50 protein-coding genes, 1 rRNA gene and 1 pseudogene (1 of these 52 running past the window's edge) are annotated in these 57671 nt (G+C 74.7%); 38 read left to right on the top strand and 14 right to left on the bottom strand.

What is annotated here, in order from left to right; genetic code table 11:
* From BLS21_RS26115 to BLS21_RS26110, 5 genes are all read right to left on the bottom strand, one after another.
* Positions 1-1188 carry the beginning of a CHAT domain-containing protein gene (locus BLS21_RS26115; protein WP_091212371.1) on the bottom strand. Its footprint begins 3303 nt before the window's first position, so the window shows 1188 of its 4491 coding nt (coding positions 1-1188); the start codon lies at positions 1186-1188; its stop codon lies beyond the left edge, outside the window.
* 343 nt (positions 1189-1531) lie between these two features.
* Positions 1532-1714, bottom strand: coding sequence for a hypothetical protein (locus BLS21_RS00255; RefSeq protein WP_091212368.1), 183 nt, complete (start codon positions 1712-1714; stop codon positions 1532-1534).
* Between the two features lie 772 nt (positions 1715-2486).
* Entirely contained in the window at positions 2487-2732 is a 246-nt protein-coding gene (locus BLS21_RS00250; protein ID WP_139176981.1) for a hypothetical protein, read from the bottom strand.
* A 52-nt stretch (positions 2733-2784) separates the two neighbouring features.
* Positions 2785-7467 carry a CHAT domain-containing protein gene (locus BLS21_RS00245; protein WP_139176980.1) on the bottom strand — a complete coding sequence of 1561 codons (4683 nt, stop codon included), beginning with the start codon at positions 7465-7467 and terminating at the stop codon, positions 2785-2787.
* 220 nt (positions 7468-7687) lie between these two features.
* A complete protein-coding gene (locus BLS21_RS26110; protein ID WP_091212361.1) occupies positions 7688-12187 on the bottom strand; it encodes an AAA family ATPase in 4500 nt (1499 codons plus the stop codon).
* 131 nt (positions 12188-12318) lie between these two features.
* Here BLS21_RS26110 and BLS21_RS00235 point away from each other — a divergent pair, with 131 nt between their 5' ends.
* From BLS21_RS00235 to whiG, 4 genes are all read left to right on the top strand, one after another.
* Positions 12319-13020 (top strand): ATP-binding protein, encoded by a 702-nt coding sequence (locus BLS21_RS00235; protein WP_342705399.1) that lies wholly within the window; start codon positions 12319-12321, stop codon positions 13018-13020.
* Positions 13017-14300 (top strand): DNA-processing protein DprA, encoded by a 1284-nt coding sequence (gene dprA, locus BLS21_RS00230; protein ID WP_217635927.1) that lies wholly within the window; start codon positions 13017-13019, stop codon positions 14298-14300. Before BLS21_RS00235 ends, dprA begins: the two co-directional genes overlap by 4 nt.
* A 60-nt stretch (positions 14301-14360) precedes the next feature.
* Positions 14361-15296 (top strand): tyrosine-type recombinase/integrase, encoded by a 936-nt coding sequence (locus BLS21_RS00225; RefSeq protein WP_091212357.1) that lies wholly within the window; start codon positions 14361-14363, stop codon positions 15294-15296.
* Between the two features lie 116 nt (positions 15297-15412).
* Complete coding sequence (gene whiG / locus BLS21_RS00220) at positions 15413-16213, top strand: RNA polymerase sigma factor WhiG (protein WP_091212354.1); 801 nt, start codon at positions 15413-15415, stop codon at positions 16211-16213.
* 56 nt (positions 16214-16269) lie between these two features.
* Here whiG and BLS21_RS00215 read toward each other — a convergent pair whose 3' ends face one another.
* A complete protein-coding gene (locus tag BLS21_RS00215; protein WP_245699828.1) occupies positions 16270-16773 on the bottom strand; it encodes a murein hydrolase activator EnvC family protein in 504 nt (167 codons plus the stop codon).
* A gap of 300 nt (positions 16774-17073) precedes the next feature.
* Here BLS21_RS00215 and rpsB point away from each other — a divergent pair, with 300 nt between their 5' ends.
* The 5 genes from rpsB (at position 17074) to BLS21_RS00190 (ending at position 21600) form a co-directional block, all read left to right on the top strand.
* Positions 17074-18012 (top strand): 30S ribosomal protein S2, encoded by a 939-nt coding sequence (rpsB, locus tag BLS21_RS00210; protein WP_091212351.1) that lies wholly within the window; start codon positions 17074-17076, stop codon positions 18010-18012.
* 97 nt (positions 18013-18109) lie between these two features.
* Complete coding sequence (tsf, locus tag BLS21_RS00205; RefSeq protein WP_091212348.1) at positions 18110-18925, top strand: translation elongation factor Ts; 816 nt, start codon at positions 18110-18112, stop codon at positions 18923-18925.
* A gap of 240 nt (positions 18926-19165) precedes the next feature.
* Positions 19166-19915 carry a UMP kinase gene (pyrH, locus tag BLS21_RS00200; RefSeq protein ID WP_091213638.1) on the top strand — a complete coding sequence of 250 codons (750 nt, stop codon included), beginning with the start codon at positions 19166-19168 and terminating at the stop codon, positions 19913-19915.
* Positions 19916-19985: 70 nt separating this feature from the next.
* Positions 19986-20543 carry a ribosome recycling factor gene (frr, locus tag BLS21_RS00195; protein ID WP_091212346.1) on the top strand — a complete coding sequence of 186 codons (558 nt, stop codon included), beginning with the start codon at positions 19986-19988 and terminating at the stop codon, positions 20541-20543.
* Positions 20544-20562: 19 nt separating this feature from the next.
* Positions 20563-21600 carry a phosphatidate cytidylyltransferase gene (locus BLS21_RS00190; protein ID WP_175479342.1) on the top strand — a complete coding sequence of 346 codons (1038 nt, stop codon included), beginning with the start codon at positions 20563-20565 and terminating at the stop codon, positions 21598-21600.
* Here the strand turns inward: BLS21_RS00190 and BLS21_RS00185 are convergent.
* Positions 21567-22697 (bottom strand): GNAT family N-acetyltransferase, encoded by a 1131-nt coding sequence (locus tag BLS21_RS00185; protein ID WP_091212343.1) that lies wholly within the window; start codon positions 22695-22697, stop codon positions 21567-21569. The genes BLS21_RS00190 and BLS21_RS00185 overlap by 34 nt on opposite strands.
* A gap of 59 nt (positions 22698-22756) precedes the next feature.
* Between BLS21_RS00185 and BLS21_RS00180 the strand changes: the two genes are divergently transcribed.
* Positions 22757-23398, top strand: a complete 642-nt coding sequence (locus BLS21_RS00180) for a TrmH family RNA methyltransferase (protein WP_091212340.1) — start codon at positions 22757-22759, stop codon at positions 23396-23398.
* On the opposite strand, the gene BLS21_RS00175 is transcribed toward BLS21_RS00180, so the two are convergent.
* On the bottom strand, positions 23391-24155 hold the full coding sequence (locus BLS21_RS00175; protein ID WP_091212337.1) for a polyphosphate kinase 2 family protein: 765 nt from the start codon (positions 24153-24155) through the stop codon (positions 23391-23393). The two genes, BLS21_RS00180 and BLS21_RS00175, sit on opposite strands and share 8 nt — an antisense overlap.
* Before the next feature lie 125 nt (positions 24156-24280).
* On the opposite strand from BLS21_RS00175, the gene BLS21_RS00170 reads away from it, so the two are divergent.
* Genes BLS21_RS00170 through BLS21_RS00160 form a run of 3 tightly spaced genes read left to right on the top strand, consistent with a single transcriptional unit; the run spans position 24281 to position 27549 of the window.
* Positions 24281-25606 carry a hypothetical protein gene (locus tag BLS21_RS00170; protein WP_091212334.1) on the top strand — a complete coding sequence of 442 codons (1326 nt, stop codon included), beginning with the start codon at positions 24281-24283 and terminating at the stop codon, positions 25604-25606.
* Positions 25607-25660: 54 nt separating this feature from the next.
* Positions 25661-26836, top strand: coding sequence for a dual-specificity RNA methyltransferase RlmN (gene rlmN, locus BLS21_RS00165; protein WP_091212331.1), 1176 nt, complete (start codon positions 25661-25663; stop codon positions 26834-26836).
* On the top strand, positions 26833-27549 hold the full coding sequence (locus tag BLS21_RS00160) for a VIT1/CCC1 transporter family protein (RefSeq protein ID WP_091212328.1): 717 nt from the start codon (positions 26833-26835) through the stop codon (positions 27547-27549). The genes rlmN and BLS21_RS00160 overlap by 4 nt, the downstream gene beginning before the upstream one ends.
* 6 nt (positions 27550-27555) lie before the next feature.
* On the opposite strand, the gene BLS21_RS00155 is transcribed toward BLS21_RS00160, so the two are convergent.
* From BLS21_RS00155 to BLS21_RS00145, 3 genes are all read right to left on the bottom strand, one after another.
* Positions 27556-28533, bottom strand: a complete 978-nt coding sequence (locus BLS21_RS00155; protein ID WP_091212325.1) for an LCP family protein — start codon at positions 28531-28533, stop codon at positions 27556-27558.
* A gap of 2 nt (positions 28534-28535) precedes the next feature.
* On the bottom strand, positions 28536-29477 hold the full coding sequence (locus tag BLS21_RS00150) for a hypothetical protein (protein WP_091212323.1): 942 nt from the start codon (positions 29475-29477) through the stop codon (positions 28536-28538).
* A 334-nt stretch (positions 29478-29811) separates the two neighbouring features.
* On the bottom strand, positions 29812-30138 hold the full coding sequence (locus BLS21_RS00145; RefSeq protein ID WP_091212320.1) for a DUF2631 domain-containing protein: 327 nt from the start codon (positions 30136-30138) through the stop codon (positions 29812-29814).
* A 71-nt stretch (positions 30139-30209) separates the two neighbouring features.
* Between BLS21_RS00145 and dxr the strand changes: the two genes are divergently transcribed.
* From dxr to BLS21_RS00120, 5 genes are all read left to right on the top strand, one after another.
* Complete coding sequence (gene dxr, locus BLS21_RS00140) at positions 30210-31406, top strand: 1-deoxy-D-xylulose-5-phosphate reductoisomerase (RefSeq protein ID WP_091212318.1); 1197 nt, start codon at positions 30210-30212, stop codon at positions 31404-31406.
* 1 nt (position 31407) lies between these two features.
* Positions 31408-32757 carry a M50 family metallopeptidase gene (locus BLS21_RS00135; protein ID WP_245700001.1) on the top strand — a complete coding sequence of 450 codons (1350 nt, stop codon included), beginning with the start codon at positions 31408-31410 and terminating at the stop codon, positions 32755-32757.
* 76 nt (positions 32758-32833) lie between these two features.
* Positions 32834-33994: a flavodoxin-dependent (E)-4-hydroxy-3-methylbut-2-enyl-diphosphate synthase gene (ispG, locus tag BLS21_RS00130; protein WP_091213630.1), complete on the top strand. Its 1161-nt coding sequence runs from the start codon at positions 32834-32836 to the stop codon at positions 33992-33994.
* Positions 33995-34007: 13 nt separating this feature from the next.
* Positions 34008-34859: a GNAT family N-acetyltransferase gene (locus BLS21_RS00125; protein WP_091212315.1), complete on the top strand. Its 852-nt coding sequence runs from the start codon at positions 34008-34010 to the stop codon at positions 34857-34859.
* Between the two features lie 92 nt (positions 34860-34951).
* On the top strand, positions 34952-36850 hold the full coding sequence (locus tag BLS21_RS00120) for a penicillin-binding transpeptidase domain-containing protein (protein WP_091212312.1): 1899 nt from the start codon (positions 34952-34954) through the stop codon (positions 36848-36850).
* Between the two features lie 60 nt (positions 36851-36910).
* On the opposite strand, the gene BLS21_RS00115 is transcribed toward BLS21_RS00120, so the two are convergent.
* Positions 36911-37369 (bottom strand): ferritin-like domain-containing protein, encoded by a 459-nt coding sequence (locus BLS21_RS00115; RefSeq protein ID WP_091212309.1) that lies wholly within the window; start codon positions 37367-37369, stop codon positions 36911-36913.
* Positions 37370-37384: 15 nt separating this feature from the next.
* Positions 37385-37885 carry a hypothetical protein gene (locus tag BLS21_RS00110; protein WP_091212306.1) on the bottom strand — a complete coding sequence of 167 codons (501 nt, stop codon included), beginning with the start codon at positions 37883-37885 and terminating at the stop codon, positions 37385-37387.
* 220 nt (positions 37886-38105) lie between these two features.
* On the opposite strand from BLS21_RS00110, the gene rimP reads away from it, so the two are divergent.
* The 11 genes and pseudogenes from rimP to truB all read left to right on the top strand — a co-directional run bounded on the left by rimP (position 38106) and on the right by truB (position 47963).
* Positions 38106-38702: a ribosome maturation factor RimP gene (gene rimP, locus BLS21_RS00105; RefSeq protein ID WP_091212303.1), complete on the top strand. Its 597-nt coding sequence runs from the start codon at positions 38106-38108 to the stop codon at positions 38700-38702.
* Positions 38699-39832: a transcription termination factor NusA gene (nusA, locus tag BLS21_RS00100; RefSeq protein ID WP_091212300.1), complete on the top strand. Its 1134-nt coding sequence runs from the start codon at positions 38699-38701 to the stop codon at positions 39830-39832. The genes rimP and nusA overlap by 4 nt, the downstream gene beginning before the upstream one ends.
* Positions 39833-39840: 8 nt before the next feature.
* Entirely contained in the window at positions 39841-40257 is a 417-nt protein-coding gene (locus BLS21_RS00095; RefSeq protein ID WP_091212297.1) for a DUF448 domain-containing protein, read from the top strand.
* A gap of 70 nt (positions 40258-40327) precedes the next feature.
* Positions 40328-40468: pseudogene (locus tag BLS21_RS26105) on the top strand (translation initiation factor IF-2 N-terminal domain-containing protein); the annotation flags it as partial.
* Positions 40469-41518: 1050 nt separating this feature from the next.
* The gene (gene infB / locus BLS21_RS25670) at positions 41519-43351 is read left to right on the top strand and encodes a translation initiation factor IF-2 (RefSeq protein WP_245699999.1); all 1833 of its coding nucleotides are present in this window, start codon (positions 41519-41521) and stop codon (positions 43349-43351) included.
* 118 nt (positions 43352-43469) lie between these two features.
* Positions 43470-43763 carry a DUF503 domain-containing protein gene (locus BLS21_RS00085; protein ID WP_091212292.1) on the top strand — a complete coding sequence of 98 codons (294 nt, stop codon included), beginning with the start codon at positions 43470-43472 and terminating at the stop codon, positions 43761-43763.
* Between the two features lie 167 nt (positions 43764-43930).
* The gene (rbfA, locus tag BLS21_RS00080; RefSeq protein WP_091212289.1) at positions 43931-44446 is read left to right on the top strand and encodes a 30S ribosome-binding factor RbfA; all 516 of its coding nucleotides are present in this window, start codon (positions 43931-43933) and stop codon (positions 44444-44446) included.
* Positions 44443-44685, top strand: coding sequence for a hypothetical protein (locus tag BLS21_RS00075; protein ID WP_091212286.1), 243 nt, complete (start codon positions 44443-44445; stop codon positions 44683-44685). Before rbfA ends, BLS21_RS00075 begins: the two co-directional genes overlap by 4 nt.
* Positions 44682-45701, top strand: a complete 1020-nt coding sequence (locus BLS21_RS00070) for a DHH family phosphoesterase (RefSeq protein ID WP_091212284.1) — start codon at positions 44682-44684, stop codon at positions 45699-45701. Before BLS21_RS00075 ends, BLS21_RS00070 begins: the two co-directional genes overlap by 4 nt.
* 34 nt (positions 45702-45735) lie before the next feature.
* Complete coding sequence (locus BLS21_RS00065) at positions 45736-47052, top strand: MATE family efflux transporter (RefSeq protein ID WP_175479341.1); 1317 nt, start codon at positions 45736-45738, stop codon at positions 47050-47052.
* A complete protein-coding gene (gene truB / locus BLS21_RS00060) occupies positions 47049-47963 on the top strand; it encodes a tRNA pseudouridine(55) synthase TruB (protein WP_091212281.1) in 915 nt (304 codons plus the stop codon). Before BLS21_RS00065 ends, truB begins: the two co-directional genes overlap by 4 nt.
* Positions 47964-48033: 70 nt before the next feature.
* Here truB and BLS21_RS00055 read toward each other — a convergent pair whose 3' ends face one another.
* Complete coding sequence (locus BLS21_RS00055; RefSeq protein WP_091212279.1) at positions 48034-48726, bottom strand: HAD family hydrolase; 693 nt, start codon at positions 48724-48726, stop codon at positions 48034-48036.
* 107 nt (positions 48727-48833) lie between these two features.
* On the opposite strand from BLS21_RS00055, the gene BLS21_RS00050 reads away from it, so the two are divergent.
* From BLS21_RS00050 to BLS21_RS00005, 9 genes are all read left to right on the top strand, one after another.
* Entirely contained in the window at positions 48834-49157 is a 324-nt protein-coding gene (locus BLS21_RS00050; RefSeq protein WP_091212277.1) for an antibiotic biosynthesis monooxygenase family protein, read from the top strand.
* A gap of 110 nt (positions 49158-49267) precedes the next feature.
* Positions 49268-50407, top strand: a complete 1140-nt coding sequence (locus BLS21_RS00045; protein ID WP_091212274.1) for a branched-chain amino acid aminotransferase — start codon at positions 49268-49270, stop codon at positions 50405-50407.
* A 19-nt stretch (positions 50408-50426) separates the two neighbouring features.
* The gene (locus BLS21_RS00040; RefSeq protein ID WP_091212271.1) at positions 50427-51401 is read left to right on the top strand and encodes a bifunctional riboflavin kinase/FAD synthetase; all 975 of its coding nucleotides are present in this window, start codon (positions 50427-50429) and stop codon (positions 51399-51401) included.
* Positions 51402-51638: 237 nt separating this feature from the next.
* Complete coding sequence (gene rpsO / locus BLS21_RS00035; protein WP_091212269.1) at positions 51639-51908, top strand: 30S ribosomal protein S15; 270 nt, start codon at positions 51639-51641, stop codon at positions 51906-51908.
* Positions 51909-52149: 241 nt separating this feature from the next.
* On the top strand, positions 52150-54429 hold the full coding sequence (locus tag BLS21_RS00030) for a polyribonucleotide nucleotidyltransferase (RefSeq protein WP_091212266.1): 2280 nt from the start codon (positions 52150-52152) through the stop codon (positions 54427-54429).
* Positions 54426-55805, top strand: a complete 1380-nt coding sequence (locus BLS21_RS00025; RefSeq protein ID WP_091212264.1) for a M16 family metallopeptidase — start codon at positions 54426-54428, stop codon at positions 55803-55805. The genes BLS21_RS00030 and BLS21_RS00025 overlap by 4 nt, the downstream gene beginning before the upstream one ends.
* On the top strand, positions 55805-56191 hold the full coding sequence (locus tag BLS21_RS00020; protein ID WP_091212259.1) for a VanZ family protein: 387 nt from the start codon (positions 55805-55807) through the stop codon (positions 56189-56191). Before BLS21_RS00025 ends, BLS21_RS00020 begins: the two co-directional genes overlap by 1 nt.
* A 48-nt stretch (positions 56192-56239) precedes the next feature.
* A complete protein-coding gene (gene dapB, locus BLS21_RS00015; protein ID WP_091212257.1) occupies positions 56240-57046 on the top strand; it encodes a 4-hydroxy-tetrahydrodipicolinate reductase in 807 nt (268 codons plus the stop codon).
* Positions 57047-57475: 429 nt separating this feature from the next.
* Positions 57476-57671, top strand: a 16S ribosomal RNA gene (locus BLS21_RS00005); the annotation flags it as partial.

Below are 57671 nucleotides of genomic sequence, written 5' to 3'. Positions count from 1 at the left end.
GGTGGCCAGTGAGACTGCGGGCGCGCCCAGCGACGGCGGGTTGGGCGCGGCGCGGGGCAGCGCCCGGGCCAGCGCCACGTCCAGGGGCTGACCGTGCTGGAACAGGCCGCGGTATAGCTGCCCAGTCAGGTCAATGGCGAAGTCGTCGATGACGGGGTAACGCATGGCCAGCACCGCGCAGCCCAGCCGGGCCACCAACGCCCGGCCCAGCCCCGGCCACCCGTCCGACGCCGCAGCTCCGCTGGGCTGCCCCGCCCCGGCCGTAGTCCCGTCGGCCGAGGAGACGTCGGTTTCTTCGTTGGCCTGGGCCTCCAGCGCCTCAGCCTGCTCGGCCAACTGCAGCATGCGCAGGATCTCGGCGGCGGTAGCCGCGCCGGACTCACACGCCGACAGCACCGCCAGCCGCAGCCGGCGGCGCATCGGATGGAGCAGGTCCACCAACTCGCCCGCGGAGAGCGGATCCGGCGAGCCGTCCGGATGTTCCAGGACCAGCACGCCTGCACCTCCGTGACCGGACACGTGCAGCACGTCCCAGCCGTCTTGATCGTCAACGGCGGCGGTTAGTGCGTCGCGGGTGACCCCGTACTGCAGCACCCGCAGCTGCACCGCCCGCGGAGACTGCCCCTGGCCGAGCTGACTGACCAGCTGCTGGAGGGCATGCCGTTCCCGCCGTAGCCCGAGCACCGCCCCACCGGTGGGCAGGCTGAACAGCGCCAGCACCCGCACCGGATGCCCTGCCGCCTCGGCGTTCTGCGCGGTGCGCGGGCGGCGGCGGGTGTCAGACAGGTCGAAGACGAACCCCACCCTCTTGCGGGCCAGCACCTGACCCTGGAAGGAGGCGATCTCCCACGGCCGGTACGGCAGAATCCCCATCTCCGCCGGCACGGGCATCCGCACGGTGATCGGCGCCTCCTCCAGCAGCGCGGCCATCACCTCCGGCCCCAACGCATGCCGTCCGATCCAGTCGCCGACCCGGGCGGTCAGCTTCGCCTCCGAGGTGACCCGCCGGTCCGGGTCGGCCTGCCAGCGCAGCCACCGGTACAGATCGGTGAACCCGCCGTACTCAAAATCGTTCTCCGGTACCGCCACCTGGTGGGTGGCCAGCGCCTCGCCGTCCTCGGTGCGCAGCAGCCACCGCCACCGCCCTGGGCCCTCGATGTTGACCGGCTCGAGCACCAACCCCGCCATCACGACCTCCCCCGGCCGGGGCGAACCCCGACCGCGCCGCAGCGATCAGCGCCACCACAACGTAGAAGAGGCATCCTCCGAGCGGACAAGTACGGATGGCGCAACTTCACTGCGGCGGCCCGCATCTCGACCACTGCGCATGCCGAGCTGGCCGGCCGGGGGACCTACCGTTCTCACGACGAGGCACACGAGTTCCCCGGGTCCCGCTTCTCGGCGGTTCCGCTTGAGGAGCGCGGCTCGTCCGGGCGTTCTCGGTGAGGCCGAGCTGCGCGTTGCCGGAGGTCTGACGCCGCGACGCCCCGGGCCGTGCTTGTGCACGACCCGGGGCGGGGGAGGGGCGGCGTCAGCGTTCGATGACGGCGGTGGCGACAACCCAGTCGCCGGCGCACTGGCGGCACGTGGTGATCGAGCCGCGGTGCTTGCCCCAGCTGTGGTAGTCGAACAGTGCGCGGCGCGCGATTGCCGCCAGGTGCGCCGCGCGCGCGTCGGATGCTTCGAGGTCCAGGACGGTCGAGTTGTGGACCATGCCAGCTCGTCGTAGGCCTCGCCGACTCGCTGCAGCTCGCGGTGCCCGGCCTCCAGCTCCGCGACGGTGAGCTCCTGGTCGGTCACCAGCTGACGCAGCCGGGCGGATATCGTGCCGCCAGGCGCCTGGCCGTCCACGCCGAGCGTGGTCGCCGCCTCGGCGAGCTGGCTGCGGAGGTGGTCGACCTCGGCGGCGAGGACCCACAGCAGCTGCACCCGGTGGAAAGTCCTCTCCCCAGGGGGAGTCGAAGGTCAAGCCCAGACCGTCCACCGGGTCGATGGCGGGGTTGAGGACGAGGGCCTGGCAGAGCATCGCCCGGTCGAGACGGAAGCTGCTGTCGCAGATGGCGTCGTCGGTCCGGCTCAGCTCGTCGATGGACGCGACGGCGAACTGCGCGACGCACTTGCGGCACAGGCTGTGCACGATGGACGGCCCGGTGAGGAACTCCTCGCAGGCCTGGCATCGCGGGGTGTGGGAGAGGCTGGACAACGGGTCCTCCTTGAGAGGATCGGTGGGCTGCCGTGCGGCGGCCCGGGTGCAGGCGACGGTCACCGGCTGCCGGTCATCGGCAATCACCTGCCACGGCGGTCAGAGGGCGTGCGGCGCGGGCGGACGTGCTCATCCGGCGCCGTTGTGGCGTATGGGGTGGGCGCCGAGGCATGGTCCTGTCGTGCCGCGGCCGTCGCCCCCGTGGACGCTGACCGGAGGTAGGGCCTCGACTTTCAGGAGGAGGCTGGGGAAACCGGTCTCGGCGGAGAGGGTCACCGCCACGTCAGAACGGCCGTCGGGAGTCGGCCGTCAGGAGGTGCTGCCGCACATCCTGGGCATGACAGGCCTGGAGAAGCTCCTTCACGCGATTGGTGATGCCCTCCGCGCACGACGGCGGCAGGAGGTCGATGTTGATGGCCAGCCTGGAGATCGGGGCTGCTTCGACGGAGCCGTCCATTCCCTGCCGCCACACCCAGCGCCGCGTCAGGACGGTCCGGCCGCTGGTGTAGGTCAGCTCGCCCGAGTTCACCAAGACCCCTGCGTGCAGCCGAAGCACCGTGTGCGAGGGGCGAGGCTGACGGCTATGGACGTGGCCCGTCCTCGGCCTCGGGCACATCGCTGCCGGTGTTGAGCTGGATGCGGCCGGCGAGGGCGTCGAGCAGCCGGGCGGCGATCGCGGTGTCCACCGCGTCCAGGCCGTCCAGCAGGACCTCGGGGTCGCGCTCCCCGGCCAGCACCCGGCGCAGCACCCCGGCCAGTGCCGCCCAGTCGGAGCCCTCGTCGAAGTCGTCCAGGAACTCGGTCACCTCCTGCCGGGCGGTCTGGTCGCCGCCGCTGGCAGCGACGATCGCGGCCAGTGCCGGCTCCCACTGACCGACAAGTTCGTCCGTGCTCGCCACAAAGTCGCTGCCGGTGTTGAGCTGGATGCGGCCGGCCAGGGCATCGAGCAGCCGGGTGACGATGGTTGTGTCGACCGTGTCCAGGCCGGCCAGCAGGGCCTGGGGATCGCGCTCGCCGTCCAGCACCCGGCGCAGCACCCCGGCCAGCGCCGCCCAGGCGGAGTCGTCGGCCAGCCCGTCGAGGTACCCGGTCACCTCCTGCCGGGCGGTCTGGTCGCCGCCGCTGGCGGCGGCGATGGCGGCCAGTACCGGCTCCCACTGGTCGATCGGGTCCTCGGTGCTGAGTGCGGGCTGGGTGCTAGGTGGCTGAAGGTGGACGCGGCCAGCGAGAGCGTCAAGCAGCCTGGTGACGATCGCGGTGTCCGCCGGGTCCAGGTCGGGTAGCAGGATGTCGGGGTCGCGTTCGCCGGCCAGGATGCGGCGCAGCACCTGGACCAGCGCCGCCCAGTCGGAGTCGTCGGGGAAGTCGTCGAGGAACTTGGTCACCTCTTCCTGCGCGGCCTGGTTGCCGCCGGTGGCGGCGGCGACCGCGGCCAGCACCGGCTCCCACCAGCCGAGGTGCCGCTGGACGTCAAAGGCCTGGTCAGGCGCCAGGGTGCGGGCGGAGTAGATGATCTCGTCTAGGGCGGCCTGGTGCTGGTCCCGATTGGGCTGCAGCGTGTTGAGCAGATCGCCGAGGTGCACGCCCTCGACCTTTTCCACGGCGGTCCGGATCTGGCCGACGGTGGCGGGAAGGTCCGCCGCGGTGGCCGAGTCGGTGAGGTCCCGGGCCAGGGAACGGAGGTCGTCCTGCAGGCGGCGGTCACCGTTGAGTCGATCCAGCAGGGTGGAAGTGAGCCGGTGGGCCAGCCAAACCCCGGCGGCCCGGCCGGCGCGTTGCTGGAAGTAGGCGAGGTTGAAGTGGCGGACCGCGATGCCGTCGGTGTCGCGGGCGGCGTAGCTGTAGCGCAGGGCGATCTCTGCGAGGCGGATGGCAGCCTCGGGGTGTCCCTGCTCGTCGGCGAGGTCGGCGCGAGCGGACAGGACCTTGCCGAGCATCCTGGTGTCGTCGGCCTCTTCGAACGGGTCCTGGCACTCTTGCAGCAGCCGGTCGACCGCCGGCAGCCGCCCGAGGCGGATCAGCGGCCCGTAGTCGTTGAACGCGGTGTAGGCGAGCTCGTAGGGGCCGGCACCGCGCTGCCGCTTGCTGTCGAGTTGCTCGGCGTTGAGGTCGAGGGCCTCCTGCCAGCGGGCGAGGTTCTGGGCGGCCGTACGGCCGGTGTCGAGGATGGTCTCGCGGACGTTGAATGGGTTGACGTTCTCGTTGTTGCCGGGTTGGTCGGGCAGTTGGTGCATGCGGTTGCGTAGTTGCTGGACCTCGTCGAAGACGGCCTGCGGGTCGCCGGTGAGGGAAAGCAGCTGCAGCCGCTGGCCATCGACCGCCAGCTGGGTCCACGGGCCGAGGCCCGCTCGGCGGGTCAGCTCCGCCATCCGGTCGACGATCGCGAGGGCCTCCCGGTAGCGGCCGCGGTCGCGCAGCAGGTTGGCCAGGGCGCCGACGGTTGCTATAGCCACCAGGTGCTGGCCGCGGTCGTCGGCCGCCTCGAGGACGGTACGCAGCCAGCGTTCGCCCTCGGCTGGGTCGATCTGGGCGACGGCACCGACCAGGACGCTGCGGTCGATGAGTTCGCGGTCGGTGCCGGTGGTGGCCTCGGCGATGGCCTGCAGGTGGGGCAGGGCGGCGGCGACCGTGCCCGGGGACCCGTCGCGCCGCAGGGCGTGCTCGAGCTGACTGCTGGCGACTTGCCAGTTGTGGAGACGGAGCAGGTAGGGGGCGGCGGCGAGTGCGGCGTGCACCACCAGCCAGCCGGTCGCCTGCTGATGCTCCTGCTCTCGGGCGATCTGGAACGTCGTGTTCCAGTAGGCGGCGAGTTCGGTGTCGGCGGCGGTGCGCACCTCGGCCGGGGTGTCGGTGCGGATGGTGTCGGCGACGCCGGGGTGCAGCCGGTAGCGCACCGGCCGGTCCGGGTCGCCAGGATCACCGACCGGTTCGGGCTCCACCAGCGCGGCGCCGACGAGAGGGGCGAGGGTGTCGGGCCAGGGGGGCGGGTCGCCGGGGCGGGCCAGCCGGTGCCACAGGTCGGCCCAGTTGGCGGCGAGGATGGTGCTGGTGCGGTCGTCGGGTTCGGCGGCGGCGAGCAGCTGCAGCAGCAGCCGGGACGGCTCGGGCAGCGCGCCGGCCGCGGCGCGGGTCCAGCCGGTCAGCGCGGCGAGCAGCTGGCCGGGATCGGCCTCGCTGTGTCCCGTTTCGAGGAAGGCGGCCAGGGGGGTGCCGCGGTTAGCGGCGGCGGTCTCGGCGGCGGCGACCCGCTGCTCCAGAACTTGGGGGTCGGCGGCGGTGGCGTCGGCCAGCTCCAGCAGCTTCGGGTGGCCCTGCACCACGGTCAGCGTGCGGGCCAGCAGCGCCCGGTCGGCCGTCACCTGCGGGCTGGTGGTGCGGGTGGCCGGTTCGGTGTCGTGGGTCAGCGCGCGCAGATGGGGTAGTTCGCGGGCCAGCAGCAGCGCCTCGTCCCTCGACAGGGCGTGCACCGGCAGCACATCGACCCGCTCGGGGTCGAGCCCGGTCGGGGTGGTGCGGCTGGTCAGCACCACCCGGGAGGCACCGGCATGCCCGGTCAGCGCGGCCACCACACGGCCGAAGCGCGGGTCCTTCCAGTCGCCGCCGTCGGTGAGCAGGGTCTCCAGGTTGTCCAGCACCAGCAGCAGCCGAACCTGCTTCATCAGTTCGGTGAAGACCGGCAGGTAGTTGTCGAGCAGCGTGTCGGTGGCGGTGTTGCCGACCAGCTGCACGCTGAGGCCGTAGCCGGCCAGGTTCGGGTTGAGCCGGGCCTCCAGCGTGTTCGCCAGGCTGTTGAGGGCGGTCGGCCATAGGTCGGCCGGCGGGGCGGTCCACCAGGCGGCGGCGGTGAAGCCGGCCGCGGTCTGGTAGGTCAGCTCGACCGCGGCGGTGGTTTTGCCCGCTCCGGCCATGCCGTGCAGCAGCACACCCGATCGGCCGGAGTCGGGCAGCAGCGCGCGGCGGGCTGCGGTGAGCGTTCTGGTGCGGCCGACGAAGCGGGGCGGTTCGTTGGGGAAGCCGGCCAGCGCCACGCTGATCGGCGCCGCCCGCCCGGACGGCGGCTGCAGCGTGAGGCCGGTGGCGGGGCCGAGCAGCGCCGGGGTGGCCAGCGACACCGCCGGCGCCCCGAGCGACGGCGGCGTTGATGCCACGCGCGGCAGCGCCCGGGCCAGGGCCACATCGAGGGGCTGACCGTCCTGGAAGATGCCGCGGTAGAGCCGCTCGGACAGGTCGATGGCGAAGTCGTCGATGACCGGATAGCGCATGGCCAGCACCGCGCAGCCGAGCCGGGCCACCAGCGCCCGCCCCAGCCCCGACCAGCCCGCCGCCGGGGCAGCGCCGCCCCCGCTGCCGGACGTGGCCGCCGCGGCGCTGTCGGCTTCCTGCCGGGCCTGCTCCTCCAGCGGTTCGGCCTGCGCGGTCAAGTCCAGCAGGCGCAGCGTGTCGGCGGCGGTGGCCGCGCCGGTCTCGCAGCCGGCGAGCACCGCCAGCCGCAGCCGACGGCGCATCGGCGACAGCAGCTCGGCCAACTCCGGGGCGTCGATCGGGTCGGGGGTGCCGTCCTCGCACTCGAGCACCAGGGTTCCGGCGGCCGCGTGCCCGGACACGTGCAGCACATCCCAGCCGTCTTGATCGTCGACCGCCTTCTCGAGAGCGTCGCGGGTGACGCCGTACTGCAGTACCCGCAGCTGCACCGCCCGCGGGGACTGCCCCTGCCCAATGCCCCGAATCAGCCGCTGCAGGGCGTGCCGCTCGCGGCGCAGCCCCAGCGGCGTTTCACCTGTAGGCAGGCTGAACAACGCGAGCACCCGCAGCGCCTCCGTGGCCTGCCGCCCGGTGCGGGGCCGCCGGCGGGTGTCGGGCAGGTCGAAGACGAACCCCACCTCCTCGCGGCCGAGTACCTGGCCCTGCCAGGTGGCGAGCTCCCAGGGCCGGTAGGGCAGGAAGCCCAGCTGCGCCGGCACCGGCATCCGGACGGCGACTGGCGCCTCGTCCAGCAGGACCTCCATCACCTCCGCGCCGAGCAGGTGCTGGCCGATCCAGCCGCCGACCCGGGCGGTCAGCTCCGCCTCCGAGGTCACCCGCCGCTGCGGGTCGGCCTGCCAGCGCAGCCACCGGTACAGGTCGGTGAACCCGCCGTACTCGAAGTCGCCCTCGGGCACCGCCACCTGATGAGTGGCCAGCGGCTCGCCGTCCTCGGTGCGCAGCAGCCACCGCCACCGGGTGGGCCCGGCGACCTCGACCGGCTCGAGTACCAACCCCGCCATCACGACCTCCCCCCGGCCGGGTCGAGACCCGGCCGCGCCGCGGCGACCAGCGCCACCACAACGTAGAGGCAGACTGCGGCACAGAAGTACGCATCGCGCCTCGGTGCTGTCCGGGCGCTGGCGCCGTAGACCTGCGGCAGAAGAACTCCGCATTGCGGCACCGGGTTCAGCCGGGGGACCTACCGTTCCCACGACGAGGCGCGCGAGTTCACCAACACCCCTATGGCAACCGGGGACCGGGATGGCCCCGCACGGGACCCTGCACGTCCGGCGAGGCGTCGTCCCCCTCGTTGACGGGCTGCGGCCGCGGTTGGTCTTCGGTATCTGCGACATCCGTGTCGGAACTGACCTCGCTGGGGCGGGCCAGGGAATCCAGCAACCGGGTGACGATGGTTGTGTCCACCGCGTCCAGGCCGGGCAGCAGAGTCTGGGGGTCGCGCTCGCCGGCCAGGATGCGGCGCAGCACCCCGGCCAGCGCCGCCCAGTCGGAGTCGTCGGGAAGGTTGTCGAGGAACTCGGTCACCTCCTGCTGCGCGGGCTGGTCGCCGGCGGTGGCGGCGACGATCGCGGCCAGCACGGGCTCCCACTGGTCGACCGGGTCCTCGGAGCTGGGCGCGGGCTCCGCGTCGGGTGGCTGAAGTTGGACGCGGCCGGCGAGGGCGTCGAGCAGCCGGATGACGATCGCGGTGTCCACCGCGTCCAGGCCAGGCAGCAGAGCCGCGGGGTCGCGCTCGCCGGCCAGGATGCGGCGCAGCACCCCGGCCAGCGCCGCCCAGTCGGAATCGTCGGGGAGGCCGTCGAGGAACCCGGTCACCTCCTGCCGGGCGGTCTGATCGCCGCCGGTGGCGGCGAGGATGGCGGCCAGCACCGGCTCCCACCGGTCCAGGTGCGGCTGGATGTCGACGGCCTGGTCGGCGGGGAGGGTGCGGGCAGTGTGGATGATCTCCTCCAGCGCGGCCTGCTGCCGGCCGGGGTCCGGCTGCAGTGCGTCGAGGAGGGCGCCGAGGCGGACCCCCTCGACCCGCTCCACGGCGGCCCTGACGTGGCCGACGGTGCGCGGGAGGGTCGCTGCGGTGGCGGGGTCGGCGAGCTCCCGGGCGAGGGTGCGCAGGGTGTTCTGCAGGCGGCTGTGGCCGGTGAGGTGGCGCAGGAGGGTGGCGGCGAGCCGGTGGGCCAGCCACACGGCGGGGGCGGTGCCGGCGCGCTGCCGGTAGTTGGCGAGGTTGTGGTGGCTGACCGCGATGCCGTTGGTGTCGCCGGCGGCGTAGCCGTAGCGCAGGGCGATCTCTTCGAGACGGATGGCTTCCTGGCCGTGTCCCTGCCGGTCGGCGAGGTCGGCGCGCGCTGACAGGACGTTGCCGAGCGTCCGGGTGTCGTCGGCCTGTTCGAACTGGTCCTGGCAGGCGCGCAGCAGCCGGTCGGCCTCCTCCAGCCGGCCGAGCTGCAGCAGCGGCCAGTAGTCGTTGAACCCGCTGTGGGCCAGCTCGTATTGGCCGGCGCCGCGGCGCCGCTTGCTGTCGAGCTGCTCGGCGTTGAGGTCGAGGGCCTCCTGCCAGCGGCTCAGGTCCCGGGCGGCATGGCGGCCGGTGTCGAGGATGAGCTCCCGGACGTTCCACGGGTTGACGGCCTCGTTGTCGCCGGGTTGGTCGGGCAGCTGGTGCATGCGCTCGCGCAGCTGCTGGACCTCGTCGAGGACCGGCTGCGGGTCGCCGATGATCCCGAGGAGCTGCAGCCGCCGGCCGGCGTTTTGGAGCTGGGTCCACGGGCCGAGCCCCGCGAGCCGGTCCAGCTCCGCCATCCGGTCGACGACCGCGAGGGCCTCGGCGTAGCGGCCGCGGCCCTGAAGCAGGTTGGCCAGATCGCCGGCGGCCGCGGACGCGTTTTGGTGTTCTCCGCGGGCGGTGGCCTGGTCGAGGACGGCGCGCATCCGGCGTTCGCCCTCGGCGGGGTCAATGCCGGCGACGGCCTGGGCAAGAATGCCGCGGTCGATGAGTTCGCGGTCGGTTCCGGTGGTGGCCTCGGCGATCGCCTGCAGGTGGGGCAGGGCGGCGGCGGTCGTGCCCGGGGAGTGGTCACGCCGCAAGGCGTGCTCGAGCAGGATGCTGGCGGTGTCCCATGCGTGGAGGCGGCGCAGGTAGGGGGCGGCGGCGAACGCGGCGCGCACCACCAGCCAGCCGGTCGCCTCGTGTCCCTCCCGCTCCCGGGCGGCATCGAACACCGCCTCCCAGTAGGCGGCAAGCTCGGTGTCGGCGGCGGTGCGCACCTCGGCCGGGGTGTCGGCGCGGATGGTGTCGGCGACGCCCGGGTGCAGCCGGTAGCGCACCCGCCGGTCCGGGCCCTCGGGGTCCCCGGCCGGTTCGGGCTCGACCAGCGCGGCGGCGACCAGCGGGGGAAGGGTGTCGGGCCAGGGGGGCGGGTCGCCGGGGCGGGCCAGGCGCCGCCACAGGTCGGCCCAGTTGCCCTCGAGCACCAGGCTGCTGCGGTCGTCGGGTTCGGCTGCGGCCAGCAGCTGCAGCAGCAGCCGGGACGGCTCGGGCAGCGCGCCGGCGGCTGCGCGGGTCCAGCCCTGCAGGGCGGCGAGCAGCTGGTCGGGGTCGGCCTGGGTGTGCCCGGTGGCGAGGAAGGCGGCCAGCGGGGTGCCGCGGGAAGCGGCGGCGGCCTCGGCGGCGGCGACCCGCTCCTCGAGGGCGGTGGGGTCGGCGGCGGTGGCGTCGGCCAGCTCCAGCAGCTTCGGATGGCCCTGCACGACGGTGAGGGTGCGGGCCAGCAGCGCCCGGTCCCGGCCGATCCAGGGGTCGCTGGTGCGGGTGGCCGGTTCGCTGTCGTGCGCCAGCGCCCGCAGGTGCGGTAGTTCGCGGGCCAGCAGCAGCGCCTCGTCCCTCGACAGGGCGTGCACCGGCAGCACCACCACCCGCCCCGGGTCGAGCCCGGCGGGGATGGTGCGGCTGGTCAGCACCACCCGGGAGGCGCCGGCATGCCCGGTGAGCGCGGCCAGCACCCGGCCGAAGCGCGGGTCAAGCCAGTCACCACGGTCGGTGAGCAGGGTCTCCAGGTTGTCCAGCACCAGCAGCAGCCGGGCCTGCTCGACCAGCTCGGTCAGCACGGGCAGGTAGTTGTCGAGGAGGGCGTCGGTTTCGGTGTTACCGACCAGCTGCACGCTGAGGCCGTAGCCGGCGAGGTTCGGGTTGAGCCGGGCTTCCAGTGCGGTGGCGAGGCCGGGCAATGCGGTGGTCCACTGGTCGGCCGCCGGGGCGGTCCACCAGGCGGCGGCCGTGAAGCCGGCGGCGCTCTGGTAGGCCAGCTCGACCGCGGCGGTGGTCTTGCCCGCCCCGGCCATGCCGTGCAGCAGCACCCCCGATTGGCCGGACCCCGCCAGCAGAGCGCGGCGGGCCCGGGTGAGCGTTTCGGTGCGGCCGACGAACCGCTCGGGTTCGTCGGGGAAGCCGGCCAGCGCCAGGCTGATCGGCGCCGCCGTCCCGGGCGGGGGCTGCAGCATCAGGCCGGTGGCGGGACCGAGCAGGGCCGGGGTGGCCAGCGACACCGCCGGCGCGCCCAGCGACGGCGGTGTGGTCGCGGCCTGTGGCAGCGCCCGGGCCAGCGCGACGTCCACGGGCTGGTCGCGTTCGAGCAACTCGCAGTAGAAGTGACGGGTCAGGTCGATGGTGAAGTCGTCGATGACCGGGTAGCGCATGGCCAGTACCGCGCACCCCAGCTCCGCCACCAGCGCCCGCCCCAGCCCCGGCCAGCCCTCCGCCGGTGCGGCGCCGTTTCCGCTGGCGGGAGGAGCCGGGGGGGTGTCGACCGGCGTGCCGTCGGCGGGGGATAGGCCGGCCTCCTGATTGGCCTGCTGCTGCAGTTGCTCGACCTGCTGGGCCAGGTCGAGCAGGCGCAGCGTCTCGGCGGCGGTGGCCGCGCCGGATTCGCACGCCGAGAGCACCGCCAGCCGCAGCCGGTGGCGCATCGGCTCCAGCAGGTCGACGAGCTCCCCGGGGCCGAGCTCGTCCGGGGTGCCGTCCTCGTGCTCGAGCACCAGCTTTCCGGCACCGCCGTGCCCGGAGACGTGCAGCACGTCCCAGCCGCCGGCGTCGCCGACCGCCTTCTCGAGAGCGTCGCGGGTGACGCCGTACTGCAGGACCCGCAGCTGCACCGCCCGCGGGGACTGCCCCTGCCCGAGCCCCCGGACCAGCTGCTGTAAGGCGTGCCGCTCGCGGCGCAGCCCCAGCGGTGCCTCCCCGCTGGGCAGGCTGAACAACGCCAGCACCCGCAGCGCCTCCCGCGCCGACAGGGCGGGGCCCGGCCGCCGACGGGTCTCGGGCAGGTCGAAGACGAACCCCACCCTCCTGCGGGCCAGCACCTGACCCTGCCGAGCGGCAAGTTCCCACGGCCGGTACGGCAGGAACCCCAACTCCGCCGGGACCGGCACCCGCACGGTGACCGGCGCCCAGTCCAGCAGCGCGGCCATCACCTCCGCCCCGAGCAGATGCTGGCCGATCCAGCCGCCCACCCGCGCGGTCAGCTCCGCCTCCGAGACCACCCGCCGGTCCGGATCGGCCTGCCAGCGCAGCCACCGGTACAGGTCGGTGAACCCGCCGTATTCGAAGTCGCCCTCCGGCACGGTCACCACGTGGGAGGCCAGCGGCTCACCGTCCTCGGTGCGCAGCAGCCACCGCCACCGCGCAGGACCGGCGACCTCGACAGGCTCCAGCACCAATCCCGCCATCACGACCTCCCCCCGGCCAGGTCGAGACCCAGCCGCGCCGCAGCGACCAGCGCCCCGCAACGGGGACCAGCGCCACCACAACGTAGAAGAGGCAGACCGCGGCGGAGAAGTACACACCGCGCCGCCCGGCGCTGTGTGAGCGCCGGTGCCGTCCACCCCGCAAGACGCTCCTCATCCCGGCCCACGTTCGGGGCAAGCGGCGGGGGACCTATCGTTCCCACGACGAGGCGCCGGAGTTCCCGCGGGCGGTCCTCGACACGCTGCGCCAGCCGCTCGAGCGCGGCTCGGTGACCATCTCCCGCGCCAGCGGCGCGGCCACCTTCCCGTGCCGCGCGCAGCTGGTGCTCGCGGCCAACCCGTGCCCGTGCGCCAGTGCCGCCGGCGACGCCGCCTGCACCTGCAGCCCGCTGGAGCGGCGGCGCTACCAGGCCCGCCTCTCGGGGCCGCTGCTCGACCGGATCGACCTGCGGGTCGACCTCCCGGCGGTCACCCGGGCCGCCTGGCTGGAGGCCGGGACGGCGCCCGAGCCGACCGCCGCCGTCGCCGGCCGCGTCGCCCGGGCCCGGGCGGCCGCGGCGGCGCGGCTGTCCGGCACGGGCCTGCACGTCAACAGCCAGGTGCCGGGCCGGCTGCTGCGCGAGCGGTGGTCCCCGCCGCGGCCGGCGCTGCGCCTGGTCGAGCGGGCGCTGGAGCGCGGGGCGCTGTCGGTGCGCGGCTACGACCGGGTGCTGCGGGTGGCCTGGACGTTGAGCGACCTGGCCGGTCGCACCGTCCCGGGTGCCGACGAGGTGGCCGAGGCCCTCGGTCTGCGGCTGCAGCGGGCGGCGACATGAGCGCCCTGCCGACCCTCGACGAGGACATGGAGCAGGGGCTGTCCGAGGCGGCGTCCGACGGGCTCGCCGGGCCCGCGGTGCGGCGGGCGCGGGCCTGGCTGAGCCGCGCGGCCGAACCCGGCAGCGTCGCGTTCTGGCGTTTCGTCGACGACGTCGGCCCGGTGGAGGCGGTCCGCCGGCTGCGGTCCGGCCGGGCGCCGGACGTCGTCCGGGCGCTGGTCGGTGCCCGCGCCGGCCAGGACGCCTCGCTGGCGGACCTGCTGCGGGCCGAGCGCTGCGACGCGCGGCTGGTCGTCCCCGAGGACGACGAGTGGCCCGCGCACCTGCTGCACTGCCTCACGCTGGCCACCGGCGAGGAGCCCGACGACCCGCGGCACCAGTCCTCGCGGGCCACCGCCCCGGTGCCGCCGCTCGCGCTGTGGGTCCGCGGCCCGGCCCGGCTCGACGAGCTCGCCGACCGGTCGGTGGCGATCGTCGGTGCCCGGGCGTCGACCGCGTACGGCGAGCACGTCGCCGGCGAGCTGGGCCACCAGCTGGGTGAGCGGGGCTGGACGGTGGTGTCCGGCGGGGCCTTCGGCATCGACGCGGCCGCCCACCGGGGTGCCCTGGCCGCGGACGTCCCGACGGTCGCGGTCCTGGCCTGCGGCGTCGACCGCGCCTACCCGGCCGCGCACGGGGCGCTGTTCCACCGCATCACCGAGTCCGGGCTCCTGGTCAGCGAGTGGCCACCCGGGGCCGCTCCTCTCAAGCACCGCTTCCTCGTCCGCAACCGGCTCATCGCGGCGCTGACCCAGGGCACCGTGGTCGTGGAGGCGGCGGCCCGGTCCGGTGCGCAGGCGACCGCGCGGCGGGCGCAGAAGCTGGGTCGGCAGGTGATGGTCGTGCCCGGCCCGGTCACCTCGGCCATGAGCGTGGGCTGCCACGAGCTGCTGCGCGATCCCGAGCTGGGTGCGGTCCTGGTCGCCGACGCCGCGCACGTGGTGGAGACCGTCGGCCGGCTGGGGGAGGACCTCGCCGCCCCGCCAGAGCGCGCCACCGGTCCCCGGGACGGGTTGTCCGACCTCGCCGTCCGCGTGCTCGACGCCTGTCCGGTCCGCAACGGCGTCAGCCCGGAGCGGCTGGCCCGGGTGGCCGGCTGCGACGTCCTCGACGTGCTGCGGGTGCTGCCCGTGCTCGAGCTCGCCGACCTCGTCGAGGCGACCGACGCCGGGTGGCGGCTGGCCCGGGGAGCGCGCGCCGGGGAGGGACGGGGGGTGACGGCAGGGGAGCAGACCGCATGAGCTCGCGCGGCGTCGGCGCTTCGGCTTGACCCCCGGCCGCGCCCGGCCGACCGTTTCGGGGTGACTGCCCGCACCGCCGACGCGCGGGCCGCGCTGCCGCCGGCGCTGGCGGAGGTGCTGGCCGACTACGAGGAGCACCTGCGCTGGCAGCGCGACCTGTCCGCGCACACGCTCCGCGGCTACGTCGGCGACGCGGTCTGGTTGCTCGACCACCTGGTGCGGCGCGGTGGCACGCGCATCGAGGACCTGGACCTGCCCACGCTGCGCAGCTGGCTGGCGCACAACCGCGCCCGTGGTGCCGGGCGCGCCACCATCGCCCGGCGGGCGGCGGCCGCTCGTTCCTTCACCCGCTGGCTGCGACGCAGCGGCCTCACCTCCGAGGACGTGGGCCTGCGGCTGGTCAGCCCCAAGGCCCACCGCACCCTGCCCGAGGTGCTCGCCCCCGACCAGGCGCGGGCCGTGGTGGACTCGGCCGCCGGGGCGGAGGACCCGGTCGGCCTGCGCGACGCCGTCGTCCTCGAGCTGCTCTACGCCAGCGGCATCCGGGTGAGCGAGCTGGTCGGTCTGGACGTCGACGACGTCGACCGCGATCGCCGCCTGCTGCGGGTGCTGGGCAAGGGGCGCAAGGAGCGCACCGTTCCCTACGGTGCCCCCGCCGAGCGGGCGCTGGACGCCTGGCTCACCCGCGGCCGCCCTGCTCTGGCGACCGAGCGCTCCGGACCGGCGCTGCTGCTCGGCCTACGCGGCGGCCGGCTCGACCAGCGCGAGGCGCGTCGCACCGTGCACGCGGCGGTGACCGCCGCTCCCGGCGCTCCCGACATCGGCCCGCACGGGTTGCGGCACTCGGTGGCCACGCACGTGCTCGAGGGCGGCGCGGACCTGCGGCTCGTGCAGGAGCTGCTCGGCCACGCCAGCCTCGCGACCACCCAGCTCTACACGCACGTGACCGTCGACCGGCTCCGTGCCGTCCACGCCCGAGCGCACCCGCGCGCCTGAGAGGACTGCCGCCTGTGTCTGACACAGTTGCCCTGCGCGCCATCGGATCGCGCACCACCACCGAGCCCACCCCGAGGTCCTCCGCCAGAGGCCTCCGACAGCCGGGAGCGCAGACCGTGACCGAGGCCGCCATCGACCGGCTCCACGACACCCCGGACGACGCCGACGCCGTGCTGGCCGACCTGTGGGCCGCCTACGTCGCCGACCGGGCGCCCGAGCTGCGCGACCGGCTGATCCTGCACTACGCGCCGCTGGTGAAGTACGTCGCCGGCCGCGTCGGCAGCGGCCTGCCGGCGCACGTGGAGCAGGCCGACCTGGTGTCCTACGGCACCTTCGGCCTCATCGACGCCATCACCCGCTACCAGCCCTCGCGTGAGGTCAAGTTCGAGAGCTACGCGATGGCCCGCATCCGCGGCGCGATCATCGACGAGCTGCGCAGCACCGACTGGATCCCGCGGTCGGTGCGGATGAAGGCCCGGCAGTTCGAGCGCACCGTGGCAGCGCTGGAGAGCCGGCTGCAGCGCAGCCCCAGCGAGGAGGAGGTGGCCGCCGAGATGGGGATGGACGTCGAGGATGTCCGCAAGTTCCTCGGCCAGCTCTCCCTGGTCAACGTCGTCGCGCTCGACGAGCTGCTCTCCGACGACGAGGGCGGCGCGCCCCGCCTGGTCGACACGCTGCAGGACACCAGCGCCCTCGATCCGCAGGCGATGGCCGAGCACAGCGAGGCCCGGCAGCTGCTGGCCCGCGCGGTCGAGCAGCTGCCCGAGCGGGAGAAGGTCGTCGTCAGCCTCTACTACTTCGAGGGCCTGACCCTGGCCGACATCGGCCGCGTCCTCGGCGTCACCGAGAGCCGCATCTGCCAGCTGCACACCAAGGCGGTGCTGCAGCTGCGCACCAAGCTCGCCGACATCGCCTGACCCACCGCCCCGAGCCGCGACCACCCCGCCGGACGGCGCGGCGACGGGGTCGGAGGTCACCCCATCGGCAGCAGCCGCACCTCCGGCGGCTCCAGCAGCGACAGCGGGTCGAGGTAGACCTCCCCGCGCCGCAGCCCCCAGTGCAGACAGGCCGCGACCGGGCAGCCGGCGTGGCCGCCGGTCAGCGTCCCGAGCACCGTGCCGCGGGCGACCGGCCGCCCGGCGCCCACCACGGCGTCGACCGGCTCGTACGTCGTCCGCAGGCCATCGGCGTGGTCGACGCTGACCACCGGTCGCCCGGCCACCATCCCGGCGAAGACGACGACGCCGTCCCCGGCGGCCAGGACGGGTGACCCCGGCGCCCCGGCCAGGTCCGCACCGCGGTGCCCGGCCCCGTACCGGTCCGGCGGCGGGTCGAACGGGCGGGTCACCGCCCCCTCCACGGGCCGCGCCCAGGGGCCGGCCGGGACGTCGCCCGGCACCCCGGGTGCGGCGACGGCCCCTCCGGCGGGCAGCAGCAGCGGGACCAGGAGCAGGACGGCGAGGACCGGTCGGCGCACCCGGGGAGCGTGTGCCCGCAGGACGCCGGACGGGCCGCACCGCCGCGGTCTGTGGACGGCCCCGGCCGCTGGGGAGGGCTGCCGGCCACGGGGCGTATGCTGAGTGTCGCGACCCGTCTCTGGCGGGTCGACTTCGCGCGTCCTTCGCCCCGCTGGCAGCAGCGGGACGGTCGCCACCCCGGTCCCCGTTCGCGGGGTCGTGGCGGCCCGGACGCCAGGGCGGAGCGCCACCCGGCGCCCGCGACAACCGAGGAGCGCGGCCCCGCGTGGTCGCGCGCAGAGCACAGAGAGGCTGCGGCCATGGCAGTCGTCAGCATGAAGCAGCTGCTCGACAGCGGCGTCCACTTCGGGCACCAGACCCGTCGCTGGAACCCGAAGATGAAGCGCTTCATCTTCACCGAGCGCAACGGCATCTACATCATCGACCTGCAGCAGACGCTCGGGTACATCGACAACGCCTACGAGTTCGTCAAGCAGACGGTCGCGCACGGCGGCACGATCCTGTTCGTCGGTACCAAGCGCCAGGCGCAGGAGGTCATCGCCGAGCAGGCGCAGCGCGTCGGCATGCCCTACGTCAACCAGCGCTGGCTGGGCGGCATGCTCACCAACTTCTCGACGGTCCACAAGCGGCTGCAGCGGCTCAAGGAGCTCGAGGACATGGAGCAGACCGGCATGATGGCCGGCCTGTCCAAGAAGGAGCAGCTGGGCCTCACCCGCGAGAAGGCCAAGCTGGAGCGCAGCCTCGGCGGTATCCGCGACATGCAGAAGGTGCCCAGCGCCGTCTGGATCGTGGACACCAAGAAGGAGCACATCGCCGTCGGCGAGGCCCGCAAGCTCAACATCCCGGTCGTCGCGATCCTCGACACCAACTGCGACCCGGACGAGGTCGACTACAAGATCCCGGGCAACGACGACGCCATCCGCAGCGCCGCGCTGCTGACCCGCGTGATCGCCGACGCCGTGGCCGAGGGCCTCATGGCCCGCTCGGCCTCGCAGGCCAACGCCGGCCGCGAGGACGGCGGCCAGCAGGCCATCGGCGGCGACGAGCCGCTGGCCGACTGGGAGCGCGAGCTGCTCACCGGCCAGCAGGGCGACGCCGCCGCCGACGCGACGGCCTCCCCGCTGCCGGAGACCCCCGCCGAGCCCCCGGCCGTGACCGCGAACGAGATCGCCCCGGTCGAGGGCGTGCCCGCCACCGGCGGCACGGACACCGGCACCCAGGGCGCCCAGAACGGCTGAACGAGGTCGAAGGACCCCGTCCTCCTCACCCCTCGCACGCTCGGGGTGAGCCTCGGGACGGGGCCGGAGGCCACACCTGACATCCAGAGGAAGAGGCATGGCTGACTTCACCGCGGCCGACGTCAAGCGTCTCCGCGACGCCACCGGCGCCGGCATGATGGACTGCAAGAAGGCGCTCACCGAGGCCGAGGGCGACTACGACAAGGCCGTCGAGCTGCTGCGCATCAAGGGCGCCAAGGACGTCGGCAAGCGCCTGGAGCGCTCGACGACCAACGGCGTCGTCGTCAGCAAGGACGGCGCGCTGCTCGAGCTCGACTGCGAGACCGACTTCGTCGCCAAGAACGCGGACTTCGTCACGCTGGCCGAGCGCCTGCTCGACGTCGTCCTGGCGCAGAAGCCGGCCGACGTCGACGCGCTGCTGGCCACCGAGGTCGACGGCCAGACCGTCGCCGCCCTGGTCGAGGGCGAGTCGGCCCGCATCGGCGAGAAGCTGGTGCTCAGCCGGTTCGTGGTCTTCGACGGCCAGACGGCCACCTACCTGCACAAGCGGGCCACCGACCTGCCCCCGGCGATCGGTGTCGCGGTGCAGTACAGCGGCGGCAGCGAGGAGGCCGCGCGCAGCCTGGCGATGCACATCGCCGCGGCCCGCCCGCGCTACCTCTCCCGCGACGAGGTCCCAGCCGAGGCGGTCGAGACCGAGCGCCGGGTCGCCGAGCAGACGGCCAAGGAGGAGGGCAAGCCCGAGCAGGCGATCACCAAGATCGTCGAGGGTCGGGTCAACGCCTACTACAAGGACTTCGTCCTCCTCGAGCAGCCGTCGATCACCGAGCCCAAGCGCACGGTCAAGCAGATCGTCGACGAGGCCGGCCTGACCGTGGAGCGGTTCGCCCGCTTCGAGGTCGGCCAGGCCTGAGAGGACCACCCTTCCTCCCGCGCCCCGCACGCTCGGCGCGGGTCCGTGAAGGATGGCCGTTCCACCACGTCGCCGGCCCCGTCCCACCAGGGACGGGGCCGGTGGCGTGTCCGGGCACCGGTGCGGGAGACCCCCCGCCCGCGAGCTGCCGCACGCCCCGTGCGGCAGGATCAGGGGAACGACGCCGAGCGAGGGAAGAACCCGTTGACCGACACCGCCGCGCCGAGCACCACCGCGCCCATGTCCGCCCCCACCGCGTTCCAGCCCGCTGACGGCGCGGGTTACAAGCGGGTCCTGCTCAAGCTGTCCGGAGAGGCCTTCGGCGGCGGCAAGGTGGGCGTCGACTCCGACATCGTGCAGAGCATCGCGACCCAGCTGGCCGATGTCGTCCACGGCGGCACGCAGGTCGCCGTGGTGGTCGGCGGCGGCAACTTCTTCCGCGGGGCCGAGCTGTCCCAGGCCGGCATGGACCGCCGGCACGCCGACTACATGGGCATGCTCGGCACGGTCATGAACTGCCTGGCCCTGCAGGCCTTCTGCGAGCAGGTCGGCCTGCAGACCCGGGTGCAGACGGCGATCGAGATGGGGCAGGTGGCCGAGCCCTACATCCCGCGCAAGGCGGTGCGGCACCTGGAGAAGGGCCGGCTGGTCATCTTCGGCGCCGGCGCCGGCATGCCGTACTTCTCGACCGACACGGTGGCCGCGCAGCGCGCCCTCGAGATCGGCTGCCAGGTGCTGCTCATGGCCAAGAACGGGGTGGACGGCGTCTACGACGACGACCCCCGCACCAACCCGGACGCCGTCATGTACGAGGACCTCGACTACGGCACCGTGCTCGCCAAGCAACTCAAGGTCGCCGACGCGACGGCCATCAGCCTGTGCATGGACAACAGCATGCCGATCGTCGTGTTCAACCTGCTGCGCGACGGCAACATCGCCCGTGCCGTGGCAGGTGAGAGGATCGGGACGCTGATCAGCGACCCGGCCTGAGCGCCGCTGCCGCCAGCCCGCAGACCCGCACCCGCGGCGGAGTGCTCCGCCGCACCAGGAGGAGAGACCCGTGATCGACGACACCCTGCTCGACGCCGAGGAGCGGATGGACAAGGCCCTGTCGGTCGCGCGCGAGGACCTCGGCTCGGTGCGCACCGGGCGCGCCGCCCCGTCGATGTTCAACAAGGTCCTGGTCGACTACTACGGTGCGCCGACGCCGGTGCCGCAGATGTCGTCGATCACCGTGCCCGAGGCCCGGATGGCGGTGATCAAGCCCTACGACACCAGCCAGCTGTCGGCCATCGAGAAGGCCATCCGCGACAGCGACCTCGGCGTCAACCCGACCAACGACGGCCAGATCATCCGCGTGGTGTTCCCCCAGCTGACCGAGGAGCGCCGCCGCGACCTGGTCAAGCAGGCGCGCGCCAAGGGCGAGGACGCCAAGGTCGCCATCCGCAACGTGCGCCGCCGGGCCAAGGAGGAGCTCGACCGCATCGCCAAGGACGGCGAGGCCGGCGAGGACGACGTGCGCCGCGCCGAGAAGGAGCTCGACGACCTGACCGCCAAGCACGTGCACGGCATCGACGAGGCGGTCAAGCACAAGGAGTCCGAGCTCCTCGAGGTCTGAACCCTCCGGCCCTCCTGCCATGACCCCCGACCCCGACACCGGGCCGATCCCGATCGTCGGCCGGCGCCCGGCCCCGCCCCCGCCGCCGCCGCGGGCGGTCACCGAGCTGCGGACGGCCCCGCTGGCCGTGCCGGAGCCGGCGACCGCCGGGCCGTCCGGGCGTGAGCCGGGGACGACGCAGACCGAGCCGCCCACGTCGACGACCGAGTCCGTCGGCCCCGACCTGGTCCCGACACCGGCGAAGAAGCCCGGCCGCGCCGGTCGGGACATGGTCGCGGCCATCGGCGTCGGCCTCGGGCTGGGCGCGGTCATCCTGGTCTCGCTGCTGGTCTACCGGCCGGCGTTCCTGCTCGTGCTGGGTGCGGCGATCCTCACCGGCGTCGTCGAGCTGACCCGGGCGCTGCAGGCCGGGAACGTGCGCGCCCCGCTCGTGCCCCTGCTCGTCGGCGCGGTCGCGATGATCGTGCTGGCCTGGACCCGCGGGGCCTCCGGGCTCGTGGTGGCGTTCCTGCTCACCGTCCTCGCCGTCCTGCTGTGGCGGCTGGGTGACGGGCCCGACGGCTACCTGCGCGACGCCTCGGCCGGCGTCCTGGTGGCGCTGTACGTCCCGCTGCTCGCCGGGTTCGCCGTCCTGCTGCTGGTCCCGGACGACGGCGCGGCCCGCGTGCTGGCCTTCATCGCCACCGTCGTCGGCAACGACGTCGGTGGCTTCGCCGCGGGCGTGCTCTTCGGCAAGCACCCGATGGCGCCGTCGGTCAGCCCCAAGAAGTCGTGGGAGGGGATGGCCGGCTCGATCGTCGCCTGCGTGCTGATCGCCACCCCGATCGTCACCCTCGCCCTCGGTGGGCCGTGGTGGGGCGGGGTGCTGTTCGGCGTCGCCCTGGCCGTCAGCGCGACCGCCGGCGACCTGGGGGAGTCGTTGATCAAGCGCGACCTCGGGATCAAGGACATGGGCCACCTGCTGCCCGGCCACGGCGGCATCATGGACCGGCTGGACTCGCTGCTGCCCTCGGCCGCCGTCGCCTACCTGCTGCTCTCGGTGGTCGCCCCGGCCTGAGCCGAGACCTCCCACGTCGTCCCCACGACGGCGAAGCCGCGGCGGGCGTACCAGTGCCGGGGCCAGTCAGTGGCGTCGGCCTCCAGCACCACGAGGTCGCAGCCGCGCTCGAGGGCGAGGTCCAGCGCGGCCCCCAGGACGGCGTCGCCGTGCCCGCGGCCGCGGGCCGCGGGGTCGGTGTTCATCGACTCGAAGGCGGCGGTGGCCCCGTCGACGCGCAGCTGGCCGGCCGAGACGACCCGCCCCTCCTCCCGGACGGCGAGGTCGGTGACGGCGACCACCCGGTCGTTGCGGTGCTCCCGGCCGATGAGCTGGGCCACCACCTCGTCCAGGTCGGCCTCCGAGGTCGGCAGGTCGCGCCGCCAGGAGCGCTCCCAGAGGTCGTGCACCTCGCGCTGGTCGACGGCCTCCGCGCGGCGTCCCGGGAGCGGCGGCGTGGCCGGGCGGGCCATCACCACCAGTTCCTCGGCCCGCCACCCGTGGCCGGTGAGCTCGCGCGCCACGTCGTCCGCACCCGACCAGGCCAGCGTGGCGGCGAGGTGCGGCCACCCTGCGTCGGCGGCCACCGCCGCCACGCTGGCCGCCACCGTGCCGGCATCGACCGGGTGCGACAGGACCAGCCGGTTGTCGTCCCAGGAGTGCGGGAAGCGCGGGTCCAGCACCGCCACCCCACCGGGGACGTCGCGCACCTCGGCGGCCCGCCGGGTCCGCACCGACAGCCACAGCGCCCGCGCGCGGCCGAGCGCGTCGTCCGGCCGGGGGAGCACCGGCTCGGCGGGCGGCCGGTACGGGACCACGGCGACGACGGCGCTGGTCTGCAGCGGACCGTGCAGGTGCGGGAAGCGCACGCCGGGCGGGTCGCCGGGCACGCCGGGGGCCCAGCGCACCGGGCCGGTCAGCCGCGCGGGGTCGACGACGAGCAGCACGAGGTCCCGCCGTCCGGGGAACAGCCGCCCGGCCGGCAGGTGCACCTGCTCCGGCGTGGAGAGGTGCACGAAGCCCTCACCCGCCAGGGACGGCGGGCGCAGCGCCCCGGTGTCCAGCGCCGCTCGCCAGGCCGCCGGGTCGGTGAGGTGGACCAGGACGCCGTCGGTCACGTCCGCCGATCCTGCCCCGGGGCGCACGGCCGTCCGGTGCGTGGGAGACGATCGGCCGCGTGGACGGCGAGGCTGGCCCGACGGAGTGGGGGACGACGGTGGGCGTCGGCCCCTGGCCCGGGCCGTGGCCCGCGGACCCGCGCTACGACCCCGAGCTGCTCGCGCACGGCGACCGGCGCAACGTCGCCGACCGCTACCGCTACTGGACGGTGGAGGCGGTCGTCGCCGACCTCGACGCCCGCCGGCACCCGTTCCACGTCGCGATCGAGAACTTCGGCCACGACCTCAACATCGGGACGGTGGTGCGGACGGCCAACGCGTTCCTGGCCGCCGAGGTGCACATCGTGGGCCGCCGTCGCTGGAACCGCCGAGGGGCGATGGTCACCGACCGCTACCAGCACCTGCGCCACCACCCGGACGTCGGCGCGCTGGCCGCCCACGCGGCGCGGGAGGAGCTGCCACTGGTCGCCGTCGACACCGGACCGGGCGCGGTCCCGCTGGAGACCGCCGACCTGCCGGAGCGGTGCGTGCTGCTCTTCGGCCAGGAGGGGCCGGGGCTGACACCGGAGGCCCGCGCGGCCGCCTCGACGACCGTCTCCATCGCCCAGTTCGGCTCCACGCGGTCGATCAACGCCGGCGTGGCGGCGGGCATCGCGATGCACGCCTGGATCCGGCAGCACGCCCGGTCGGGTCTCACGTGAGCGGGGGGTCCGGGTCGATGCCCCGGGCGGTCAGGGCCGCCTCCACGGCCTCGCAGACCGTGCGGACCACCGCCACCCGCGCCCACCGCTTGTCCTCCGCGGCGATCACGTGCCAGGGGCCCGCCGGGGTGTCGGTCCGCTCCAGCATCTCCTCGACCGCCGCCTCGTAGGCCGGGCGCTTCTCGCGGTTGCGCCAGTCCTCGTCGGTGAGTTTCCACGCGCGGTAGGGGTCGCCGCGGCGGGACTCGAAACGGCGCAGCTGCTCCTCGGGTGAGAGGTGCAGCCAGAACTTGACGACCACGGTGCCCTCGGCGGCGAGGGTCGACTCCAGGTCGACGATCTCGCCGTAGGCACGGCGCCAGGCCTCCTCGGTCGCGAAGCCCTCGACCCGCTCCACGAGCACCCGCCCGTACCAGGTGCGGTCGAGCACGGCCATCCCGCCCCAGCCGGGCAGGACCGGCCAGAAGCGCCACAGGAAGTGGTGCCGCTTCTCGTCGTGCGTGGGGGCGGCGAACTGGGCGACCCGGACGTGCCGTGGGTCGAGCCGCTCGACCAGGCGCTTGATCGCGCCACCCTTGCCCGAGGCGTCCCAGCCCTCGAACAGCACCAGCAGCGGCGGCCCGATCTCGCCCGGCCCGATCTGCCCGCCCAGGAGCAGACGCAGGTGCACCAGCCGCTTCTGCACGGCCTTGAGCTGCTCCTTCTCCTCCCTCTTGGACAGCTGCAGGGTCAGGTCCACGTCGGCGAGCCGGCTCATGCCGGCCAGCGTGGCAGGACGTGGCGCGGCTCACCTGCCGAGCCCACGGCGCGCCAGGTGCCGTCCCGGGTCGCGGCTGCCGATGACAGGGAGACGGCACCGCACCCGGCGAGGCAGGGGAGGACATGGGCTCCAGTCATCCGGACGACGACCAGCTGCCGGTCCCGGCCGATCCCGGCGCTCCCGACGGGACGCCCGAGCCGACCGACTGGGACGACGCCTGGCTGCCCGAGTGGCTGGGCGACGAGACGGGCGGGGCGCCCGTCGAGGACGCCGCTCCCGAGCCGGACGCCGGGGAGCCGGACCCCGAGCCCGACAGCGGGGAGGCGGACACCGACCCGACCGTGGACGTCGACCCCACGCCCGACCCCGTGCGCGAACCGGACCAGGAGGACCGGCCGGACGCCGAGGGCGCGCTCGACACGGAGGACCAGGAGGACGTCGGGGACGTCGAGGACGTCGAGGAGGCGCCGGGCGCGGAGGACCAGCCCGTCCCCGAGCCGGACCTCGCACCGGCGGCGGTTCCCGTCGACGACCTCCCGACCGCGGACCCCGACGACGGGTCGGCCGGACCCGTCACCGCGACCGCCGGGCCGGCCGAGGCGACCGCCGGGCCGGCCGAGGCCCTCGAGGCCCCCGAGGCGACCGTCGCGCTCCTGCAGCCCGCACCCGTCCGCGTCGTCGTCGGCGCCCGCGCCCCGTCGCGTCGACGCGCCCTCTCGGTGGTGGCCGGGCTGCTCGTCGCCGGGGCGGTCGCCGCGGCGACGCTGCTGGCACCCCGGCCCGACACCCCGGTCCCGGCCGCGGACGCCGCCACGCCGACCACCTCCGCACCGGCGGTGTCCGGCCGCGCCACCCCTCGACCGACGCCGGCCCCCGCGCCGGCGACCCCGCCCGCGACGACGGTGGCACCGCCGCCGCCCGCGCCGCCGGTGCCTGCCGCTCCCGCACCCCCGCGCTCCGCTGACGCCACCGGGGCACGGCCGCGGATCGCGGTCGCGGCGCCCCCGCGCCCCGCCAGGACCCCGGCACCGGTCGTGCCGGTCGCCGTTCCCGGGACGACCGGCCCGGCCCACACCGGCGGCGCCCCCTCGGAGCCCGAGGGCCCCGAGTCCGCATCGGACCCCACCTCGGTCGTGGAGCCGACGGACCGGACCGGCCCCGACGAGACGACGGACGACACCTCGGACGACGTGACCGAGAGCGACGGCACGGAGGGCGACGGGACGGAGGGCGACGGGACGGACGGCGACGGGACCAGCGGTCCGGAGTCCCCGACCACACCCGAGTCGCCGTCCTCGACGGACCCGGAGGGATCGGGGGAGGGCACCGAGGGGCCGGGGGAGTCGGGGGAGTCGGGCGTCCCCGGGGGTGACACCTCGACGCCGTCCGACGTGCCCGGGCCCACCGAGCTCCCGCTCCCGCCGGAGGTGCCCGGCCCGGGAACGTGATCTCCCCCGCGGGCCGGCCCGACGGGGGCCACGGGGTGGGACCATGGGGGAGCCATGACTGCCCTCCCCCTCGTGTTCGAGGCCCCCCGCCGGGGCAAGCCGCCACGCCACCTCGCCGACCTCACCCGCGAGGAGGCCCGCGCCGCGGTCACCGAGCTGGGCCAGCCGGCCTTCCGGGCCGACCAGCTCGCCCGGCACTTCTACCGGGGCGTGACCGACCCGGCGCAGATGACCGACCTGCCGGCCGCGGTGCGCGAGGAGCTCACCGGCGCGCTGCTGCCCGGCCTGCTCACGCCGGTGCGGACGCTGAGCGCCGACGGCGGCCGCACCCGCAAGACGCTGTGGCGGCTGCACGACGGCGCCCTGGTCGAGAGCGTGCTCATGCGCTACCCGGACCGGGCCACCGTCTGCATCTCCAGCCAGGCCGGCTGCGGCATGGCCTGCCCCTTCTGCGCCACCGGCCAGAACGGGCTGACCCGCAACCTCTCGGCCGCGGAGATCATCGGCCAGGCGGTCGCCGCGGCCGCGGCGATGGCGAACGGCGAGGTCCCCGGCGGGCCCGGCCGGCTGTCCAACGTCGTCTTCATGGGCATGGGGGAGCCGCTGGCGAACTACGCGCGCGTCCGCAAGACCCTCGACGCCCTGGTGACGCCCGCGCCGCACGGGCTGGGGCTGTCCCAGCGCTCGATCACGGTGTCCACCGTCGGCGTCGTCCCGGCGATCCGGCGGCTGACCGAGGAGGGGCTGCACGCCACCCTCGCGGTGAGCCTGCACGCGCCCGACGACGAGCTGCGCGACACCCTGGTGCCGATCAACACGCGCTGGAAGGTCGACGAGGTCGTCGACGCCGCCGACGCCTACGCCGCGCGCACCGGCCGCCGGTACTCGGTGGAGTACGCCCTCATCCGCGACGTGAACGACCAGCCCGAGCGCGCCGACCTGCTCGGCCGGCTGCTCGCCGACCGGCGGGCGCACGTCAACCTCATCCCGCTGAACCCGACGCCGGGCAGCCGCTGGGACGCCAGCCCGCTGCCCGCGCAGCGCGAGTTCGTCGCGCGGCTGCGGGCGCACGGCGTGCCGACGACGGTCCGCGACACCCGCGGCCAGGACATCGACGGCGCGTGCGGTCAGCTCGCCGCGGCCGACCGGGTGGACGGCGTCCCGACCGTGGCCCTGCCGCAGCCGTCCCTCGAGCCGCCCGTGGAACTGGGTGCCGAGGCCGACGCGTGAGTGCCGAGGCCCCGCAGGCCGAGGCGCACGAGCACAGCCACGCCGACGTCTCCGGCGGCTGGCTGCGCGCCGCGGTCTTCGGCGCGATGGACGGGCTGGTGACCAACACGGCCCTGGTGGCCGGCGTGGGCGGCGGCGGGGCCTCGTCCCGGACGATCGTGCTCTCCGGCGTGGCCAGCCTGGTGGCGGGGGCGATCTCCATGGCGCTGGGGGAGTACACCTCGGTGCGCACGCAGAACGAGCAGCTCGACCTCGAGGTCGAGAAGGAGCGCCGCGAGCTCGAGCGCAACCCGCGCGGCGAGCTCGCCGAGCTGGTGCAGATGCTCCGGGTGCGGGGCGTGGACGGCGACCTCGCCCAGCAGGTCGCCGTCCAGCTGCACCGCGACCCCGACACGGCGCTGCGGCTGCACGTCGTCGCCGAGCTGGGGCTCAACCCGGCCGACAAGCCCTCACCGTGGACGGCGGCGGTCTCCTCGTTCCTCACCTTCGGCACCGGCGCGGTGATCCCGCTGCTGCCCTACCTGCTCGGCTTCTCCGTCCTCGCCGCCGCCCTGGTGTGCGGGGCGGTGGGCCTGGCCACGGCGGGCGCGCTGTCGTCGCGCTTCACCCCCCGGCCCTGGTGGTACGCCGCCCTGCGGCAGCTGCTCTTCGGCGCGGTCGCGGCCGGGGTCACCTACGCGATCGGGCTGGCGATCGGCGTCGGCGTCTCCTGACGTCCGTCAGCCGCCGCAGGACATCCCGGCCGCGGCGACGGCGGCCGTGGTGTCGGCCGTGGGGGGACGCGCCAGCGTCCCGCCGAACGGCTCCCCGGCCGGCAGGACGGTCACCGGGCCGAGGTCGGCGCGGGCCAGCGCGAGCAGGTCGGTCGGGGAGGTCCCCGGGTCGACGGCGACCGCGTCGGAGACGGCCCAGGCGAGGGCCTGCAGCCGCGCCGGCCGCGACCAGGCCGCGTGCACCCGGTCGGTCAGCGCGGCGAGGACGACTCCGGCGGTGTCGGCGCGCCCGTCCGGGTCGACCGGCGCGGGCACCCACGCGCCGACCACCAGGTGCTCGGGGTGCCGGGAGCGGACGAGGGCCAGCGCGGTGGCGCCGTCCACGTGCTGCCGGCCGGCGCGGGTCAGCAGCAGGCCGGCCGGCTCGTCGCGCACCGGCTCGGGGACGTCGACGTCCACGCCGCCGGCGGCGTCGACCACGGCGGCGAAGCCGGCCAGGTCGACGGTGACCAGGTGGTCGGTGGGGATCCCGAGGCCGCAGAGCACGTCGACGGTGGCCTCCGGACCGTCCAGCCAGGTGAGGGCCAGGCGCTCGCCGGTGCGGCCGGAGAGGACGACGAGGTCGCGCGGGACCGACAGCACCGTGGTCCCGGCGTCGGTCTGGTGGACGACGACCACCACGTCGGCCCGGGCGCCGGGGACGTCCGCGGCGCTGCCGAAGTCGGCGGGGTCGGCGCCGGCCGGCAGCTGCTCCCGCGAGTCCAGGCCCACGAGCACCCAGGTGCGGCCTTCGGAGTCGTCGGCAGCGAGGTCCACCTCCACCTCGTCGACGCGGCCGGCGAGCAGCGCCACGTCGACGCCGGCCGCGACCAGCAGCAGGACGAGGACGGCAAGGACGGCGCGCGTCCACCACCGCCGTGCCGGAAACGGCCGACGCCGGCCAGGGGAGCCCTGGCCGGCGTCGGGGTCGTGCGGTGCGGTCACGTTCAGGCCTGCGAGCCCTCCGCGGACCGGCGGCGGGCGGCGAACACCAGGCCGCCACCGAGCGCCAGGGCACCCACGCCCAGGCCCAGCGGGAGGGCGACGTCGGCGCCGGTGTAGGCCAGGCTCGAGGACGACGCGTTCGAGGTGGCCGCGGCCGCGGTCACGGAGAAGGACTCCTGGAAGTAGGTGCCCATGTTGCCCTCGTAGACCAGGGTGTGCTCGCCGGTCGGGGTGCCGGCCGGGACGGTGAACTCGACGGTCACGGTGCCGTTGGCGTCGGCGGTGGCGCTGCCGACGGTCTGCGGGGTCGAGTGCAGGGTCACGGTGACGACCTCGCCGGGCTTGAAGCCGGTGAGGACCTTGACGACCTTGCGGCCCGGGGCCGCGCTGTCACCGGTGGCCGAGCCCGTGTCCGGGCTGGCGACACCCGGGGTGTTGGCCTGCGTGCCCCGAACGGTCCCGGTCGGCTTGACCTCGGGCGCCGTGGTCGTGGGCGCGGAGGGGGTCGTGGTCACGGGCGCCGGGGCGGCGGTCTCCGGGGCGACGACGGTCACGTACACCAGCGGGTAGTCGACCTCGTGCGTGTAGAGGTCGCACACCGCCTGGACGGCGTACTTGCCGGGGGGCACCGCGTCCCAGACGGTCAGGTCGAACTCCCAGGTCCCGTCGTCGAAGGTCTGCATGCCGTTGCCCTCGACGTCCTCGCCGACCTCGAAGTAGGCGTAGGCGCCGGCCTCGACGCCCCCCGGGGCCTCGGCGCACCCGGATCCGGACAGGACGAGCTTCGACTCCTGCCCGGCGACGACGGTGGTCGGCGACAGGACCGGAGCCGGGAGCTCCGTGGTCTCCGCGGAGGCGATGCCGGCGCCGAGGCCGACGACGGCGGCGGCCGTGCTGAGGGTCAGCCCGGTCACCAGGGCGGTGCGGGTGGTGGTGCGGAACATCGGGGGCTCTCCGCTCGGTCAGGAGTCCGGGCGCTCCGGACTTCTCTCGACCTGTCTATCGACTGGAAGCCGCCCGAGCTGTAGCTGAGAGTCACCAACTCTTGACGGTTTGTCGGTAGAACTTGCCGACGTCGATCCAGGAGTCTCCGGTGGCGCATCCGTCACACCTGGGGCCGGCTACCAGGGCGTGGAGGCAACACGTGACATCCGGTCCCGGTCGGTCCGCGACGTCCTCCTGGTGCGGCGGTCACCACGGCCCGTGGCGACCCCGCCGGCCCCGCGACGGCGAGAGGCCCGCCCCCCAGCAGGGGACGGGCCTCTCGAGGTCCGAGCGCTACTTGGCGCGCCAGGCGTTGCGGCGGCGCCGCCAGTCGAGCAGCAGGATCAGGACCATCAGGGCGGCGATGGAGACCACCCAGATGTCCTCGATCCGGCCCTCGTGGTTGCCGACGAGGTACGCGAGCATGAACAGCGTCGCGACGACCGCGCCCACGCGGCCCCACCTGCCGGTCTCGCCGTGCCAGCCCCAGTCCTCGGGGCGCTCGTGCTCGACGGGCGGAGCCCCGGCCCGGACGACGCCCTCCTCGCGCCCCGGCTGGTTGACCCGCCCGGTCGCGGGGTGGTCCACGGAGATCCGCTCGCGGTGGGTCTGCTCGCTCACGCCACCATCCTGCCAGCACCCTGTCGGCGGCACCCGCCGAGGGAGGGCGGCGCGTCGGGGAGGATGCGCCCGTGGACGGCGTGCGCGAGGTGACGGTGCTGGGCTCCACCGGGTCGATCGGCCGGCAGGCGATCGCGGTGGCCGAGCAGAACCCCGACCGGCTGCGGATCACCGGCCTGGCCGCCGGCGGTGGGGACGTCGCCCGGCTGGCCGAGCAGGCGCTGTCCCTCGGCGTCCGCACCGTCGCCGTCGCGCGGGCGACCGCCGCCCAGGACCTCCAGCTGGCCTTCTACGCCGCGGCGTCCAAGCGCGGCTGGTCGAGGGGCGAGTTCGCGCTGCCGGAGATCCTCGCCGGACCGCGGGCGGCCGAGGAGCTCGCCGCCCGCCCGGCCGACGTCGTCCTCAACGGCATCACCGGCTCGATCGGGCTGCGGCCCACGCTGTCGGCGCTGCGGGCCGGCCGCACCGTCGCGCTGGCCAACAAGGAGTCGCTCGTGGCCGGCGGGGCGCTGGTCACCGCCGCAGCCGCACCCGGGCAGCTGGTGCCGGTCGACTCCGAGCACTCGGCGCTGGCCCAGTGCCTCCGCGGCGGCGCGCGCGGCGAGGTGGCCCGGCTGGTGCTCACCGCCAGCGGCGGGCCGTTCCGCGGCCGCAGCGCCGCCGAGCTGGCCGACGTCACCGTCGAGCAGGCGCTGGCCCACCCGACCTGGGACATGGGCCCGGTCGTGACGATCAACTCGGCGACCCTGGTCAACAAGGGCCTGGAGCTCATCGAGGCGCACCTGCTGTTCGACGTCCCCTTCGCCGACATCGACGTGGTCGTGCACCCGCAGTCGATCGTGCACTCGATGGTGACCTTCGCCGACGGCGCGACCCTCGCCCAGGCCAGCCTGCCGGACATGCGGCTGCCCATCGCGCTGGCCCTGGCCTGGCCCGACCGCCTGCCGCACGTGCAGCCGGCGCTGGACTGGTCGACGGCGAGCAGCTGGGAGTTCGCCCCGCTGGACGACGCGGCGTTCCCCGCCGTGTCGCTGGCCCGCTCCGCCGGTGAGGCGGGGGGCGTGGTGCCGGCGCTCTACAACGCCGCCAACGAGGAGGCGGTCGCCGCCTTCCTGGTGGGTCGGCTGCCGTTCCGGGGCATCGTCGACCTCGTCGCGCGTACCCTCGACGACGCGCCGGACCTCGGCGCACCCACCTGCGTCGAGGACGTGCTGGCCGCGGAGAAGTGGGCCCGGGAGCACGCCCGCGGCGTCATCGCCGGAGGCTGAACTGAGCGGAGCACTCCTCACCGTCCTCGGGATCGTCCTCTTCGCGCTCGGACTGCTGCTCTCGATCGCCTTCCACGAGTACGGGCACTTCGCCTGGGCCCGGAAGTTCGGCATGCGGGTCCCGCAGTTCATGGTCGGCTTCGGCCCGACCGTCTTCTCCCGCACGCGCGGGGAGACCGAGTACGGCGTCAAGGCCGTCCCGCTCGGCGGCTACATCCGCATCATCGGGATGATCCCGCCGGCCGAGGAGAACGAGAGCAAGCGGGCGACCCGCATGCGCTCGTTCATCGCCGAGGTCCGCGGCGCGGCGCTCGACGACGTCCGCCCCGGTGACGAGGGGCGGGTCTTCTGGGCCAAGCCCTGGTGGCAGCGGGTCATCGTGATGTTCGCCGGCCCCTTCCACAACCTGGTGCTGGCGGTCGTCTTCTTCACCGTCGTGCTGGTGGGCTTCGGCGTCCCCGGGACGACGACCACCATCGCCTCGGTCCCCGAGTGCGTGCTGCCCGCCACCTCGAGCGCCACCACCTGCCCCGACGACGCGGCCCTCTCGCCGGCGGCCGCGGCCGGTCTGCGGGCCGGGGACACGATCGTCGCCATCGACGGCCGGCCGGTCAGCCAGGTCCCCGACGCCGCCCAGGACGACCGGGCCACCGGCTGGCAGCAGGTCCAGGACGCCATCCGGGTCAGCACCGGCACGCCGATCGTCCTCACCGTGGACCGCGACGTCGACGGCGACACCCAGCGGCTGGACCTCACGGTCACCCCCATCGCCAACACCATCCGCGTCGACCGGGACGGCGACGGCGAGGCCGACGGCACCCAGACGGTCGGCTACATCGGGGTCAGCGCCGCGCAGACCTACGTCCGGCAGCCGGTCACCGCCGTCCCCGGCTACATCGGCGACGTCCTCGTCCGTTCCGTGGACCGGCTGATCGAGATCCCCGAGCGGATCCCGCAGCTGTTCCGCGCGGCCTTCCTGGGGGAGGAGCGCGACCCGAACGGGCCGATCGGCGTCGTCGGCGTCAGCCGCATCTCCGGTGAGGTCTTCGCCTTCGAGGACTTCACCACGACCGAGAAGGTCAGCTTCTTCTTCCAGCTGCTGGCCAGCGTCAACCTGGTGCTGTTCCTGTTCAACCTGCTGCCGATCTACCCGCTCGACGGCGGGCACGTGGCCGGCGCGCTGTACGAGAAGGCGCGCTCGGTCGTCGCCCGGCTGCGCGGCCGGCCCGACCCGGGGCCGTTCGACATCGCCCGGCTCATGCCGGTCGCCTACGTCGTCGCCGGGTTGTTCGTCGCGCTGTCGGGCCTGCTGCTGATCGCCGACGTCGTCAACCCGGTCACCCTGCAGTAGCCGCGGCGGGTGTGCGGCGGGTGTTCCCCCCCACGTCACCGGCACCGACGTGTGACGGAGGGCGATACTCGTGGTCATGGCCATCCCCGTCGGTCTCGGCATGCCCGCCGTACCCCCGCCCGTCCTCGCTCCCCGGCGCAAGACGCGTCAGCTCATGGTCGGCGACGTCGGCGTCGGCAGTGACCACCCGGTCAGCGTGCAGTCGATGACGACGACCAAGACCGCCGACATCAACGCCACGCTGCAGCAGATCGCCGAGCTCACCGCCTCGGGCTGCCAGATCGTGCGGGTCGCCGTCCCGGACACCGACGACGCCGAGGCGCTGCCGATCATCGCCAGGAAGTCGCAGATCCCGGTCATCGCCGACATCCACTTCCAGCCGCGCTACGTCTTCGCGGCGATCGACGCCGGCTGCGCCGCCGTCCGGGTCAACCCCGGCAACATCAAGAGGTTCGACGACAAGGTCGGCGAGATCGCCAGGGCGGCCAAGGACGCCGGCATCCCGATCCGGATCGGCGTCAACGCCGGGTCGCTGGACAAGCGGCTGCTGGCCAAGTACGGCAAGGCCACGCCCGAGGCGCTGGTCGAGTCGGCGCTGTGGGAGTGCTCGCTGTTCGAGGAGCACGACTTCCGCGACATCAAGATCTCGGTCAAGCACAACGACCCCGTGGTCATGGTGCGCGCCTACGAACTGCTGGCCGCCCAGTGCGACTACCCGCTGCACCTCGGGGTCACCGAGGCCGGCCCGGCCTTCCAGGGGACCATCAAGTCCGCGGTCGCCTTCGGCGCGCTGCTCTCCCAGGGCATCGGCGACACCATCCGCGTCTCCCTCTCGGCCCCGCCGGCCGAGGAGGTCAAGGTCGGCACCCAGATCCTGGAGTCGCTGAACCTGCGCCAGCGCGGCCTGGAGATCGTCAGCTGCCCGTCCTGCGGGCGCGCCCAGGTCGACGTCTACACGCTGGCCGACGAGGTCACCGCGGGCCTCGACGGGCTCGAGGTGCCCCTCCGGGTGGCCGTCATGGGCTGCGTCGTCAACGGCCCGGGCGAGGCCCGCGAGGCCGACCTCGGCGTGGCGTCGGGCAACGGCAAGGGGCAGATCTTCGTGAAGGGCGAGGTGATCAAGACCGTGCCCGAGTCGCAGATCGTCGAGACCCTGATCGAGGAGGCCATGCGCCTCGCCGGTGCGGCCGTCGACGAGGGCACGCCGTCCGGCCCGCCCGTCGTCACCGTCAGCTGACCGGTCCGGTCCGGTGCTGCGCTCGCCGACGGCGCGGGTCCTCGACGAGACCGACGAGCCCGCGGTCCGTGCCCTGCTCGCCAGCGACCCGGTGGCGGCCTGCGTCATCGCCGGGCGCGTCGAGGCCGTCGGCACCTCCGCCGCGGCCCTCGGCGCCCCGCTGTGGGGGTTGGACAGCGGGCGCTCGCTGGACGCGATCTGCCTGGCCGGGGCGAACCTGATCCCGTTCGCCCTGCCGGGGGCCGAGCAGCCGGCCGCCACGGCCTTCGCCGAGCGCGCCCGCCGCGCCGGACGGCGCTGCTCGACCATCGTCGGCCCGGCCGCCTCCGTGGACCCGCTGTGGGAGCTGCTGGAGCCCTCGTGGGGACCGGCCCGCGACCACCGGCCCCGCCAGCCGCTGCTGGCCATCGAGGGCCCGCCGGCGATCGCCCCGGAGCCGCGGGTGCGCCCGGTGCGGCCGGTCGAGCTCGACGTCCTGCTGCCGGCCGCGGTGGCCATGTTCACCGAGGAGGTCGGGGTCAGCCCGCTGCGGGTGGACGGCGGCGTCGGCTACCGCGCCCGCGTCGCCGACCTCGTCCGCGCCGGCCAGTCGCTGGCCTGGATCGAGGGCGGCGAGGTGCTGTTCAAGGCCGAGATCGGCGCGGTCTCCCGCGGCGTCTGCCAGGTGCAGGGCGTCTGGGTCGCCCCCGCCCACCGCGGCCGCGGCATCGGCGCCGCCGGCACCGCGGCCGTCGTCGAGTACGCGCGCACCGCGATCGCGCCGGTGGTCAGCCTCTACGTCAACGACTTCAACGCCTCCGCCCGCGCCGCCTACGCCCGGGTCGGGTTCCACGAGGTCGGGCAGTTCGCCAGCGTCCTGTTCTGAAGGGTCGCCGTTCCACACGTCACCGGGCTCAGGGGGCCGGGAGGGGTCGGCCTCCCGGGGATGGACGTCCTCGTCTGGAACGCTGTCTCCCCGTGCGCACACGTCGGGGGACGGTCCTGGGGTCCACGTTCACGCTGCTCGCCGTGCCGGTGCTGGCGGCCTGTTCCGGCGACGCCGAGGACGACGTCCGCTCCGCGGCCGAGGCCTTCCTCGCCGACTGGGCGGCCGGGGACACCGCGGCCGCCGCCGGCGCCACCACGGACCCCGACGTCGCGACCGCCCTGCTCGAGCAGACCGCGACCGACCTGCCCGAGGCCGTGCTGAGCCCCGAGGTCGGGCAGGTGACCGTCGAGGACGGCACCGCCACCGTCGACTGGACCGCCACCTGGGACCTCGCCGCCGCCCCCGGCTGGAGCTACCCCGCCACCCTGCGGCTGCGGGAGGCCGAGGAGGGCTGGGACGTCGTCGCCGAGCCGACCCTGGTGCACCCGGAGCTGGGGGAGGGCCAGCGCCTGCTGCTGGAGCGCGAGCTGCCCGAGCGGGCCGACATCACCGACGCGGCCGGGCAGCCGCTGTTCGCCCCGACCGAGGTCGTCAACGTCGGCGTCGACCCCGCCCAGGTCACCGACCTGCCGGCGCTCGCGGCGGGGCTGTCGTCGGCCACCGGGATCCCGGCCGACGAGATCGTCGCCGACGTCCAGGCCGCGCCCGCGGGCCGGTTCGTGCCGGTCATCACGCTGCGCCGTCCGGACTTCGAGGCCATCCGCGCGCAGGTCTTCGACCTGCCCGGCGCGGTGTTCCCCACCGACACCCGGCTGCTGGCCCCCAGCCCCCGCTTCGCCTCGGCCCTGCTGGGCCGGGTCGGCCCGGCGACCGCCGAGGTGCTCGAGGAGACCGCGCAGGACGGCACCCCGGTGTACGCCGCCGGCGACGGGCTGGGCCTGTCCGGGCTGCAGCGCGCCCTGCAGGAGCAGCTGACCGGCACCCCCGGCTTCACCGTCTCCGTCGTCAGCACCGACGAGGCCACCGGGGACGCCGGCCGCCAGGTCGACGCGGTCGAGCCGGTGCCGGGCACGCCGGTGCAGACGCCGCTGGTGCGCGCGGTGCAGACCGCCGCCGACGCCGCCGTCGCCACCCAGCAGCTGCCGACCCACCTGGTCGTCGTCCGGCCCGGCACCGGGGAGATCGTCGCGGTCTCCTCCAACGAGGCCGCCGCGGCCGGCAACGCGTTCACCGGCCAGTACCCGCCGGGGTCGAGCATGAAGACGATCAGCGCCACCGCGCTCCTGGCCACCGGCACGCTGACCCCGCAGACGCCGGTCGCCTGCCCCGGCACCTTCGTCGTCGACGGGCGCGAGTTCGAGAACGCCGACCAGTTCGACCTGGGCACGGTCCCGTTCACCGAGGCCTTCGCCGAGTCCTGCAACACGACCTTCATGCAGCAGGGGCTGCAGCTGCCCGACGACGCGCTGGCCGACGCCGCCGCCTCCTACGGCGTGGGCACCGACTGGCAGCTGCCCGTCGACGTGTTCAGCGGCGAGGTGCCCGCGGACAGCACCGGGACGACGAAGGCGGCCAACGCCATCGGCCAGGGCCAGGTGCTGATGAGCCCCGCGCAGCTGGCCCTGGTGGCCGCCGGGATCGCGAGCGGGACCCCGGCGGTGCCGGTCGAGGTCGTCGGCGCGCAGCCCGCCGGACAGGTCCCCGCCGGCCCGGACCCCGCCGTGCTCGACGCGCTGCGGCCGATGATGCGCGAGGTGGTGCTGTCGGGGACGGCGAACGGGCTGGCCGACCGCGGCGAGGTCTACGGCAAGACCGGCACCGCCGAGTTCGGCACCGGCACCCCGCCCGACGCCCACGGCTGGTTCATGGGCTACCAGCTGGGCGGACCGCAGGGCGACCTGGCCTTCGCCGTCCTGGTGGAGACCGGCCAGTCCAGCAGCGTGGCCGTCGACGTGACCGACGCCTTCCTCGGCGGACTGGGCGGCTGAGGGGCGGCCGGGTCAGGGCAACGTCCCGACGAAGCGGAGGCGATCGGGGGCGAAGAGCTCCTACCGCGGCAGGCCGGGGAAGGCGCTGGTGACCGGCGTCCGGCCGGCGGCGGCGCGCCACCCGACCGCGCGCACCTCGGCGGCACCCAGCTCCTCGACCGCCAGCTCGCGCACCGACGGCTCGGTCGCCTGGTCGAGCAGCCGCACCCAGGCCGCGGACACGCCCTCCTCGAGGACGACGGCCAGCGCGGCGGCGTCCACCGGCGACAGGACCGGGAAGGGCAGGGTGTAGCCGGCCTCGCGCGGCACCGGCTCGGCACCGCGGGCGTCCAGCAGCGCCACCAGCCGGTCGCGGACGTCCCGGTGCGCGACGTCGCCGGCCACCACGGGCTCGCGGGCGTCCGGCGGCAGCGCCGCGCCCACCGCGCCGTACCCCCACACGGCGGCGTGCTCGGCGGCCAGCACCTCCCGCAGCGCCGCGGTCTCGGTGCCCTCGTCGAGGACGCCGTCGTCAGCCACGTGCCCGTCCTCCGCTCACGCCAGGGCCGCCTCGTGACCGCGCAGCCCCGCGGCGACCGCCCCCAGCAGGGCCGCCCGGGCACCGGTCTGCTGGACGCAGGCCGCGGCGTGGGAGGCGGCCGCGCCGGCCACCTGCTCCCGCAGCCAGGTGCGCACGTCCCCGCCGGGCGGCGGGGACGGCGGTGCGGGGGAGGACGCGGACGGCGACGACGTCGAGGACGGCGCGGCGGCGCGCAGCCGGTCGAGCTGCTCGCCCGCCTGCGCGGCCAGGTCGCTGAGGGGCAGGTCGCTGAGGGCCAGAGCGGGATCGGCGGTCGTCGCCACGGCGTAGGCCGCGACCACCGCCTCCTGGACGGCGACCTGCCCGGCCAGCCGGTCGGCCTCCTCGGTGCTCACCGCCGGGGCGCCCGAGGAGCCCGCGGTGCAGCCGGCGGCCAGCAGCGCGAGCCCGGCCGAGGCCGCGAGGAAGGCGCGACGGGGGAGGCCCGCGGGAGCGGGCGGAGCGAGGGAGGCCATCACCCCCATCCTCTCAGCCCGGTCTCCGCCGGGCCGGGAGCACACGGCGGGCGGGTCCGTCCCCGGCCGCCCGGTCTCGGGCCCGCGGCCGGAGCGGTAGCCTGACCCTCTGCCCGGTCCCGGGCCGACGGCGTGTCCGCCGTCCCCCCGGCGGGCCGGAACACCGGCTCCACACCACCGCGTGCGTGTCGCCGACCGAGCCCAGGAGAGGGAGGGAGCCGTGTCCGCCGCCCCCCGCACCGATCCCGTCGCCACCCGGATGGCCGGACTGGTCGCGCCGGTCGTCGAGGCTTCCGGGTACGACCTCGAGGAGCTGGTCGTCACCCCCGCCGGCCGGCGCAGCATCGTCCGCGTCGTGGTCGACCGGGACGCCGGCGTGACCCTCGACGACGTCGCCGAGGTCAGCCGCGCGGTGTCCACGGCCCTCGACGAGCACGACGGCGAGTTCGGCAGCGCCCCCTACGTGCTCGAGGTCACCAGCCCCGGGGTCGACCGGCCGCTCACCGAGCCGCGGCACTGGCGGCGCAACACCGGGCGGCTGGTCACCGTGGCCGTGGGCCCCGCGGGCTCGACCGAGCAGGTGACCGCACGGGTGCTGGAGGTCGACGGCGACGGGGTGACCCTCGCGGTGGAGGCGAAGGGCAAGCCCGGGGCGAAGAAGCGGCCGCCCACCCGACGGCAGGTGCCGTGGCAGGAGCTGGGCACCGGACGGGTGCAGGTGGAGTTCGGCCGGCACGAGCCGGGGGCGGGTGGGGAGCCCCAGGACGCCACGGAGCAGCCGGATCCCGCGGACGACGACGACGGAGGAGGACAGTGAACATCGACGTGACCGCCCTCAAGGCGGTCGAGCGGGAGAAGGGCATCCCGGCCGACACCGTCATCGAGGCCATCGAGACGGCCCTGGTGACCGCGTACCGGCACGCCGACGGCGCGAGCAAGCACGTGCGGGTGCACGTCGACCGCAAGACCGGCGAGGTCGCGGTGCTCGCCCAGGAGCTGGGGCCGGACGGCGAGGTCGTCCGCGAGTGGGACGACACCCCGCAGGACTTCGGCCGGATCGCGGCCAGCACCGCCAAGCAGGTCATCGTCCAGCGGCTGCGCGACGCCGAGCACGAGCAGACCTTCGGCGAGTACGCGGGCAAGGAGGGCGACATCGTCAGCGGCATCGTGCAGGCCGACCAGCGGCGCAACGCCAGCGGCACGGTGCTCGTCGACATCGGCAAGGTCGAGGCGGTGCTGCCCGCGGCCGAGCAGGTGCCGGGGGAGAGCTACCCCCACGGCAGCCGGCTGAGGGCCTACGTCGTCTCGGTCGCCCGCACCTACCGCGGCCCGCAGGTCACCGTCTCGCGCACCCACCCGAACCTGGTCCGCAAGCTCTTCGCCCTCGAGGTCCCCGAGATCGCCGACGGCAGCGTCGAGATCGTCGCGGTCGCGCGCGAGGCCGGTCACCGCTCGAAGATCGCCGTCCGCACCTCGGTGCCGGGGCTCAACGCCAAGGGCGCCTGCATCGGCCCGATGGGGCAGCGCGTGCGCAACGTCATGAGCGAGCTGCACGGCGAGAAGATCGACATCGTTGACTGGTCCGACGACCCGGCGACCTTCGTGGCCTCGGCGCTGAGCCCGGCGCGGGTCTCCAGCGCCCAGCTCGTCGACCGCCAGGCGAAGGCCGTGCGGGTCGTCGTCCCCGACTACCAGCTGTCGCTGGCGATCGGCAAGGAGGGCCAGAACGCCCGCCTGGCCGCGCGGCTGACCGGTTGCCGGATCGACATCCGCAGCGACGCCCAGCTCGACGACGCCACGCCCTCGCCGGGCGTCGGGCGCGCGCCGCTGCGCTCGGGCGCGGCCGCCGCGCGCGGCGGCCGCCTCGGGGGGCCGGGTGGAGGCGCACGCCCCGGTCGGGTGCCCGGTGGCCGGAGCCCGGAACACCCGGGGCCCTCAGCGCGCTAGAGTGCAGGGTGGCCGAAACGTCGATCCCGGTGCGCACCTGTGTGGGCTGCCGGAAGCGCGCTCCGGTCACCGACCTGCTGCGCGTCGTCGCGCGGGACGGGGCACTCGTCCCCGATCCGCGACGGAGGCTCCCCGGCCGGGGTGCCTCGCTGCACCCCACCCCGGAGTGCCTGCACGCAGCGGAGCGACGCCGGGCCTTCCCCCGGGCGCTGCGCCTCCCCGGAGGCGGCGGCTCCCCGGTGGAGGCCGGTCCGCTCCGGGAGCACGTCCTCGGCGCGCCTGTGGCGCTTCCGGGGAGCGGGTCCCGGACGGGCGAGCACGCACGAACGACAACCGCACCAACACAGACGGACCCGCACCCGGCGGGGCCGCACGTCGAGAGCGAGACGTCGTCGGATGAGCAAGCCGTGAAGTCCCCACGATGACAAGCCAGACCATGCAGTACTGACGACGAGGTCGCGCGGGCCAGCCGCCGGCCTCACAAAGAGGAGATCCGTGCCAGGCAAAGCCCGCGTACACGAACTCGCCAAGGAGTTCGGTGTCGACAGCAAGACCGTGCTCGCCAAGCTCAAGGAGCAGGGCGAGTTCGTGAAGTCCGCCTCCTCGACCGTCGAGGCCCCCGTGGCCCGGCGGCTCCGGGAGGCCTTCGTCGCGTCTGGTGCCAACGGCGGCGGCAACGGTGGTGGCCAGGCGGCCGCTCCCAAGCCCGCCCCGCGCCCGGGTCCGCGTCCCCCGCAGGCCCCGGCCGCCGCGGCTCCGGCCGCGCCGTCCGCCCCTGTGGCACCTGCCCCGACCCCGGCTCCGGCTCCGGCTCCGGCTCCGGCTCCGGCTCCGGCCCCCGCGGCGCAGTCGCCGGCGACCCGCGTCCCCGGTGCCCCGACCCCGGGCCCGCGTCCCGGCGCGGCCCGGCCCGGTGCGCCCGTCCCCGGCCCGCGGCCGACCGCTCCGGAGCCCCAGGCCCCGGCGGCCAGCGCGCCGACCCAGCAGCCGCCCGCGGCGCCCAGCGGCCCGCGTCCGGGGGGTGCCCCGCGCCCCGGACCGGCCGGTGGTCCCACCCCCGGTCCGCGTCCGGCCGCCCCGGGCGCCGGTCCGCGACCGGGCCCGCGCCCGGCTCCCCGTCCGGGCAACAACCCCTTCAGCAGCGCTCCCCGTCCGGCTCCGGCCGGCGGCGCGCCGCGTCCCGGCCCGGCCGGTGGCCCGCGTCCGGGTCCCGCTGCCGGCGGCCCGCGTCCCGGTCCGGCCGGCCCCGGCGGTCCCCGTCCGGGTCCCGGTGCCGGCGGTCCGCGTCCCGCGGCCGGTGGCCCGCGTCCGGGTCCCGGTGCCGGCGGTCCGCGTCCGGCGGCCGGTCCCGGTGGTCCGCGCCCGAACCCGGGCATGATGCCGCAGCGTCCCTCGCCCGGCATGATGCCGCCGCGGCCGGCCGGTGCCGGCCGTCCCGGTGCCCCCGCCGGTCGTGGCCGTCCCGGGGGCGGCCCCGGTGGTGGCGGCGGCGGCTTCCGTCCCGGTGGTGGTGGCGGCGGTGGCGCTCCCGCCGGCGGTGGTTTCCGTGCCGGTGGCGGCGGTGGCCGCGGCCGGGGTCGTGGTGGCTCCGGTGCCGGTACCGCGGGTGCCTTCGGCCGTCCCGGCGGGCGTGGTCCCGTCCGCGGGCGCAAGAGCAAGAAGCAGCGGCGCCAGGAGTTCGACCAGATGGCGGCGCCCAGCATGGGCGGCGTCAGCCTGCCGCGGGGCAACGGGCAGGTCGTCCGGCTGCCGCGCGGTGCGTCGCTGACCGACCTCGCCGAGAAGATCGGCGCTCAGCCGGCCGCGCTGGTCACCGCCCTGTTCCACCTGGGCGAGATGGTCACCGCGACCCAGTCGGTGAACGACGAGACGCTGCAGCTGCTCGGCGCCGAGATCGGCTGGGACATCCAGGTGGTCAGCCCCGAGGACGAGGACCGCGAGCTGCTCGAGACCTTCGACCTCACCTTCGGTGACGAGGGTGACGAGGAGGACTGGGAGGCCCGTCCGCCGGTGGTGACCGTCATGGGTCACGTCGACCACGGGAAGACGAAGCTGCTGGACGCCATCCGCAACACCAACGTGGTGGCGCGCGAGGCCGGCGGCATCACCCAGCACATCGGCGCCTACCAGGTCGCCACCGAGCTGGAGGGCGAGGAGCGCCCGATCACCTTCATCGACACCCCGGGTCACGAGTCGTTCACCGCGATGCGTGCCCGTGGCGCGAAGGTGACCGACATCGTCGTCCTGGTCGTGGCCGCCGACGACGGCGTCATGCCGCAGACGGTCGAGGCGCTCAACCACGCCCAGGCCGCCGAGGTGCCGATCGTGGTCGCGGTCAACAAGATCGACAAGGAGGGGGCCAACCCCGCCAAGATCCGCCAGCAGCTCACCGAGTACGGGCTGGTGGCCGAGGAGTACGGCGGTGACACGATGTTCGTCGACGTCTCCGCGACCACCCGTCAGGGCATCGACGACCTGCTCGCGGCGATCCTGCTGACCGCCGACGCCTCGCTGGACCTGCGCGCCAACACGCAGATGGACCCGCAGGGTGTGGTCATCGAGGGCAAGCTGGACAAGGGTCGCGGCCCGGTCGCGACCGTCCTGGTCCAGCGCGGCACGCTGCGCACCGGCGACTCGATCGTCGCCGGCGACGCCTACGGCCGCGTGCGCTCGCTGCTCGACGAGTACGGCAACAAGCTCAAGGAGGCCCTGCCGGCGCGTCCGGTGCAGGTCGTCGGCCTCACCTCGGTGCCGCGTGCCGGTGACACCTTCCTCGTCGTCGAGGAGGACCGCGTCGCCCGGCAGATCGCCGACCGCCGCCAGGCCCGCATCCGCAACGCGCAGAACGCGCAGATGCGCAAGCGGATCAGCCTGGAGGACCTGGACGCGGCGCTCAAGGAGAACCGTCAGCTCAACCTGATCATCAAGGGCGACAACTCGGGCACCGTGGAGGCGCTCGAGGAGGCCCTGATGAAGATCGAGGTGAGCGACGACGTCTCGCTGCGGGTCATCCACCGCGGGGTCGGGTCGATCACCAAGAGCGACATCGACCTGGCGCTGGCCGACGACGTCATCGTCCTGGGCTTCAACGTCCGGGCCGAGGGGCAGGCCACCGAGCTGGCCAACCGCGAGGGCATCGACGTCCGGTACTACTCGGTCATCTACCAGGCGATCGAGGAGATCGAGGCGGCCCTCAAGGGCATGCTCAAGCCGGAGTACGAGGAGGTCGGGCTCGGCACGGCGGAGGTCCGCGAGGTCTTCCGGGTGCCGCGGATCGGCAACGTGGCGGGCTCCATCGTCCGCAGCGGGACGATCACCCGGAACTCCAGGGCCCGGTTGGTCCGCGATGGCGTGGTCGTCGCCGACAACCTCACGGTCGAGTCGCTGCGCCGGTTCAAGGACGACGTGACCGAGGTCCGCGAGGGCTACGAGTGCGGCATCGGTCTCGGGTCGTTCAACGACATCAAGGTCGAGGACGTCATCGAGACCTTCGAGATGCGCGAGAAGCCGCGCGTCTGAGGACCCGTCGCTCCCACTGCTCGCACGCGCGCAGCGGGCCCCTGCGAAGGGGCCAGCTCGGCGCGCGAGCAGTGGGGACGGGGGCCACGACGCCCAGCAGCAGGACGGGGGAGATCCGGTGTTCACCGGCACGCTGAACGCCGACCTGCTGCTCGGCGACGTGCACTCGCTCAAGGGCAAGCGCGCCGTGGTCCGGCCGATCGTGGCCGAGCTGCGGCGCCGGTACGCCGTGGCCGCCGCAGAGGTCGGTGACCAGGACCTGCACCGCCGCGTGCAGGTCGGGGTGGCCACGGTGGCCGGCGACGCCGCTCAGGTGACCGACGTCCTCGACGCCTGCGAGCGGTTGCTGGCCGAGCGGCCGGAGGTGACGCTGCTCTCGACGCACCGGCAGCTGTTCAGCGACACCGATTGAAGGACCTCCCTCCTCCCCACCGTGGAAGGACCCCGTCCTCCCCGCCCTTCGCGAGCTCAGGGCGGGACCCGGGACGGGACCGCGGCGGGTTCCTGGAGGGAGGCCACCCAGCGCCCCGCACCACCCGCGTCCCGGCCTGCCCGAGGCGCCCTGCACCAGGAGGTCCGATGGCCGACCCGGCCCGCGCCCGCAAGCTCGCGGTGCGCATCCGCCAGATCGTCTCCGCCGCGATCGAGACGCAGATCAAGGACCCGCGGCTGGGCATGGTGACCGTCACCGACGCCCGGGTGACCAGCGACCTGCGCGAGGCGACCGTCTTCTACACCGTCTACGGCGACGCGACTGAGGCCGAGGACTCCGCCAAGGCCCTCACGTCGGCGACCGGCGTGCTGCGCTCGACCGTCGGCAGGCAGACCGGCATCAAGTTCGTGCCCACGCTCACCTTCGTCGCCGACCACGTGCCCGACACCGCGCGCGAGCTCGACGCCGCGCTCGAGCGGGTGCGGCACGCCGACGCCGAGCTCGCCCGCATCCGCGCCGGCGCGACGTACGCCGGTGACGCCGATCCGTACCGCCGTCCCCCCGAGGACGACGACGAGGGAGACCCCGCCGACGACCGGGCGGACGGCGGGACTGCCGATGACACCGCCGACGAGCCCACCCAGAGCAGGAGCGTGTCATGAGCGAGAACGACCCGGACCCCAACCTGCCCGACGAGGGACAGGGCCGCTCCGAGCTGGGCGGCCGTCCCGAGCCCGACGCCGGCGACCCCACCCGGGGCGGCAAACGGGGCGAGATCGGCGAGGCGCCGAGCATCGTCTCCGACGAGCCCGACGACGGGGTGGGCTACCCGGTCGGCGGCGGCCTGGTGACCGAGGAGGAGAACGCGCCCCCGGTCGCCGACCCCGGCCCGGCGTCGTGACGGTCTCCCTCCCGCGCGGCACGGACCTGACCGACCGGGCCGCCGCCGTCCTCGCCGAGGCGGCCGCGGCCCGGGCCACCGTCGTCCTCTCCGGGCACGTGCAGCCCGACGCCGACGCCCTCGGCAGCACGCTGGCCCTCGCCGAGGGCCTGCGGCGCCGCGGCGCCCGGGTGCTGGCCACGTTCCCCGCCCCCTTCACGCTCCCGGCGTCGCTGGCCTGGCTGCCCGGGGCCGAGGGGCTGGTGCCCTCCTCGGCGGTGCCGGCGTCCCCCGACCTGTTCGTCAGCCTCGACGCCGCCTCGCCGGGCCGGCTCGGCGAGCTGGCCGCCCTGCTGGACGGCGCGGCCACCTCCGTGGTCGTCGACCACCACGCGAGCAACCCCGGCTTCGGCGACGTCCGCGTGGTCGACCCGGCCGCACCGGCGACCGTCGTCCTCGTCGCCGACCTGCTCGACGGTCTGGGCGTGACGCTCGACGAGCGGCTGGCCACCTGCCTGTACGCGGGGCTCGCCGCCGACACCGGCTCCTTCCGCTTCGGCAACACCCGCCCCGACACCCACGACCTCGCCGCCCGGCTGCTCGCGACCGGCATCGACCACGCCACCATCAGCCAGCGGCTGTTCGACACCGCCCCGTTCGGCTGGCTGGGGCTGCTCTCGGTCGCTGCCGGTCGCGCCGTGCTGGAGGCCGAGGTCGGCGCGGGTCTGGTGTGGACCTGGTCGAGCACGGCCGAGGCCGCCGAGCACGGCCTGCCCGGCGAGCAGCTCGAGGCGCTGGTGGACGTCGTCCGCTGCACCCAGGAGGCCGACGTCGCCTGCGTGCTCAAGGGCCAGGACGACGGCTCGTGGTCGGTGTCGCTGCGCTCCCGCGGCGCCACGGACGTCGCCCGCGTCGCCACGGCACTGGGCGGTGGCGGCCACCGGGCGGCGGCGGGCTTCACCTCGCACGACGACCGCGAAGCCACCATGGCCGCCATCCGCTCCCTGCTGGACGGCCCCGCGATCATGGCGTCGTGACCACCTCCGGGGCCGGGGGAGCGGTCGCCGCGCCATGATCGTCGAGAGCGGGCGGCGGGCTCCGGGCGTGCTCGCGCTGGCCGCGCCGGCGCTGGTCGTGCTGGCCGCCGAGCCGCTGTACCTGCTGGTCGACACCGCCGTCGTCGGGAACCTGGGCACGGTCGCGCTGGGCGGGCTCGCCGTCGGCGGCGGGCTGCTGGCGTGGGCGGCCGCGCTGCTGAACTTCCTCGCCTACGGCACCACCGCCCGCGCTGCCCGCCGTGCCGGTGCCGGCGACCGGGCAGGCGCGGTCGCCGAGGGCGTGCAGGCCACCTGGCTGGCGCTGGCGCTCGGCCTGGCGGTGCTCGTGCTGTTCCAGCTGCTCGCCGGCCCGCTCACCCGGCTGCTCGCCGGCAGCGACGGACCGGTGGCCGCGGCGGGGGAGAGCTGGCTGCGGGTGGCCTCCCTCGGCGCGCCGCTGCTGCTGGTCTCCCTGGCCGGCAACGGATGGCTGCGCGGGGTGCAGGAGCTGCGCCGCCCCATGCGCTACGTCCTCACCGGCAGCCTCGCCAGCCTGGTGCTCTGCCCGCTGCTCGTGCACCCCGCGGGGCTCGGGCTGGTCGGGTCGGCGGTCGCCAACGTCGCCGGGCAGGCGCTCACCGCCGCCCTCTTCGTCCGCGCGCTGCTCCGCGAGGGGATCGCCTGGCGGCCCCGCCTCACGGCGCTCCGGGCGCAGCTGGTCATCGGCCGCGACCTGCTGCTGCGGGCCGCCGTCCTGCAGGTGTCCTTCCTCGTGGCGACCGGCGTGGTCGCCCGCGCCGGCACCGCTGAACTCGGTGCGCACCAGATCGCCATCCAGTTGTTCTTCTTCCTCGCCCTGGTGCTCGACGCCTACGCCATCGCCGCGCAGACGCTGGTCGGCCAGGCCCTCGGCGCGGCGCGCCCCGACGCCGCCCGCGAGACCGCGCGACGGGTCACCTCCTGGGGCCTGGGCACCGGCGTGGTGGTCGCGGCCGCGCTGCTGGCGCTGCGGCCGGTGGTGCTGCCGCTGTTCACCGACGACCCCGCGGTCGTGGCGCAGGCGACCGTGGCCTGGTGGTTCCTCGCCGCGATGCAGCCGCTGGCCGGTGTCGTGTTCGCCCTGGACGGCGTGCTGATGGGTGCCGGCGACGTCGGCTACCTGCGCTCGGTGACCATCGGGGCGGCCCTCGTCGGCTTCGTCCCGCTGTCGCTGCTGGCCGTCCCGCTGGGGTGGGGGCTGGCCGGCGTGTGGACCGGCCTGACCCTCTTCATCGCGCTCCGGCTGGTCGGCGTGCTCGTCCGGGTGGCGGGTGAGAGGTGGCTGCGGGCGCCTGACACCGTGACGGCGTGAGCAGACGCACGGACGCCGACGTCCCCCCGGGCCTGCTGCTGGTCGACAAGCCCGGCGGCATGACCTCGCACGACGTCGTGGCCCGGGCCCGGCGGGTGCTCTCGGTCCGCCGGGTCGGGCACGCCGGCACCCTCGACCCGATGGCCACCGGCCTGCTGGTCCTCGGCGTCGGGACGGCGACCCGGCTGCTCGGGTACGTCGGCGGGCACGACAAGACCTACGAGGCGACCATCCGGCTCGGCCAGACCACCGTCACCGACGACCGCGAGGGCGAGGTCCTCGTCACCACCCCGGCCGGGCACCTGGACGACGGCGCCGTCGCGGCCGCCCTGGCCGCGCAGACCGGTCCGCTGCTGCAGGTGCCCTCGTCGGTGAGCGCGGTGAAGGTCGCTGGCCGCCGGTCCTACGACCGGGTGCGGGCCGGCGAGGAGGTGGTGCTCGAGCCGCGGGCGGTGACCGTCCACCGGCTCGACGTCCACCGCGTCAGCCGTCCCACGCCGGACCTGGTGGACGTCGACGTGACCGTCTCCTGCACCGCCGGCACCTACGTCCGTGCCATCGCGCGCGACGCCGGCGCCGCGCTCGGTGTGGGTGGGCACCTCACCGCGCTGCGCCGCACCGCCTCCGGCCCCTTCACGGTGGCCGGGGCCGCGCCGGTCGAGGAGGCCGGGCAGGCCCTGGCCGCCGGCGGGGGAGCGGGGGTGCTCGGTCTCACCGAGGCCGCCCGCGCCGTCTTCCCGGTGCGCACGCTGACCGACGAGGAGGCGCGCGCCCTCGGGTACGGGCAGCGGATCCCGGCCACCGGCGCCCCCGGCCTGCACGCCGCGGTGGACGGCGCGGACCGGCTGGTCGCCCTCGTCGAGGACGCCGGTGCCACCGCCCGCGTCGCCGTGGGGTTCCCGCCGAGCTGAGGGAGGACCCCGCGTCCCCCCATCCCTCGCAGGCCCGGGACGGGCCCCGGACGCGGGCCGTTGCAGCCCGTCACCGGCCGCGCGCCACCCGGCCGATGAGCGAGTCGTCGAGGTGCGCCAGCAGGTCGGCCGGGTCGTCGTAGACCTCGTCGGCGCCGGCGTCCTCGAGCTCGGCCCGGGAGATGCCGCCGCAGGTCACCGCGATGCACGGCAGGCCGGCGTCCCGCGCCGAGCGCACGTCCCAGACCGTGTCGCCGACCGCGACGGTGCGCGCGGCGTCCAGGCCGTTGTCGGTGACGGCGGTCTGCAGCAGGTCCGGCGCGGGCTTGGCCGACTCCACGTCGGCCGACGTCGTGGCCCCGTCGACGACGTCCTCGCCCCCGATGGCCGGCACCATCCACTCCAGGTCGGACTCCATGCCGCTGGTCGCCAGCACCACGGCCAGGTCCCGCTCGCGGCACGCCGCGAGCAGCCGGTCCACGCGGGGGAAGGGGACGACCAGCTCCCGCAGCGGCTCGTAGCGCCGTTCCTTCGCCTCGACGACCTCCTCGGTGTCGGGAGCGTCGTCCCCCAGCAGGTGGGTGACCAGCTCGGCGCTCGCGATGCCGATGGCCCGGTGGCAGTCGGCCATCGAGACCTCGGGGTGACCGGTGTCGCGGAAGGCCTGCCACCAGGCGAGGACCTGCAGGTAGTTGGTGTCCAGCAGCGTGCCGTCGACGTCGAGGAGGACGCCGGGCCGCGGCGCCGGTGCGGCGTCGGTCATCGCGCCATCCTCACCCGGGGCCGACCGGCCCGCAGGGTCGGGGGATCGACCGGCCGCCCCGCGGCGTCGCGGGATTGACCCGGCCTCCCGCCGGGAAGGGGGCGTCCATGAGCGTCGTCAAGATCAACGCGATCACCGTGCCCAAGGACAAGCAGGAGCGCTTCGAGGAGCGCTTCAAGGGTCGCGCCGGTGCCGTCGAGAGCACCCCGGGCTTCGAGTGGTTCGAGCTGCTGCGCCCCCTGGAGGGCACCGACCAGTACCTGGTCTACACGCGGTGGGAGAGCGAGGAGGCCTACCGGGCGTGGGAGTCCGGTCAGGACTTCGCCCGCGCCCACGGGGGCGGCGGGTCCGAGCTCGCGCCGGCGGCCAGCAACTCCTCCCACCTGTGGTCCTACGAGGTGATCGAGAGCGCGGCACCCGACCGGCCGTGACCGCCCACAGCGGCCCCCGCCGGTGTGGCCGGCGGCGGAGCTAGGGTGAGCGGGCGGTCCGGCAGCCGCCGGGCCGCCCCTCGGATCCGCGCACGCCGCAGGTGGGAGCCATGACCGACACGCTCGCCGACAGCCGTACCACTTCCCGGGTGTTCACCGAGGGCGTGCCGGTGGTCGTGGAGGACGTGCGGCGCCGCCCCGCCGCGGAGCGCGACGAGCTGCTCGCCGACCCGGGCTTCGGCCGCTACTTCACCGACTCGATGTTCGTGGCGCGCTACCGCGCGGGCGAGGGCTGGTACGACGCCCGGCTGACCTCCTACGCGCCGCTGCAGGTGGACCCGGCCACCGCCGCACTGCACTACGCGCAGTCGATCTTCGAGGGGCTCAAGGCCTACGCCCAGCCCGACGGCAGCGTCGCCACCTTCCGTCCCGAGGCCAACGCCGCCCGCTTCGTCCGCGGCGCCAAGCGGCTGGCCATGCCGCCGGTGCCCGAGGAGGCCTTCCTCGCCGCCGTCGACGCCCTCGTCGACGCCGACCGCGACTGGGTGCCCACCGGCCCCGACCAGACCCTCTACCTGCGCCCCTACCAGCTGGCGACCGAGCCGTTCCTCGGCGTCCGCCCGGCGCACGAGTACCTGTTCCTGGTGATCGCCAGCCCGGCCGGCGCCTACTTCCCCCGCGGCGTCCACCCGGTCTCGGTGTACCTGTCGGAGGACTACATCCGGGCCGCGCCGGGCGGCACCGGCGACGTCAAGTGCGCCGGCAACTACGCGGCCAGCCTGCTGGCCCAGGAGCAGGCCATCGACGCCGGCTGCGACCAGGTCGTCTGGCTCGACGCGGTGGAGAAGCGCTACGTCGAGGAGATGGGCGGGATGAACCTGTTCTTCGTCCTCGGCTCCGGGGACGACGCCGAGCTGGTCACCCCCGAGCTCACCGGCACCCTGCTGCCCGGCATCACCCGCGACTCGCTGATCACCGTCGCCCGGGAGATGGGCCACCGGGTCACCGAGCGGCGGTTCAGCGTGGAGGAGTGGCGTTCCGGCGTCGCCGACGGCACGGTCACCGAGACCTTCGCCTGCGGCACCGCCGCGGTCATCACCCCGGTCGGCGAGGTCAAGGCGCGCACCGGTGACTTCACCGTCGGCAACGGGGAGCCCGGGCCGCTGACCATGCGGCTGCGCGAGCACCTGCTCGACATCCAGCACGGCCGGGTGCCCGACACCCACGGCTGGCTGCACCGGGTCGCCTGAGCGGCCCGGACGCATCGACGTGCGGCGCTGGCGGGGGCTCGAGGCGACCCCCGGGGACCTGGGACGCACGGTGGTCACCGTCGGCATGTACGACGGTGTCCACCGCGGTCACCAGCAGCTGATCGGCACGGCCGTGGCGCGGGCCCGCGCGCTGGGCCGGCCCTGCCTGCTGCTCACCTTCGACCCCCACCCCTCCGAGGTGGTGCGGCCGGGGTCGCACCCGGCGATCCTCACCTCGCTGGACCGCAAGGCCGAGCTGGTCGCCGAGCTGGGTGTGGACGAGATGTGCGTCCTGCCGTTCACCCCGGAGTTCATGCGGCTCTCGCCCGGGACGTTCACCCACACCGTGCTGGTGGAGCACCTGCACGCCGCCTCCGTGGTGGTGGGGGAGAACTTCACCTACGGCCACCGCGCGGCCGGCAACGTCACGACGCTCGCGGAGGAGGGGCGGCGCTTCGGGTTCACCGTGGAGCCGGTCCCGCTGGCCGGCGACTCCTCGGCGGACGGTGAGATCACCATCTCCTCGACCTACGTCCGGGCCTGCGTCGCGGCCGGGGACATGGTGTCGGCCGCGCGGGCGCTGGGCCGGCCGCACCGCATCGAGGGCGTGGTCGTCCGCGGGGACCGGCGGGGCCGCGAGCTGGGCTACCCGACGGCGAACGTGGAGTCCCCGCCGTTCACCGCGATCCCCGCGGACGGCGTCTACGCCGGCGGTCTGGTCATCCTCGACCCGCGGACCGGGGCCAGCGTGAGCACCTCGCCGGCGGCGATCTCGGTGGGCACGAACCCCACGTTCCAGGGCAGCAGGCGCACGGTGGAGGCCTACCTGCTCGACTTCGACGGCGACCTCTACGGGGAGCACGTCGGGGTGGAGTTCGTGCAGCGGCTGCGCCCGATGGCCGCGTTCTCCGGCGTCGACGAGCTGGTCGCCCAGATGGACCGCGACGTCGCCGACACGCGCAGGGTCCTCGAGGCGCCCTCCTCGTCGTCGTGACCAGCGGGGGTCCGGAGGCTCCCCTGGGGAACGACGGGGAGGGCTCCGCACCTGCCGGGACGGCACCTGGCCGCGGTGTCGTCCGGAGGACGACGATGTCGTGGCTCCCGGACGTCGACCGGAGGACCACGGAGCGTGGGGTAACCTGATCGATGGTCGGTTCGACCCGACCTGTGTGCAGCCTGCCTCCGTGACAGAGACCGGGGGCCACACGTGACCTGCCTCCGGAGGCGATCCATGGCGCTCGACAGCGCGACGAAGCAGCAGATCATGACCGAGTACGCCACGGTCGACAAGGACACCGGCTCGCCCGAGGTGCAGGTCGCGATGCTGACCCGCCGGATCAGCGACCTGACCGAGCACCTCAAGCAGCACAAGCACGACCACCACAGCCGGCGGGGGCTGCTCCTGCTGGTCGGTCGTCGTCGCCGCCTGCTGAACTACCTGGCCAAGACCGACATCAACCGGTACCGGTCGCTCATCGAGCGGCTCGGCCTGCGCCGGTGAGCCAGAGGGGACCGTCCCGGCCGGGACGGTCCCCTCTCTCGTGCGGCACCCGCCGCACGAACCCAGGCAGCGCGCCGGAGGCCCGACGCTGGTCGGTCCTCGGTAGTGGCCCCCGGGCATGCCCCTCCAGGCGAGGGGGAACGTCTCCCGTGGGCTTCGATCGAAGACCGGTCACCCGGGCGCAGTTCGGCGCAGACGCCACAAGAGGACGTCGCCGCATGCGACGTAGGAAGAGGACACCGTGTCCGCACCCACCACCCAGAACAGCACCGCCGCCGCGGAGTTCGACCCCGAGGACGGGGTCACCACCGCCACCGCGGTCATCGACAACGGCAGCTTCGGCAGCCGCACCATCACCTTCGAGACGGGCCGGCTGGCCAAGCAGGCCGCCGGCTCCGTCGTCGTCAGCATGGGCGACACGATGCTGCTCTCGGCCACCACGGCCGGCAAGCAGCCCAAGGAGCACTTCGACTTCTTCCCGCTGACGGTGGACGTCGAGGAGCGCATGTACGCCGCCGGGCGCATCCCCGGCTCGTTCTTCCGCCGCGAGGGCCGCCCCTCCGAGGACGCGATCCTCACCTGCCGGCTCATCGACCGCCCGCTGCGCCCGACCTTCGCCAAGGGCCTGCGCAACGAGGTGCAGGTGGTCATCACCGTCCTGTCGCTGGACCCCGGCCACCTCTACGACGTGCTGGCCATCAACGGCGCCTCGGCGTCGACCCAGCTCTCGGGCCTGCCGTTCTCCGGCCCGGTCGGCGGCACCCGCGTCGCGCTCGTCAACGGCCAGTGGGTCGGCTTCCCGACCCACGCCGAGCTCGAGGACGCCGTCTTCGACATGGTCGTGGCCGGCCGCGTCCTCCCGGACGGCGACGTCGCGATCATGATGGTCGAGGCCGAGGCGACCGAGAAGACGATCGAGCTGGTCTCCGGCGGCGCCACCGCCCCGACCGAGGAGGTCGTCGCCCAGGGCCTCGAGGCCGCCAAGCCCTTCATCAAGGCGCTGTGCGACGCGCAGGCGGCGCTGGCCGAGAAGGCCGCCAAGCCGGTCGCGGACTTCCCCCGCTTCCTCGACTACCAGGACGACGTCTACGCCGCCGTCGAGGCGCACGCGGGCGCTCGGCTGGCCGAGGTCCAGGCGATCCCGGGCAAGACCGAGCGCAACGACGCCACCGACGAGCTCAAGGACGACACCGTCGCCGCGCTCGCGGGCCGGTTCGAGGGCCGGGAGAAGGAGATCTCCGCGGCCTTCCGCGCGGTGACCAAGAAGGTCGTCCGGCAGCGGATCCTGCGCGACAAGGTCCGCATCGACGGCCGTGGCCTCACCGACATCCGCCCGCTCTCGGCCGAGGTCGAGGTCATCCCGCGGGTGCACGGCTCGGCGCTGTTCGAGCGCGGTGAGACCCAGATCCTCGGCGTCACCACGCTGAACATGCTCCGCATGGAGCAGCAGCTGGACACGCTCTCGCCGGTGACGCGCAAGCGCTACATGCACAACTACAACTTCCCGCCGTACTCCACGGGTGAGACCGGCCGCGTCGGTTCGCCGAAGCGCCGGGAGATCGGCCACGGCGCGCTCGCCGAGCGGGCGCTGGTGCCGGTGCTGCCCGACCGCGAGGAGTTCCCCTACGCGATCCGGCAGGTGTCCGAGGCGCTGGGGTCCAACGGCTCGACGTCCATGGGCTCGGTCTGCGCCTCGACCCTGGCGCTGCTCAACGCCGGTGTGCCGCTGCGCGCCCCGGTGGCCGGCATCGCCATGGGCCTGGTCTCCGACGAGGTCGACGGCAAGACCCAGTACGTCGCGCTGACCGACATCCTCGGTGCCGAGGACGCCTTCGGTGACATGGACTTCAAGGTCGCCGGCACGCGGGACTTCGTCACCGCGCTGCAGCTGGACACCAAGCTCGACGGCATCCCGTCCGACGTGCTGGCCCAGGCGCTGACCCAGGCCCGCGCCGCCCGGCTGCACATCCTCGACGTGATGAACGAGGCCATCGACGGCCCCGACGAGATGAGCCCGTACGCCCCGCGGGTGACCACGGTGCGCATCCCGGTCGACAAGATCGGCGCGGTCATCGGACCCAAGGGCCAGATGATCAACGCGATCCAGGACGAGACCGGCGCGGACATCACCATCGAGGACGACGGCACGATCTACGTCGGCGCCTCCGACGGCCCCTCGGCCCAGGCGGCGGTGGACCGGATCAACGGCATCGCCAACCCGCAGATGCCGAAGGTCGGCGAGCGCTTCCTCGGCACGGTCGTCAAGACGACGCCGTTCGGCGCCTTCGTCTCCCTGCTCCCGGGCAAGGACGGCCTGGTGCACATCAGCAAGCTGGGCGGCGGCAAGCGCATCGGCAAGGTCGAGGACGTCGTCAACGTCGGCGACAAGCTGCAGGTCGAGATCACCGACATCGACGCCCGCGGCAAGATCAGCCTCGTGCCCGTCGCGGCCGAGGGTGACGGCGCTGCCGAGGCCGCCCCGGCCGGCGACGCCGCGTCCGCGGCTCCCGCGGAGGCGTGACCACGGACACGCAGCAGGCTCTGACCGGGGCCGGGACGGGCGCCACCACGCCCGTCCCGGCCCCGGCCGGTGTCGGGGAGACCGCCGTCCTGGACGTCGACGAGTTCGGCGGCCGGGTGGAGCGCACCGAGCTGCCCGGTGGCCTGCGGGTGCTGACCGAGACGATGCCCGGGGTGCTGTCGGCGACCGTCGGCATCTGGGTCGGCGTCGGCTCGCGGGACGAGACGGACGCGGTCGCCGGCTCCTCGCACTTCCTCGAGCACCTGCTGTTCAAGGGGACCGGCAGCCGCAGCGCCCTGGAGATCGCGACGGCCATGGACGCCGTGGGCGGTGAGATGAACGCCTTCACCGCCAAGGAGCACACCTGCTACTACGCCAACGTGCTCGCCAGCGACCTGCCGCTGGCCGTCACCCTGCTCGGCGACCTGGTCACCGACGCGCTCAACACGGCCGCGGACCTGGAGAGCGAGCGGACGGTGGTGCTCGAGGAGATCGCCATGCGCGACGACGAGCCCTCCGACCTGGTGCACGACCTCTTCGCCGAGACGCTGTTCGGCAGCACCGCCCTCGGCCGGTCGGTGCTGGGCACGGTCGAGTCCATCGAGTCCCTGACCCGGGACGACGTCGACGGCTGGTACCGCCGGCGTTACACGGTCCCCTCGATCGTGGTGACCGCGGCCGGCCGGGTGGAGCACCAGCAGGTGCTGGACCTGGTCACCGCGGCCTTCGGCGACCGGCTGTCGGGTCCGGCGCGTCCGGCACCGCTGCGCCGCGGCGAGGAGGGGGCGGCGACCACCCCCGCCCGGCCGACCGGGCTGGTGCGGCGCCGCACGGAGCAGACCCACCTGCTGCTCGGCTCGGTGGGCCTCGGCCGGCTCGACGAGCGGCGCTACGCGGCGGCGGTCATGGAGACCGCCGTCGGTGGGGGCATGAGCTCGCGGCTGTTCCAGGAGATCCGGGAGAAGCGCGGGCTGGTGTACAGCGTCGGCTCGTCGCTGTCGCACTACGCCGGCACCGGGTCGTTCTCGGTCTACGCGGGCTGCTCGCCCAAGCGGGTGCCCGAGGTGCTGCGGCTGGTCCGCGGGGAGCTCGCGCGCGTGGCCGCCGAGGGGTTGACCGCCGAGGAGGTCGCGCGGGGACGCGGCCAGCTCAAGGGCGGCCTGGTCCTCGGCCTGGAGGACACCGGCTCGCGCATGAGCCGGCTGGGCAAGAGCGAGCTCTCCTACGGGGAGTACCTGCCCGTGCGCGAGGTGCTCGACCGGCTGGACGGCGTCGACGAGGACCAGGTCTGCGCGGTCGCCGCCGAGCTGCTCACGCGGGAGACCTGCCTGGCCGTGGTGGGTCCCTACCGCGAGTCGGACCTCGACCGGCTCTGATGACCCGTCCGCACCCCGCCCTCGCCGTCCACGGCGCGCTCTCGCGCGGCGTGTTCGCCGTCGTCGTCCTGGTGTCGTTGGCCGTGCTCTTCGCCCCTGCGGACGACGTCCCCTGGGCGCCGCCAGGGGTGGACAAGCTCGTGCACCTGCTGCTGTTCGCCGCGCTGGCGGGCAGCGGCAGGTGGGCCGGTGCCCGCGCCGGCGTCCTCGGCGCGCTCCTCGTCGCCTATGCCGCGCTCAGCGAGGTGGTCCAGGGGCTGTCGGCGCTGGAGCGGTCGGCGTCGGCGGCCGACTGGGTCGCTGACGTCGTCGGCGTCCTCGCCGGTCTGCTGGCGTGGGCCTGGGCCGGACGGCGCGCCCGGGCCGGACGGCGCGCCCGGGCCTGACCGAGGAGCGGCCTTGCATCGCACGCCGGTGCCGGGAAGCCTGACCCGGTGACCACGAGCTCCGCCGCCCCCGACCAGCACGGATCCACCGCCCCCACCGGCGGGGCCCCGCTCATCCCCGTCGGCGTCCTGGGTGCCCGCGGACGGATGGGCACCGAGGTCGTCAAGGCGGTCCACGCCGCCGAGGACCTCGAGCTGGTCGCCATGGTCGACGCGGGCGACTGGCTGTTCGACGTGGCGAACGCCGGCGCGCAGGTGGTCGTCGACTTCACCCGGCCGGACGTCGTCATGGACAACATCCGGTTCTGCATCGACAACAACATCCACTGCGTCGTCGGCACGACCGGCTTCGACGACGAGAAGCTCGCCACCGTCGCCGCGTGGCTCGAGCCCAAGCCCGACGTCGGTGTCGTCATCGCCCCCAACTTCGGCATCGGCGCCGTCCTGCTCATGCGCTTCGCCCAGGAGGCGGCGCGCTTCTTCCCGTCCACGGAGATCGTGGAGCTGCACCACCCGAACAAGGTCGACGCGCCCTCCGGCACGGCGGTGCGGACCGCCCGCCTGGTCGCCGCCGCCCGTCGGGCAGCCGGCCTGCCCGCCTCGCCGGACGCCACCACCGACTCGCTCCCGGGCGCCCGGGGGGCCGACGTCGAGGGCGTCGCGGTGCACGCCGTCCGGCTGACCGGTCTGGTGGCGCACCAGGAGGTGCTCATGGGGGCGGCGGGGGAGACCCTGACCCTCCGGCACGACTCCTACGACCGGGCGTCGTTCATGCCGGGCGTGCTCCTCGCCGTCCGGGAGATCGGCCGGCACCCGGGCCTGACGGTCGGCATCGAGGGCTTCCTGGGCCTCTGAGGGAGGATCCCGTCCCCCTCGGCCTCCGCAGGCTCGGGGCGAGCCTCCGGACGGGCCACGGTCCTCTGCACTTCCGCCGGCCAGACCTCCGCCGGCCGGCCGCGACCCGGGACGGGGCCACCTGTGACGCGGGACGCCTTGGGCCGACTTGCGCACCGGCCCCAGGAGTCGTGTATGGTTCTCTACGCGCCGGACGGGCCCGGGAGGGCCGCGGAGAGCACCCCCCCGGGTGCAGGACTCCGAAGACGGCGTACAGTGGGACAAGCCGCCAGAGACGAAGCCCGAGAGGGTCGAGTCGCTGCGCGTCCGCTCCTTGAGAACTCAACAGCGTGCCGAAAGTCAGTGCCATGTATGTGACCCCTTTGTGGGTTTCTTTGGGTTGATTGACGAGAGCGTCCAGTTCTCGGTTCTCGCCCGGATTTGAATTCATCTACGGAGAGTTTGATCCTGGCTCAGGACGAACGCTGGCGGCGTGCTTAACACATGCAAGTCGAACGGTGAACCGTCTTCGGACGGGGATCAGTGGCGAACGGGTGAGTAACACGTGGGCAACCTGCCCCCGGCTCTGGGATAACTCCAAGAAATTGGGGCTAATACCGGATGTGACCGCTGACCGCATGGTCTG

This window comes from Geodermatophilus siccatus, assembly GCF_900103785.1.
Classification (GTDB): domain Bacteria; phylum Actinomycetota; class Actinomycetes; order Mycobacteriales; family Geodermatophilaceae; genus Geodermatophilus; species Geodermatophilus siccatus.
The sequence above is the reverse complement of the archived record's forward strand: the minus strand, read 5'-3'. Positions and strand labels throughout refer to the sequence as shown.

What these genes read in the sequence shown, in the direction of transcription:
- BLS21_RS00255 (WP_091212368.1), bottom strand. Translation starts at nt 1,714, where the DNA reads ATGGTCCACAACTCGACCGTCCTGGACCTCGAAGCATCCGACGCGCGC.
- BLS21_RS00245 (WP_139176980.1), bottom strand. Translation starts at nt 7,467, where the DNA reads ATGGCGGGGTTGGTACTCGAGCCGGTCGAGGTCGCCGGGCCCACCCGG.
- BLS21_RS26110 (WP_091212361.1), bottom strand. Translation starts at nt 12,187, where the DNA reads ATGGCGGGATTGGTGCTGGAGCCTGTCGAGGTCGCCGGTCCTGCGCGG.
- dprA (WP_217635927.1), top strand. Translation starts at nt 13,017, where the DNA reads ATGAGCGCCCTGCCGACCCTCGACGAGGACATGGAGCAGGGGCTGTCC.
- rpsB (WP_091212351.1), top strand. Translation starts at nt 17,074, where the DNA reads ATGGCAGTCGTCAGCATGAAGCAGCTGCTCGACAGCGGCGTCCACTTC.
- tsf (WP_091212348.1), top strand. Translation starts at nt 18,110, where the DNA reads ATGGCTGACTTCACCGCGGCCGACGTCAAGCGTCTCCGCGACGCCACC.
- pyrH (WP_091213638.1), top strand. Translation starts at nt 19,166, where the DNA reads ATGTCCGCCCCCACCGCGTTCCAGCCCGCTGACGGCGCGGGTTACAAG.
- BLS21_RS00190 (WP_175479342.1), top strand. Translation starts at nt 20,563, where the DNA reads ATGACCCCCGACCCCGACACCGGGCCGATCCCGATCGTCGGCCGGCGC.
- BLS21_RS00175 (WP_091212337.1), bottom strand. Translation starts at nt 24,155, where the DNA reads ATGAGCCGGCTCGCCGACGTGGACCTGACCCTGCAGCTGTCCAAGAGG.
- BLS21_RS00170 (WP_091212334.1), top strand. Translation starts at nt 24,281, where the DNA reads ATGGGCTCCAGTCATCCGGACGACGACCAGCTGCCGGTCCCGGCCGAT.
- rlmN (WP_091212331.1), top strand. Translation starts at nt 25,661, where the DNA reads ATGACTGCCCTCCCCCTCGTGTTCGAGGCCCCCCGCCGGGGCAAGCCG.
- BLS21_RS00150 (WP_091212323.1), bottom strand. Translation starts at nt 29,477, where the DNA reads ATGTTCCGCACCACCACCCGCACCGCCCTGGTGACCGGGCTGACCCTC.
- ispG (WP_091213630.1), top strand. Translation starts at nt 32,834, where the DNA reads ATGGCCATCCCCGTCGGTCTCGGCATGCCCGCCGTACCCCCGCCCGTC.
- BLS21_RS00110 (WP_091212306.1), bottom strand. Translation starts at nt 37,885, where the DNA reads ATGGCCTCCCTCGCTCCGCCCGCTCCCGCGGGCCTCCCCCGTCGCGCC.
- infB (WP_245699999.1), top strand. Translation starts at nt 41,519, where the DNA reads ATGGCGGCGCCCAGCATGGGCGGCGTCAGCCTGCCGCGGGGCAACGGG.
- rbfA (WP_091212289.1), top strand. Translation starts at nt 43,931, where the DNA reads ATGGCCGACCCGGCCCGCGCCCGCAAGCTCGCGGTGCGCATCCGCCAG.
- BLS21_RS00075 (WP_091212286.1), top strand. Translation starts at nt 44,443, where the DNA reads ATGAGCGAGAACGACCCGGACCCCAACCTGCCCGACGAGGGACAGGGC.
- BLS21_RS00065 (WP_175479341.1), top strand. Translation starts at nt 45,736, where the DNA reads ATGATCGTCGAGAGCGGGCGGCGGGCTCCGGGCGTGCTCGCGCTGGCC.
- BLS21_RS00055 (WP_091212279.1), bottom strand. Translation starts at nt 48,726, where the DNA reads ATGACCGACGCCGCACCGGCGCCGCGGCCCGGCGTCCTCCTCGACGTC.
- BLS21_RS00050 (WP_091212277.1), top strand. Translation starts at nt 48,834, where the DNA reads ATGAGCGTCGTCAAGATCAACGCGATCACCGTGCCCAAGGACAAGCAG.
- BLS21_RS00045 (WP_091212274.1), top strand. Translation starts at nt 49,268, where the DNA reads ATGACCGACACGCTCGCCGACAGCCGTACCACTTCCCGGGTGTTCACC.
- rpsO (WP_091212269.1), top strand. Translation starts at nt 51,639, where the DNA reads ATGGCGCTCGACAGCGCGACGAAGCAGCAGATCATGACCGAGTACGCC.
- BLS21_RS00020 (WP_091212259.1), top strand. Translation starts at nt 55,805, where the DNA reads ATGACCCGTCCGCACCCCGCCCTCGCCGTCCACGGCGCGCTCTCGCGC.